The organism is Paenibacillus sp. FJAT-26967, from assembly GCF_001541095.1.
GTDB lineage: Bacteria > Bacillota > Bacilli > Paenibacillales > NBRC-103111 > Paenibacillus_F.
In genome coordinates this window covers 1,499,375-1,557,045 of record NZ_LMXH01000001.1, presented here as the reverse complement: position 1 = coordinate 1,557,045, position 57,671 = coordinate 1,499,375, and the positions used below count along the sequence as shown (strand labels likewise).

Annotated in this window: 56 protein-coding genes and 1 other annotated feature (1 of these 57 cut by a window edge); of the genes, 14 read left to right on the top strand and 42 right to left on the bottom strand. The window is 47.9% G+C overall.

Annotation, left to right across the window (positions count from 1 at the left end):
- Nucleotides 1-15: 15 nt before the first annotated feature.
- From AR333_RS06885 to AR333_RS06875, 3 genes are all read right to left on the bottom strand, one after another.
- Entirely contained in the window at nucleotides 16-1,131 is a 1,116-nt protein-coding gene (locus tag AR333_RS06885; protein ID WP_068774532.1) for an aminopeptidase, read from the bottom strand.
- 27 nt (nucleotides 1,132-1,158) lie between these two features.
- The gene (locus AR333_RS06880; RefSeq protein ID WP_068774531.1) at nucleotides 1,159-1,887 is read right to left on the bottom strand and encodes a TVP38/TMEM64 family protein; all 729 of its coding nucleotides are present in this window, start codon (nucleotides 1,885-1,887) and stop codon (nucleotides 1,159-1,161) included.
- Between the two features lie 104 nt (nucleotides 1,888-1,991).
- Nucleotides 1,992-4,007 (bottom strand): sensor domain-containing diguanylate cyclase, encoded by a 2,016-nt coding sequence (locus tag AR333_RS06875; RefSeq protein WP_068774530.1) that lies wholly within the window; start codon nucleotides 4,005-4,007, stop codon nucleotides 1,992-1,994.
- Nucleotides 4,008-4,330: 323 nt separating this feature from the next.
- Between AR333_RS06875 and rpsD the strand changes: the two genes are divergently transcribed.
- Nucleotides 4,331-4,936: a 30S ribosomal protein S4 gene (rpsD, locus tag AR333_RS06870; protein ID WP_068774529.1), complete on the top strand. Its 606-nt coding sequence runs from the start codon at nucleotides 4,331-4,333 to the stop codon at nucleotides 4,934-4,936.
- 64 nt (nucleotides 4,937-5,000) lie between these two features.
- Here rpsD and tyrS read toward each other — a convergent pair whose 3' ends face one another.
- On the bottom strand, nucleotides 5,001-6,266 hold the full coding sequence (tyrS, locus tag AR333_RS06865) for a tyrosine--tRNA ligase (protein WP_068775158.1): 1,266 nt from the start codon (nucleotides 6,264-6,266) through the stop codon (nucleotides 5,001-5,003).
- Nucleotides 6,267-6,352: 86 nt separating this feature from the next.
- Nucleotides 6,353-6,675: a binding site (T-box leader), on the bottom strand.
- A 140-nt stretch (nucleotides 6,676-6,815) separates the two neighbouring features.
- On the opposite strand from tyrS, the gene AR333_RS06860 reads away from it, so the two are divergent.
- Nucleotides 6,816-9,926, top strand: a complete 3,111-nt coding sequence (locus AR333_RS06860) for a transglycosylase domain-containing protein (RefSeq protein WP_068774528.1) — start codon at nucleotides 6,816-6,818, stop codon at nucleotides 9,924-9,926.
- A gap of 201 nt (nucleotides 9,927-10,127) precedes the next feature.
- Here the strand turns inward: AR333_RS06860 and acsA are convergent, their stop codons facing one another.
- The gene (acsA, locus tag AR333_RS06855) at nucleotides 10,128-11,852 is read right to left on the bottom strand and encodes an acetate--CoA ligase (protein ID WP_068774527.1); all 1,725 of its coding nucleotides are present in this window, start codon (nucleotides 11,850-11,852) and stop codon (nucleotides 10,128-10,130) included.
- A gap of 202 nt (nucleotides 11,853-12,054) precedes the next feature.
- Between acsA and AR333_RS06850 the strand changes: the two genes are divergently transcribed.
- Both AR333_RS06850 and AR333_RS06845 read left to right on the top strand, forming a co-directional pair.
- Nucleotides 12,055-12,693, top strand: coding sequence for a GNAT family N-acetyltransferase (locus AR333_RS06850; protein WP_068774526.1), 639 nt, complete (start codon nucleotides 12,055-12,057; stop codon nucleotides 12,691-12,693).
- A 35-nt stretch (nucleotides 12,694-12,728) separates the two neighbouring features.
- Complete coding sequence (locus tag AR333_RS06845) at nucleotides 12,729-13,907, top strand: acetoin utilization protein AcuC (RefSeq protein ID WP_068774525.1); 1,179 nt, start codon at nucleotides 12,729-12,731, stop codon at nucleotides 13,905-13,907.
- A gap of 108 nt (nucleotides 13,908-14,015) precedes the next feature.
- Here the strand turns inward: AR333_RS06845 and AR333_RS06840 are convergent, their stop codons facing one another.
- The 12 genes from AR333_RS06840 to crcB all read right to left on the bottom strand — a co-directional run bounded on the left by AR333_RS06840 (nucleotide 14,016) and on the right by crcB (nucleotide 25,352).
- Nucleotides 14,016-14,714, bottom strand: a complete 699-nt coding sequence (locus AR333_RS06840) for a 5'-methylthioadenosine/adenosylhomocysteine nucleosidase (protein WP_068774524.1) — start codon at nucleotides 14,712-14,714, stop codon at nucleotides 14,016-14,018.
- Between the two features lie 37 nt (nucleotides 14,715-14,751).
- The gene (gene ccpA, locus AR333_RS06835; protein ID WP_084783522.1) at nucleotides 14,752-15,771 is read right to left on the bottom strand and encodes a catabolite control protein A; all 1,020 of its coding nucleotides are present in this window, start codon (nucleotides 15,769-15,771) and stop codon (nucleotides 14,752-14,754) included.
- Nucleotides 15,772-16,048: 277 nt separating this feature from the next.
- Nucleotides 16,049-16,486 (bottom strand): hypothetical protein, encoded by a 438-nt coding sequence (locus tag AR333_RS06830; protein WP_068774522.1) that lies wholly within the window; start codon nucleotides 16,484-16,486, stop codon nucleotides 16,049-16,051.
- A gap of 168 nt (nucleotides 16,487-16,654) precedes the next feature.
- Nucleotides 16,655-17,203: a type 1 glutamine amidotransferase domain-containing protein gene (locus AR333_RS06825; protein ID WP_068774521.1), complete on the bottom strand. Its 549-nt coding sequence runs from the start codon at nucleotides 17,201-17,203 to the stop codon at nucleotides 16,655-16,657.
- 37 nt (nucleotides 17,204-17,240) lie between these two features.
- Nucleotides 17,241-18,971 carry a phosphoenolpyruvate--protein phosphotransferase gene (gene ptsP, locus AR333_RS06820; RefSeq protein WP_068774520.1) on the bottom strand — a complete coding sequence of 577 codons (1,731 nt, stop codon included), beginning with the start codon at nucleotides 18,969-18,971 and terminating at the stop codon, nucleotides 17,241-17,243.
- On the bottom strand, nucleotides 18,964-20,856 hold the full coding sequence (locus tag AR333_RS06815; protein WP_068774519.1) for a glucose PTS transporter subunit IIA: 1,893 nt from the start codon (nucleotides 20,854-20,856) through the stop codon (nucleotides 18,964-18,966). The genes ptsP and AR333_RS06815 overlap by 8 nt, the downstream gene beginning before the upstream one ends.
- A 116-nt stretch (nucleotides 20,857-20,972) precedes the next feature.
- On the bottom strand, nucleotides 20,973-21,698 hold the full coding sequence (locus AR333_RS06810; RefSeq protein WP_068774518.1) for a hypothetical protein: 726 nt from the start codon (nucleotides 21,696-21,698) through the stop codon (nucleotides 20,973-20,975).
- 200 nt (nucleotides 21,699-21,898) lie between these two features.
- On the bottom strand, nucleotides 21,899-22,324 hold the full coding sequence (locus AR333_RS06805; RefSeq protein ID WP_068774517.1) for a CoA-binding protein: 426 nt from the start codon (nucleotides 22,322-22,324) through the stop codon (nucleotides 21,899-21,901).
- Nucleotides 22,325-22,377: 53 nt separating this feature from the next.
- Complete coding sequence (locus AR333_RS06800; RefSeq protein WP_253735739.1) at nucleotides 22,378-23,193, bottom strand: C39 family peptidase; 816 nt, start codon at nucleotides 23,191-23,193, stop codon at nucleotides 22,378-22,380.
- 13 nt (nucleotides 23,194-23,206) lie between these two features.
- On the bottom strand, nucleotides 23,207-24,505 hold the full coding sequence (aroA, locus tag AR333_RS06795) for a 3-phosphoshikimate 1-carboxyvinyltransferase (RefSeq protein WP_068774516.1): 1,299 nt from the start codon (nucleotides 24,503-24,505) through the stop codon (nucleotides 23,207-23,209).
- Between the two features lie 113 nt (nucleotides 24,506-24,618).
- Nucleotides 24,619-24,963 carry a CrcB family protein gene (locus AR333_RS06790; RefSeq protein ID WP_068775156.1) on the bottom strand — a complete coding sequence of 115 codons (345 nt, stop codon included), beginning with the start codon at nucleotides 24,961-24,963 and terminating at the stop codon, nucleotides 24,619-24,621.
- A gap of 8 nt (nucleotides 24,964-24,971) precedes the next feature.
- Nucleotides 24,972-25,352 (bottom strand): fluoride efflux transporter CrcB, encoded by a 381-nt coding sequence (gene crcB / locus AR333_RS06785; protein ID WP_068774515.1) that lies wholly within the window; start codon nucleotides 25,350-25,352, stop codon nucleotides 24,972-24,974.
- A 137-nt stretch (nucleotides 25,353-25,489) separates the two neighbouring features.
- Between crcB and AR333_RS06780 the strand changes: the two genes are divergently transcribed.
- Nucleotides 25,490-25,783 (top strand): rhodanese-like domain-containing protein, encoded by a 294-nt coding sequence (locus tag AR333_RS06780; protein WP_068774514.1) that lies wholly within the window; start codon nucleotides 25,490-25,492, stop codon nucleotides 25,781-25,783.
- Between the two features lie 85 nt (nucleotides 25,784-25,868).
- On the opposite strand, the gene AR333_RS06775 is transcribed toward AR333_RS06780, so the two are convergent.
- The gene (locus AR333_RS06775; RefSeq protein WP_068774513.1) at nucleotides 25,869-26,417 is read right to left on the bottom strand and encodes a shikimate kinase; all 549 of its coding nucleotides are present in this window, start codon (nucleotides 26,415-26,417) and stop codon (nucleotides 25,869-25,871) included.
- 167 nt (nucleotides 26,418-26,584) lie between these two features.
- Between AR333_RS06775 and AR333_RS06770 the strand changes: the two genes are divergently transcribed.
- A complete protein-coding gene (locus AR333_RS06770; RefSeq protein ID WP_068774512.1) occupies nucleotides 26,585-26,884 on the top strand; it encodes a hypothetical protein in 300 nt (99 codons plus the stop codon).
- Between the two features lie 140 nt (nucleotides 26,885-27,024).
- Here the strand turns inward: AR333_RS06770 and gndA are convergent, their stop codons facing one another.
- From gndA to AR333_RS06705, 13 genes are all read right to left on the bottom strand, one after another.
- Nucleotides 27,025-28,434, bottom strand: a complete 1,410-nt coding sequence (gndA, locus tag AR333_RS06765) for an NADP-dependent phosphogluconate dehydrogenase (protein WP_068774511.1) — start codon at nucleotides 28,432-28,434, stop codon at nucleotides 27,025-27,027.
- Between the two features lie 578 nt (nucleotides 28,435-29,012).
- Complete coding sequence (locus tag AR333_RS06760; protein ID WP_068774510.1) at nucleotides 29,013-29,996, bottom strand: hypothetical protein; 984 nt, start codon at nucleotides 29,994-29,996, stop codon at nucleotides 29,013-29,015.
- Nucleotides 29,983-30,522 carry a hypothetical protein gene (locus tag AR333_RS06755; protein WP_068774509.1) on the bottom strand — a complete coding sequence of 180 codons (540 nt, stop codon included), beginning with the start codon at nucleotides 30,520-30,522 and terminating at the stop codon, nucleotides 29,983-29,985. The genes AR333_RS06760 and AR333_RS06755 overlap by 14 nt, the downstream gene beginning before the upstream one ends.
- Nucleotides 30,523-30,588: 66 nt before the next feature.
- Nucleotides 30,589-30,987 (bottom strand): hypothetical protein, encoded by a 399-nt coding sequence (locus AR333_RS06750; RefSeq protein WP_068774508.1) that lies wholly within the window; start codon nucleotides 30,985-30,987, stop codon nucleotides 30,589-30,591.
- A gap of 11 nt (nucleotides 30,988-30,998) precedes the next feature.
- Nucleotides 30,999-31,478 (bottom strand): ABC transporter permease, encoded by a 480-nt coding sequence (locus AR333_RS06745; protein WP_068774507.1) that lies wholly within the window; start codon nucleotides 31,476-31,478, stop codon nucleotides 30,999-31,001.
- A gap of 22 nt (nucleotides 31,479-31,500) precedes the next feature.
- Entirely contained in the window at nucleotides 31,501-33,195 is a 1,695-nt protein-coding gene (locus AR333_RS06740; RefSeq protein WP_253735738.1) for a hypothetical protein, read from the bottom strand.
- A gap of 370 nt (nucleotides 33,196-33,565) precedes the next feature.
- On the bottom strand, nucleotides 33,566-35,464 hold the full coding sequence (locus AR333_RS06735) for an ATPase, T2SS/T4P/T4SS family (protein WP_068774505.1): 1,899 nt from the start codon (nucleotides 35,462-35,464) through the stop codon (nucleotides 33,566-33,568).
- 6 nt (nucleotides 35,465-35,470) lie between these two features.
- Nucleotides 35,471-36,304 carry a hypothetical protein gene (locus AR333_RS06730; RefSeq protein ID WP_068774504.1) on the bottom strand — a complete coding sequence of 278 codons (834 nt, stop codon included), beginning with the start codon at nucleotides 36,302-36,304 and terminating at the stop codon, nucleotides 35,471-35,473.
- 1 nt (nucleotide 36,305) lies between these two features.
- Entirely contained in the window at nucleotides 36,306-37,013 is a 708-nt protein-coding gene (locus AR333_RS06725) for a hypothetical protein (protein WP_068774503.1), read from the bottom strand.
- 22 nt (nucleotides 37,014-37,035) lie between these two features.
- Nucleotides 37,036-38,154, bottom strand: a complete 1,119-nt coding sequence (locus AR333_RS06720) for an SAF domain-containing protein (protein WP_068774502.1) — start codon at nucleotides 38,152-38,154, stop codon at nucleotides 37,036-37,038.
- A gap of 18 nt (nucleotides 38,155-38,172) precedes the next feature.
- Nucleotides 38,173-39,663, bottom strand: coding sequence for a serine/threonine-protein kinase (locus AR333_RS06715; RefSeq protein WP_068774501.1), 1,491 nt, complete (start codon nucleotides 39,661-39,663; stop codon nucleotides 38,173-38,175).
- 198 nt (nucleotides 39,664-39,861) lie between these two features.
- The gene (locus AR333_RS06710) at nucleotides 39,862-40,458 is read right to left on the bottom strand and encodes a hypothetical protein (protein WP_068774500.1); all 597 of its coding nucleotides are present in this window, start codon (nucleotides 40,456-40,458) and stop codon (nucleotides 39,862-39,864) included.
- Between the two features lie 372 nt (nucleotides 40,459-40,830).
- Nucleotides 40,831-41,673 (bottom strand): stalk domain-containing protein, encoded by an 843-nt coding sequence (locus tag AR333_RS06705; RefSeq protein WP_068774499.1) that lies wholly within the window; start codon nucleotides 41,671-41,673, stop codon nucleotides 40,831-40,833.
- A 154-nt stretch (nucleotides 41,674-41,827) separates the two neighbouring features.
- Between AR333_RS06705 and AR333_RS06700 the strand changes: the two genes are divergently transcribed.
- A complete protein-coding gene (locus AR333_RS06700) occupies nucleotides 41,828-42,478 on the top strand; it encodes a YktB family protein (protein ID WP_068774498.1) in 651 nt (216 codons plus the stop codon).
- Between the two features lie 158 nt (nucleotides 42,479-42,636).
- The gene (locus AR333_RS06695; protein ID WP_068774497.1) at nucleotides 42,637-43,353 is read left to right on the top strand and encodes a hypothetical protein; all 717 of its coding nucleotides are present in this window, start codon (nucleotides 42,637-42,639) and stop codon (nucleotides 43,351-43,353) included.
- 161 nt (nucleotides 43,354-43,514) lie between these two features.
- On the opposite strand, the gene AR333_RS06690 is transcribed toward AR333_RS06695, so the two are convergent.
- The 3 genes from AR333_RS06690 to AR333_RS06680 form a co-directional block, all read right to left on the bottom strand.
- Complete coding sequence (locus AR333_RS06690) at nucleotides 43,515-44,648, bottom strand: right-handed parallel beta-helix repeat-containing protein (RefSeq protein WP_253735737.1); 1,134 nt, start codon at nucleotides 44,646-44,648, stop codon at nucleotides 43,515-43,517.
- Between the two features lie 322 nt (nucleotides 44,649-44,970).
- A complete protein-coding gene (locus tag AR333_RS06685; protein WP_068774496.1) occupies nucleotides 44,971-45,399 on the bottom strand; it encodes an SRPBCC domain-containing protein in 429 nt (142 codons plus the stop codon).
- A gap of 220 nt (nucleotides 45,400-45,619) precedes the next feature.
- Nucleotides 45,620-46,966, bottom strand: coding sequence for an MFS transporter (locus tag AR333_RS06680; protein ID WP_068774495.1), 1,347 nt, complete (start codon nucleotides 46,964-46,966; stop codon nucleotides 45,620-45,622).
- A 181-nt stretch (nucleotides 46,967-47,147) separates the two neighbouring features.
- Between AR333_RS06680 and AR333_RS06675 the strand changes: the two genes are divergently transcribed.
- On the top strand, nucleotides 47,148-48,617 hold the full coding sequence (locus AR333_RS06675) for an aminotransferase class I/II-fold pyridoxal phosphate-dependent enzyme (RefSeq protein ID WP_068774494.1): 1,470 nt from the start codon (nucleotides 47,148-47,150) through the stop codon (nucleotides 48,615-48,617).
- 74 nt (nucleotides 48,618-48,691) lie between these two features.
- Entirely contained in the window at nucleotides 48,692-49,111 is a 420-nt protein-coding gene (locus AR333_RS06670) for a DUF1885 family protein (RefSeq protein ID WP_068774493.1), read from the top strand.
- A 106-nt stretch (nucleotides 49,112-49,217) separates the two neighbouring features.
- On the opposite strand, the gene AR333_RS06665 is transcribed toward AR333_RS06670, so the two are convergent.
- Nucleotides 49,218-49,535: a DUF1292 domain-containing protein gene (locus AR333_RS06665; RefSeq protein WP_068774492.1), complete on the bottom strand. Its 318-nt coding sequence runs from the start codon at nucleotides 49,533-49,535 to the stop codon at nucleotides 49,218-49,220.
- A 194-nt stretch (nucleotides 49,536-49,729) separates the two neighbouring features.
- On the bottom strand, nucleotides 49,730-50,677 hold the full coding sequence (locus AR333_RS06660; RefSeq protein WP_253735736.1) for an alpha/beta hydrolase: 948 nt from the start codon (nucleotides 50,675-50,677) through the stop codon (nucleotides 49,730-49,732).
- A 115-nt stretch (nucleotides 50,678-50,792) separates the two neighbouring features.
- Here AR333_RS06660 and AR333_RS06655 point away from each other — a divergent pair, with 115 nt between their 5' ends.
- The gene (locus AR333_RS06655; protein WP_068774491.1) at nucleotides 50,793-50,960 is read left to right on the top strand and encodes an aspartyl-phosphate phosphatase Spo0E family protein; all 168 of its coding nucleotides are present in this window, start codon (nucleotides 50,793-50,795) and stop codon (nucleotides 50,958-50,960) included.
- 44 nt (nucleotides 50,961-51,004) lie between these two features.
- Here the strand turns inward: AR333_RS06655 and AR333_RS06650 are convergent, their stop codons facing one another.
- The gene (locus tag AR333_RS06650; protein ID WP_068774490.1) at nucleotides 51,005-51,484 is read right to left on the bottom strand and encodes a CcdC family protein; all 480 of its coding nucleotides are present in this window, start codon (nucleotides 51,482-51,484) and stop codon (nucleotides 51,005-51,007) included.
- Between the two features lie 174 nt (nucleotides 51,485-51,658).
- Between AR333_RS06650 and AR333_RS06645 the strand changes: the two genes are divergently transcribed.
- Both AR333_RS06645 and AR333_RS06640 read left to right on the top strand, forming a co-directional pair.
- Nucleotides 51,659-52,402: an MBL fold metallo-hydrolase gene (locus AR333_RS06645; RefSeq protein ID WP_068774489.1), complete on the top strand. Its 744-nt coding sequence runs from the start codon at nucleotides 51,659-51,661 to the stop codon at nucleotides 52,400-52,402.
- Nucleotides 52,403-52,566: 164 nt separating this feature from the next.
- Nucleotides 52,567-54,195: an ATP-binding protein gene (locus tag AR333_RS06640; RefSeq protein WP_068774488.1), complete on the top strand. Its 1,629-nt coding sequence runs from the start codon at nucleotides 52,567-52,569 to the stop codon at nucleotides 54,193-54,195.
- A gap of 3 nt (nucleotides 54,196-54,198) precedes the next feature.
- Here AR333_RS06640 and AR333_RS06635 read toward each other — a convergent pair whose 3' ends face one another.
- Nucleotides 54,199-54,636, bottom strand: a complete 438-nt coding sequence (locus AR333_RS06635) for a GNAT family N-acetyltransferase (RefSeq protein WP_068774487.1) — start codon at nucleotides 54,634-54,636, stop codon at nucleotides 54,199-54,201.
- A 171-nt stretch (nucleotides 54,637-54,807) separates the two neighbouring features.
- Between AR333_RS06635 and AR333_RS06630 the strand changes: the two genes are divergently transcribed.
- A complete protein-coding gene (locus AR333_RS06630) occupies nucleotides 54,808-55,221 on the top strand; it encodes a CBS domain-containing protein (RefSeq protein WP_068774486.1) in 414 nt (137 codons plus the stop codon).
- A gap of 180 nt (nucleotides 55,222-55,401) precedes the next feature.
- Here AR333_RS06630 and AR333_RS06625 read toward each other — a convergent pair whose 3' ends face one another.
- The 4 genes from AR333_RS06625 to glpK form a co-directional block, all read right to left on the bottom strand.
- Nucleotides 55,402-55,593 carry a hypothetical protein gene (locus tag AR333_RS06625; protein ID WP_068774485.1) on the bottom strand — a complete coding sequence of 64 codons (192 nt, stop codon included), beginning with the start codon at nucleotides 55,591-55,593 and terminating at the stop codon, nucleotides 55,402-55,404.
- A gap of 202 nt (nucleotides 55,594-55,795) precedes the next feature.
- On the bottom strand, nucleotides 55,796-56,473 hold the full coding sequence (locus AR333_RS06620) for a hypothetical protein (protein WP_068774484.1): 678 nt from the start codon (nucleotides 56,471-56,473) through the stop codon (nucleotides 55,796-55,798).
- Between the two features lie 34 nt (nucleotides 56,474-56,507).
- A complete protein-coding gene (locus tag AR333_RS06615; protein ID WP_068774483.1) occupies nucleotides 56,508-57,146 on the bottom strand; it encodes a superoxide dismutase family protein in 639 nt (212 codons plus the stop codon).
- Between the two features lie 288 nt (nucleotides 57,147-57,434).
- Nucleotides 57,435-57,671: the end of a glycerol kinase GlpK gene (gene glpK, locus AR333_RS06610; protein ID WP_068774482.1), read on the bottom strand. Its footprint extends 1,254 nt past the window's final position; 237 of the gene's 1,491 nt are visible here — the last part of the coding sequence; its start codon lies off the right edge, out of view; it ends in the stop codon at nucleotides 57,435-57,437.

Genomic DNA, 57,671 nt, shown 5'->3' with positions numbered 1-57,671 from the left:
AGGCCCGTTATAGCGTTATTTGAGATTTTCAGGATTAAGCTGATCAAGTTCCTCGATAACGAAACGGCCGTCTTTCCGAATTAATACATCGTCAAACCATACTTCGCCGCCGCCGTATTCAGGCCGCTGAATCAATACGAGATCCCAATGAAGCGAGGAGCGGTTGCCGTTATCCGCCTCCTCATAAGCCTGACCCGGAGTGAAATGCAGGCTGCCGTCGATTTTCTCGTCAAATAGCGTATCCTTCATCGGATACTTGATATAGGGGTTAAAACCGAGACTAAACTCCCCTACATACCGCGCGCCTTCGTCCATATCCAGAATTTCATTTATCCGCTTCGTATCGCTGCTTGTCGCTTCAATAATTTTACCGTCCTCAAAGCGGAATGAAATTTGATCAAATGTTACCCCGGACTGAACAGAAGGAGTGTTGAACGTGATTGTACCGTTGACAGAATCGCGAACCGGAGCTGTAAAACACTCCCCATCCGGAATATTGTTCTGGCCCGAACATTTAATAGCCGGAATCCCTTTGATCGAGAAAGTAAGATCGGTTCCGGGAGACACCAGACGTACCTTATCCGTACGCTCCATAAGGGCTTTAAGCGGGTCCATAGCCTCATCCATCTTGCCGTAATCCAGATTGCAGACATCGAAGTAAAAATCTTCAAATGCATCCGTACTCATTTCGGCAAGCTGTGCCATCGAAGCATTCGGATACCGGAGAACAACCCAGCGCGTATGCTTGATGCGCTGCTCCAAATGAACGGGTTTCAGATAGTGCAAATTATACAGCTTCATTTGCTGCTCCGGAACATCCGCCCACTCATTGACATTCTCTCCGGCTCTGACGGCAATGTAACCGTCCATTCTTTTCATCTGAGCCAAATCTTCTTCTGCCCATTCCTTTATTTGTTCTTCAGTGGCTGATTTCAGAATGGTTCCCATCACACGCCGGTCAATAAGCTTAACGTAGGGCTTGCCTCCCCGTGCATAAACCTCTTCGACCAGACTGCGGACAAGCTCTTTTTCAGTCCCGTACATTTCAATTAGGATATTCTCGCCAGGTTGAACGTTTACGGAATATTGGACCAGATTGGCTGCCAGTTCTTGAATTCTTGGATCTCTCATCTTTTAAATTCCTCCTTATGTAATCAGTTAACCGGATTGGCGTGAGCGCGGCGGCACCTTTTTCGTATGCTTGCGTGAATCCAGACGTTTTTTGAACAAGCTGCCCAGTAGAATCAGCAGTGCAAAAATCGCAACCAGAATCATCAATCTTCCTTTATAATCTTGAAAATGGAATAAATCATGCGCAATTAATGACTCCAGATAAATAATCGGCAGTTTCCCAATCACAGTGCCTAGAATGAAATGGCGCAGCGTAATACGAGTCACCCCGGCCCCGTAATTAATAGCCGAAGAAGGGATTACGGGAATCAGCCTTCCGAGCAGAATATATAAAAACCCCTGGGTCTCTAACTTGCGGTTAAACTGCTGAATGGTTGGTTTGGAGCTTAATTTCTTCTCTACCCAAGCATGCACAAAATACCGGGCGGCAATGAACCCGACTAGACTGGCGACAACAGACATGACATAGTTGACAACAAAGCCCCATTTCATCCCGAAAAGCGCCACGTTTGCACCTGCAACAAGCACAAATGGAACGAAGGGAAAAAGCGTTTGCAGAAAAACAAGAAAAACGCCAATCGTTTTCCCGAACAGACCGAGGGACTCAAGCCAGGGTGCGAGCTGCTGCATGCGAATACTTCCGATGTTCCAGACATCTTTTTTGTAGAAAAAGAAATAGACGATCGCAATTAGAATTAAGAGAAGAGTCAAAACGTAAATGAGTCGTTTACTGCGCATAAGTTTAATCCCTTTCAACGTTCCAGCCTCCTCACCTTTTTATTGTAACACTTTCTAGGAGGATGTGAAATGTGCGTGCTTCCCGCCTTCCACCCCCAATTTAACAAGAAAAAACCGTTCCATCACGAGGTGAGGGAACGGCTCTGGTCCATAACAATTTGATTTCGTCCGTCATGCTTGGCCTGGTACAAAGCCATATCCGCTTTATAAAACAGAGACTCTACGCTAATTTTGTCATCCTCCCAGAACCAGTCGGACACTCCGCAGGAAACGGTCACTCTGGGATTGGTTTCATTCATAACCCGCTCGCGTATCCGCTCAGCCACCCGCAGCGCCTGCTGCTTGCCGACCCTCGGCAAATAGATCGCCAGTTCTTCGCCGCCCCAGCGGGCCGCAATATCCGTTTCACGGATACTCGTCGCAAGAATATCACTAACCTGCATGAGAATCCGGTCACCGACCTGGTGCCCATACGTGTCGTTAACCTGCTTAAAATAATCAATATCAACCACGATCAGGGAACCGCAGAAGTCTTTTTTCTGCATTTCCTGAACCTGCGTATTCAAATAATGACGTGCATACAGGCCCGTCAGCTGATCCATAATGACCAGCCGCTGCAGTTCCGCATGAAGGGCCGCATTGGTAATAGCCAGTCCTATATGACTGCACAAAGCTTGCAACAGCTTAAAATTATCATAGGAGAAATAATGGGGATCCCGATGAACAACGAGGATAACTCCCAGCACTTCACCTCCGCCTAACACCGGAGCCGCCATCATGGAACGTGAATTGGAGAGTTCCATCAACTTGGACGGCTTGTAGTCGTTCTGCTGATAGTCGGAGACAATAACCGCTTCTTTACTCTCGTATACAAGGCCGGTGAAACCGGTTCCCATCGTCAAATGCTCATGGTACATCGGAGGAAAGTTGCTGGCTTTGACGATTAGTCTCTGCCTTTCTTCATCCGTCTGCATAATCGAACAATAATCGGCTTTAAATATATCCGTGAGCTCGCGGCAGGCAAAATCAAAAATCTCATGCAGGCTCAAGCTCTGCGTCAATTTCTGGGTCATCTCATTAATAAGGCGAAGCTCGTCCACCAGCAGATTGGAGTGCTCGTACAATTTGGCGTTCTCAAACGCATTGCCCGCGGCATCAGCCAAAAGCGTAATAAAAGAAATCTCCGCCGGATCAAACGTATCCCGGGAATAAGTCAAGTGCAGCACACCGTATACCCCCTGCTTACCTGATAACGGAGCCGCGATTTCGCGGCGTCTGATCCCCTCGGGAAGCGTTTCCTCCTGGACAAACACACGCCCTTCCATGAAAGCTTTGGCGCATATGTCATTTTCCTCCTGCTGAAACCGAAGCAGCTTAACCGGAAGGGAACCGCTGTGGTAATCCTGTGAGAGGAGCAGATCCAGACTGACGAAAGGGTATAGTTCTTGAATGCAGTCGATTACAACCGACAAGACTGCGTTTACATCAATTTGAGAATGGAGCTTATTCGTCGTCTGAAAAAGAATCTCCCATTTGCGCAGCTCGCGCTCATTGCGATAAACCTGTCGCGTAAGGTTATGGGAAGTCACATCCGTCTGACTGCGCATACTTAATTGCTGAACCGCTAATATCCAGGAGTCAAGCAGCGTCTCCAGAAGACCCCAGGCTTGTCCGGTCTTGACAACCAGGCCAAGTGAACCGATATACGAACCCGTACTATCGTACAGCGGAGCCGCGCAAGTGACATAATCCTTTAGCGCTGCGCAGTCGTGTTCATCACCGCTCACGGTAACAATGACCCGCTGACGCTTGCATTCAGAGAAAGCGGACTTGCCCACGGAATCCTCCATCCAGTTCAACTCATCCTGGTGAAGCGGGTGCAAAAATCCGTCCGAACAAAAATATGTGATAGATTGGCCCGAATGATCGACTAGTTCTAAGGAACCAATCAAAGAACGAAGAGACCAAGTCGAATGACCTATCCAATTATAGAAGAGATTGTAGAGTTCATTCCTTAAAGAAAGCTCACATTCCTGCTTAGCGATATGTAGAACATACGGGTCGAGGCCTGATTCTTCAAGCCTTTTGCCCTTTTCAGTCCGACAGTCCGGCATAGGGTGGTGAAGTTTGTCGCTCATAGACAACTCCTTTTCCACTTCCCGAAATAATAAGAAGTATACCCCTAATGATACTAAATTTTTAGTAGTTATGCACTATGTTTTCCAAGAGATTATAAGAGTTCTTTCACTTGACATTCTTCTTCTATTTGCATAAAATAAGAAGTCGAGTACAAAAGGTTATCGGGAGATTTTCGTGTCTCACCCTCTATAATTTCACTGCTGACAAGCCTGCGGCTGAACAGCTTGTCAGATGGATACATGTTTAATCGTATTCGTCAGTGAAATTAGCACGGGATCTGCCTATCTATTTAAACTAACATTTGAAGAGGGGTACATCCAATATGTCACGTTATACTGGTCCTAAATTTAAACTAAGCCGTCGTCTCGGCATTTCCCTGAGCGGCAGCGGCAAAGAACTGAAGCGTCCGTTTCCTCCAGGCCAACATGGTCCGGGACAACGCAAGAAGCTCAGCAACTACGGTATGCAGCTTCAAGAAAAGCAAAAGCTTCGTCACATGTACGGTGTAAGCGAGAAGCAATTCCGCAACCTGTACAGTGCAGCTGCTAAGCAAAAAGGTATCACAGGTGAAACGTTCATGCAGCTTCTTGAAAGCCGTCTGGACAACCTGGTTTACCGTCTTGGCTTCTCCAACTCCCGTGCAGGCGCACGTCAACTGGTTGCTCACGGTCACGTTACCGTTAACGGCAAAAAACTTGACATCGCTTCTTACACGGTAAAAACCGGCGACGTAATCGGTCTTCGCGAGAAGAGCCGTGGTTTGTCCGTAATCAAAGAAGCTTTGGCTAACCGCAACTACCTGCCGACTTACGTTGAGTTCAACGAAGCAGCAGTAGAAGGTAAGTACGTTCGTCTTCCTGAGCGTTCCGAGCTTCCGCAAGAAATCGACGAGAAGCAAATTGTCGAGTTCTACAACCGTCTTTCCTAGTCGATTGTTATCCATCGGCAACTCAAAAACCCCCCGATCCTCGGATCGGGGGGTTTTTCTGTCTTTATGCTAATTTAATTTTGGCGAACTTCCGCTTGCCAACCTGAAGAATGTCACCATCTTTGATTGCAACGGATGCATTAGGATCGGCTATCTTCTCTTCATTCAGGCGTACGCCACCTTGCTGAATGCTTCTCTTCGCTTCTCCATTGGTAGCTTGGAGACCAAGCGACACCAGAAGTTTCACTAGACGAATCGAACCGTCTTCAAGTTCGGCAGCAGAAAGTTCAATCTCCTCGATATCGTCAGGAAGCGCGCGCTGCTGGAATACCGTTACGAAATGTCGCTCTGCTTCTTGAGCCGCTTCTTCCCCATGGTACATCCGAACGAAAGTTGCCGCCAGTCTCATTTTGGCATCGCGCGGATGAACCGTTCCGTCTTGAATACCTTGACGCAGAGCAGCCAGCTCATCGTTCGTAAGATCTGTCGCCAATTCGTAGTATTTGAGCATCAACTCATCCGGGATCGACATGGATTTTCCGTAAATCTGGTTCGCTTCTTCATCAATTCCGATGTAGTTGCCCAGGCTCTTGCTCATTTTGTTAACGCCGTCCAGTCCTTCGAGCAGCGGCATCATAATAGCTACCTGCGTAGCTACGCCGTATTCTTTCTGAAGCGTACGTCCCATTAGAAGATTGAACTTCTGATCAGTGCCGCCAAGCTCCACATCGCACTTAAGCGCAACGGAATCATACCCCTGCATGAGCGGGTAGAAAAACTCGTGTACATGAATAGGCTGGCCTGACGTGTACCGCTTGGAGAAATCATCACGCTCAAGTACCCGGGCTACCGTAAGCTTCGCAGCAAGCTCTACAACATCTGTGAATGTAAGCGGGCTCAGCCATTCTGAGTTGTAGCAAACTGTTGTTTTATCCGGATCAAGAATTTTAAAAATTTGTTTTTTGTAAGTTTCCGCATTCCGCTTAACATCTTCTTCTGTCAACGGTTTGCGCGTCTCTGATTTGCCTGTCGGATCGCCAATACGTCCTGTGAAATCGCCGATAAGAAGCTGTACCTCATGGCCGAATTCCTGGAATTGGCGCAGCTTGTGCAGCACGACCGTATGCCCGACATGTATGTCCGGCGCCGACGGGTCCAGACCGAGCTTAACTTTAAGCGGCCTGTTGTCTATAATAGCTTCCGCAATTTTGAGCTTCAGATCTTCCTCCGGCACGATTTCCACCGCACCCCGTCGCAGAACTTCAAGCTGGCGGGTCACTTCCTCCTGCTGCTCGGGCGTCAGTTGTGCCCATACGTCTGTTTTCGTCATAGTCATCAGATCCTCTCTTTATCTTGTCTGCTTGCCTGTTACCATTTCTTCCCGTGAAAAAACGCACAAAAAAAGCCTTCTATCCACAAAGGGACGAGAAGGCTCTGAACTCGCGGTACCACCCTAATTAAAGCACTCCCAAGGCACGCCCAGAAGAGTGACTTTCACTCATTACGGATAACGGGAATGATCCCGGGAGAAAGCTACTGTAAACCCTGCTCCAGCCCTGTCCATACGAATGGAATATAGGCAAAGCGCACTCATAGCCAATAAGGCCATACGGCTTACGCGTTCCCTTTCCCTGCTCCAGACGGTAATTCGCTAATGGAGGCCGGCACCGATTCACACCATCCATCGGCTCTCTGCTGCCTGTACCTGCCCTGCTACTCAAGTCTTTCAAAGCATTTATAAAATATTGTGTTCACTCTTTATATCATACAAGATACAAACATGTCAAACACCCCGAAGCAGGCCCCTTGTACAGCGGTATTCAAGATTTTGCCTTTGTGCTATAATTGAAGCGGTTATAAAAGGAGGAATCCTGGAAATATGGCAAAAAAACTCTCTTTCTTACAAAAACCGAGAGTCCGTAAAGCTCTGTCGATTACTTTTCATACGTTAAAATGGGCCTTCGTGGCGTTTCTTGCCGTAGGAATTATTGGAGGGGCCGCGGCCGTAGGCTATGTCGGCGCTCTTGTCAAAGACGAGCCTGTCCGGAACAAGGAAGATATGCGCCAGAAAATCGAAGAAAATGCCATCACGGGGTTCGTTTATTTCAATGACGATTCTGTAATCGGCCAGCTTCGTACGGAGGAAGACCGGCGGCTTGCCGAGCTGTCAGAAATCCCCCAGATTGTACTCGATGCCGTTCTAGCCATTGAAGACAACAATTTCTACCAGCATAACGGGGTTGATATCAAAGGCGTTACCCGTGCTGTTACACAAAAGCTTTTTAATGAAGAAGTACAAACTGGCGGCAGTACGATTACTCAGCAGCTTGCCCGGCGCGTATTCCTGACATTAGATCGGGACGCAGGGCGCAAGGCAAAAGAACTCCTGCTGTCACTCAGAATGAACAGACTCATCTCCAAAGATGAAATTCTTTTGGCTTATTTGAATAAAATTCCGTATGGAAACGGTGCAACCGGGTATAACTTGTATGGAATCAAAGCAGCCGCAAAAGGGATTTTCGATCTGGATGATCTGAACAAATTGAATGCGGCTCAAGCGGCTTATCTCGCCGGTCTTCCGCAGCAGCCGAGCAACTACTCCGCTTTCACAAGTACGGGAGCTCCTAACGCGACAGGCTTCAAGAACGCAGTAACGCGGCAGAAGCTCGTACTCAAAAGGATGCTTGAGGAGAACAAGTTAACCGAGGGACAGTATACGGAAGCCCTTAATTTTGACATCGAATCCTCCTTGGCCAAACAGCAATTAAAAGCCTATGCGAGTTATCCGTACCTGATGATTGAAGCAGAGACTCAAGCTGCCAAAATTTTAATAAGTCAGCAGCAGCCTGATCTTGATCCGAGCAAGAATAGTGCAGCATACAAAGAAGCGCTTAAAAATATGCGCGATCACTTGCAGCGCGGCGGTTACCAGGTGTATACGAGCATAGACCAGACGATCTATGATTCTATGCAGAACATAGCCAAGAATCCTAAGAATTTCTCGCCTCACAATGCAACCAAGGGCGATGAACTAGTCGGAGCTGTTATGATGGATAGCAAAACCGGGGCTGTCCTTGGTATGATCGAAGGCCGTGACTACAGCAAGAACCAGAACAATCTGGCTATCGATGCTGTACGGCAGCCCGGTTCCACCATGAAGCCGCTCGCTGCCTACATTCCAGCTATGGAGAAAGGCAAGCTTCAGCCGGCCAGTATAATCGACGATGCCCCGATCATTCTGAAGGACGGCAGCAAGGGCTATCACATTCCCGAGAACTGGAACGATAAATATAATGGCCTGGTCACGGCTCGCAAAGCACTTAATCAGTCCTATAATATCCCGGCTATCAAGCTGTTCACAGAAACAGTAGGCGTGAAGGAAGCTCTCGACTTTTCCAAAAAGCTGGGCATAACCACGATCGACAAAAAGGATTATAATTACACAACCGGTGCAATAGGCGGACTTGAGTACGGTGTAACGGTAAAAGATTTAACAAGTTCTTATGCTTCCATGTCTAACAAAGGACTTTTTAACGAAGCCTTTATGATCCGCAAAATTACGGACTCGACCGGTAAGGTTGTGTATGAGCATCAGGTTAAGCCTACACGTGTCTTTTCGGAAGAAACCGCCTATCTGATTACAGACATGATGAGAACCGTCATTACAGAAGGTACGGCGACAAGCATCAAGAAGAGTTTCAAGTTCTATGGTAAGATCCCGGTTGTCGGGAAAACCGGCTCAACACAAGACGATGGCGATGCCTGGTTTATGGGGTACACTCCCAATATTACGGTGGGCGTATGGGCCGGATACGATAAATCAATCCATAAGCTTAGTGATCCGGGCAAATTGCGGGCGATGAACATTTGGTCCCTCATTATGAATGCTGCTGTGGAGCAGAAGCCCGAGCTTTTTCCGGACAAAACATTCACGAGACCAAATACCGTCGTGCAAGCTACCGTATCCGATGTATCCGGCAAACTGCCGAGCGAACTCAACCGACAGTCCGGCCATCTGGTGACCGACTGGTTTAACCGCAAGTACATCCCTAAAGATGTCGACAATGCGATGAAATCGATGAGCACTATCGAATACAATGGAATCAACTACATCGCGCAGGAACAGACCCCCAGCGATATGGTTCAATCCAAGGTTGTGATTATGCGCGAGAAGTCCATCAATGCCATACTTAAAGAATTGTCCGGGATTCTTGCTAAACTTCCTGCGAAAAATCGCAAGTCACTTGATTTCTACAAGCCTAAAGATTATAAAGAGGATGCGCCTTCTGAAATCGATCCTCGTAAAGATGACGGAAATGCGCCAGCGTCACCTTCCAGCGTGGCCGTAACGAAGTCGGGCGGATCTGCTGTTGTCACTTTCCAGCCTAGCGGGAATAATGATGTGGTCGGCTACCGGCTGTATCGTTCCGATAACGGTGGCCCCTTTATCAGGCAATCCGGTAAAGTGGTCCTCACAGGCCAGGCTCTGAAATTCTCGGACAGCGTAAACCCGTCTTCTGCTCATGCTTACTACGTGACAGCGGTTGATGTCGCAGGCAAGGAGTCTGCCCCTGGAAGATCCAATGCCATTGATAGCGGCAGCCTCGATCCAGGTTTCATTCCTGATGGACAGAGTCCAGGCACAGGTGCGGGTTCAGGAACTAACACAGCACCTCCTGGCGGGCCTGTTGAAGGTTCCAATGATGACTCTGTCAAGAAGTCTCCATCTGCACCAACGGGGCTGACCGCTAAATGGAGCGGTTCTGGCTTGAAGCTCAAATGGGAAGCAAATCCCGGCAAAGATAAAGTAAAGCGGTACAACATTTACTACAGTGAAAAATCTGCCGGAGATTACAAGCGTATGGATTCTGCTCTTGCAGCCGAATATGTACATGTCGCCGTTCAATACGACGGTTACTATAAAGTATCCGCGGTTAATGATTCCGGAGAATCCAAACTTTCCAGCGCTGTAAAATATACCACCCGGTAATGGCAGCTTCTTCATTAAGCCGGTTATTCTAAACATAAATCCCCTCAGATCAGGACTATCGAATCCTGATCTGAGGGGATTTTCACGTCAATAGACTCTGGCCGCATGCGGATCAAATAGTCATGAGATAAACCAAACAAAAACCCCGAAACGTTCTCGGGGTTTTGTTGTACCGTATAGAAAAAGGCCAAGGAATAATGATTAATCTTCGATCGTGGAAAGGTCACCTGTAGGCAAGTTCAGTTCCCATGCTTTTAATACACGGCGCATAATTTTACCGCTGCGTGTCTTAGGAAGCTTATCCTTGAACTCGATTTCCCGAGGTGCCGCATGAGCGGACAAACCTTCTTTAACAAACTTGGAGATTTCCGTCTTCAGCTCATCTGAAGGTTCAAAACCCTCACGAAGAGCGATAAACGCTTTAATGATCTCTCCGCGCATTGGATCAGGCTTACCGATAACACCCGCCTCAGCAACGGCAGGATGCTCAACCAGCTTGCTCTCCACCTCAAAAGGTCCTACACGCTCACCGGCCGTGTTGATAACATCATCAATACGTCCTTGGAACCAGAAGTATCCGTCTTCATCCATATAAGCAGAATCGCCGGAAACATACCAGCCGCTTAAACGGAAGTACTCTTCATACTTAGCAGGGTTATTCCAGATTTTGCGCATCATAGAAGGCCACGGTGTCTTTACGGCAAGATTACCCATCCGGTTCGGAGGAAGGACATTACCGCTGTCATCGATAATGGCAGCTTCAACGCCAGGAATCGGACGGCCCATGGAACCCGGCTTGATCGGCATGCCCGGGTAATTACAAATAACCTGGCCGCCAGTCTCCGTCATCCACCACGTATCATGGATACGCTGTCCGTATACTTTCATTCCCCAGCGTACTACCTCAGGGTTAAGCGGTTCGCCGACGCTGAGTACATGGCGGAGTGAGGACAAATCAAATTGATTCACCACATCATCGCCCGCGCCCATCAGCATGCGGAATGCTGTCGGAGCGCTGTACCAGACGGTTACGCCGTACTTCTGGATCGTATTATACCAATCCTGCGGGCTGAAACGTCCGCCGCGAATTACGTTGGTAGCACCGTTAAGCCATGGACCGAAGATGCCGTAAGAAGTGCCTGTTACCCAGCCTGGGTCAGCTGTACACCAGTAGACATCGTCTTCTTTAAGGTCAAGGACAATACGTCCCGTATAATATTGTTGGAGCATCGCATTATGGACATGGAATACGCCCTTCGGCTTACCCGTCGAGCCGGATGTGTAGTGCAGCAGCATACCATCTTCGCGGTCAACCCATTCGATGTCCAGTTCTTCGGATGCTTGTGCCATTTCTTTATAGAAATCGACTTGGCGTTCCTGCAATTCCAGATCTTCACCGACTAGAATGACATGCTTCAGATGCGGCAGGTCAGCCGTAGGGATCCGGTGGACAAGTGCAGGCGTTGTGATAATAGCGACGGCCTCACTATCCTGCAGACGGTCTTTGACCGCCATTTCCATAAAAGCTTCGAACAAAGGTCCGACTACGGCACCGACTTTGATCGAACCTAGCAAGGACATGTACAGCTCAGGCGTACGCGGCATGAAAATAAAAATCCGGTCACCCTTGTTGACGCCTAACTTACGCAGTACATTACCGAATTGATTCGATTTCGCCTTCATTTGCGCAAACGTATAAGACTCATCTCTTGTTTGGTCGCTGTAATGCAAAGCTACTTTGTCTTTTCTGGAAGATTCCGCATGACGGTCAATAGCTTCATAGGCTATGTTTACTTTTCCCGTATCGAACCAAGAGAAGCTGGATTCTACCTCTTCCCATCGGAATGTTTCCCGAGCTTTCTCGTAATCTCCTAGGTTGGAATTCTGTGAAACTGCATCAATAACTTCACCTTTTAGCTGGCTCATTTCTCCTACCTCCCGACAATTGAAACGCTTTCAAACTCTTTTGAATGCTTTGTGCCTGACAGGAAAGACTTATTTTTCATAATGAATATTATAACACAGCAGGTTATGTTTGCCTATTCCTTTTCAAATAACCAATAAATGTGATATAAGAGAGTATAGAGAGATCCATGTTACTGACGCCGTTTGTAAGGAGACCCCTCTCATGGAGCATAAAAAAATTTATCATTCGCATTCTTTCGTTCCGCCTAATATGGACGCTGAAATTACAGTAGAAGGTCCGGTCCTGCCGGATCATCTTCGCGGCCTTCATATGCACGATGACCTGGATGCTTTTCGTAAGCCGAAGGATCAGCATGAAGCATTAATTGAAATATCAGAACTGCCTGAAGGCCGCATTATTATCGCCCGTACCGGAGATTGTATTGTCGGCTATGTGACGTTCCACTATCCTGATGAGATCGAACGCTGGTCCCAGGGGAATATGAAAGATCTGATTGAACTGGGTGCTATTGAAGTAGCCAACAGCTACCGCGCACTCGGTCTCGGCAAGCAAATGATCCGATTAGCTTTTACGGACGAGCAGATGGAGAATGTCATTACATTTACCACGGAGTATTACTGGCACTGGGATCTGGAAAGCAGCGGACTCAGTGTGTGGGATTACCGCAAAATGATGGAAAATTTAATGAAGTGTGTGGATATGGTGTGGTACGCCACCGATGATCCGGAAATTTGTTCGCACCCGGCCAACTGCCTGATGGTACGGATCGGAAGCAACGTCCCCTTCGATTCTATCGAGCAGTTCGACCGCATTCGCTTTCAACAGCGGTTCATGTATTAGAACCATTTCCGGGGTTACGGGAGGAACAGCTCGCAATGAAGAACGAATCTGTATTTGTTTATAACGAGCATGAGACAACCTATAAGTTCAACGATGAACATCCATTCAACCAGAAAAGACTTTTACTGACTGTTGACTTGCTCAGAAAAGCCGGAGCCCTTCAAGACTCCCAAATCATAACCCCCCGCTCCGCAACCGATGAAGAGCTCGCGCGTGTTCATCAGCCTGAGTTTATTGAAGCTGTGAAAGCGCTTAGTGAGCCTTCGCCGGCCCGCCAATGGGTCGAAAGCGCTTCCCAGTACGGACTGGATACGGAGGACACTCCGTATTTCGCTTTGATGCACGAGGTCACCTCTATGGTCGTGGGCGGCTCGATTACGGCAGCCGAGACGGTCATGTCTGGCGCCGCCAAGCGGGCGCTTCATCTCGGCGGGGGCCTCCATCACGCGCTGCAGAGCAAAGGAGCCGGCTTCTGCGTCTATAACGACGCATCCGCTGCGATAGCGCATATCACCGAGCATTACAATGCTCGCGTGCTTTACATCGACACCGATGTCCACCATGGTGACGGTGTGCAGTGGAGCTTCTACAGCGATCCGCGCGTGTGTACCTTCTCCATTCATGAGACGGGGAAATATTTGTTCCCCGGCACTGGAGATGTGACCGAACGCGGGGAGGGCGAAGCTTTCGGTACGTGTGTGAACGTACCGGTAGAACCGTACACCGAGGACGATTCGTGGCTGGAAAGCTTCGAGCAGGTGCTGGAGCCCCTGATTGAGCGCTTCAAGCCGGACATCATCGTGTCTCAGCATGGTTGCGATGCCCATGCGCTCGATCCTCTCGCCCACGTACACTGCTCCATGCGGATCTACAAGGAAATGCCGAAGCTCATCCGGCAGTGGGCAGACCGCTGGTGTGAGGGCCGCTGGGTTGCTCTGGGAGGCGGCGGCTATGACATTTGGCGCGTTGTCCCCCGGGCGTGGAGCCTCCTCTGGCTCGTCATGTCCGATCATCCGCTGATCCAGCGGCTGGAGCAAGAACCTCTGCTCTCTCTACCCTCCGGCTGGTTGACGGAGAATCAGGCCGAAAGCCCTGTCGAGCTCCCCGATACTTGGCTGGATCAGACTGATTCCTGGGAGCCCATCCCGCGGAGAGATGTTATCGTCGAGAAGAACAAGAAGACCGTTGAAATCGCACTCCTTTATGTAAAGTAGCTTCTGGTGTAATTCGTAGACTGAGTGCAGAACGTTAAAATCTTCCGCTTACATAGAAACCGCTTGTATCCGTGGATACAAGCGGTTTCTATGTAAAGAAATATTTAGCTAGATCGAACGCACCACATGCTCAATAATACGGTGTGAATTCTCTGAAGCTTGCTTGGTAAATTCAGCAAAATTCACATGAGCGGAACCGTCCGCTTTATCAGACATGGAACGAATAACAACAAACGGAATGGAATTCATAGAACACACTTGGGCTACGGCCGCCCCTTCCATTTCCGTACAGGACCCGCCTAGATCATGGAATAGTTCGGCCACTAGTTCGCGCGATGCAACGAATTGATCGCCTGACAAAACAAGACCTTGTTTGGTACGCCCGTCAAACAGCTCTCTGCTCGCCGCGTCCGCAAGCTTAATCAACTCAGGATCCGCAGCAAACGTGGACACTTCCTCATAAGGAATAACTCCGCGAGGGAATCCTAGAGCTCTAACATCCATATCGTGCTGCATACATGCGGTAGAGATTACAATGTCGCCGATGTTAAGCTCAGGGTCCAGTGCTCCCGCCACACCCGTAAACAAAACGGCGTTTACTCCGAACTGGTCGATTAGAATCTGCGTGCAGACCGCTGCATTCACTTTGCCGACACCGGATCTGCAGACGACAACTTCTTTACCTTGAAAAAGCCCTTCCCGGTATGTAATGCCTGCTTTTCTGGTCTCTTTTACACCCGTCATAGCTTGAATAAGCAGTTCGATTTCCTCATTCATTGCTCCGATTAAACCGATTTTGTTGATCATCTCCGGCTCCTCTTCTTTCTGCTCAACAAAAAGCGGCTCAACGAGGAGCCACTGAGCTGCGCTTAATAATTTCGTGCGGAAGAACGACTTGTGTCATTTCCATGGCTTCTTTATTCATCAGTTTGGTCAATAGACGCATCGATACAGCCCCGATATCATACATAGGCTGTGCCACGGTTGTCAGCTGCGGCCGTACCATGGATGCCATACGAATATTATCAATACTCATGATCGACATATCTTCCGGAACCCGCAAACCTTCGTCCTGAATCTTGTGAATAGCACCGATTGCCATCTCATCCGTTGCCGAGAAAATAGCGGTTGGACGATTAGGAAGATTCAAGAAATAGTCCGTTGCATCGATCCCCGACTCATAACGGTAATTGCCGAGACGGATATAGTCTTCATCCAGTTCAATGCCTGCCTCTTCCAAGGCTTTCTTGTAACCTTGATAACGGGAAAATCCATTAGCAGGATCCTGAAGCGGGCCCGAAATCATGCCAATGCTGCGATGCCCATTCTGAATGAGCAATTGAACGGCATCAAAAGCCGCTTTCTCATGATCGATATCAACAGAAGGCATAATATTCTGATCGTCCGCTGTTCCGCAAAGAACAACCGGCACGGAGGAAGTCCGGAAAGCATTAATATGATCCTCCGATACGACCCCGCCCATAAAGAGCAACCCGTCCACCTGCTTCTCCAGCAGTGTGTTGATGACACGGATTTCTTTTTCCTTCTTCTTGTCGGCGTTACTTAAGATGATGTTGTAGTGATACATATTGGCGATATCTTCGATTCCACGAGCCACTTCGGCAAATATAGAGTTCGAGATATCCGGTATAACGACTCCGACAGTCGTTGTTTTCTTAGACGCAAGTCCTCTTGCAACCGCGTTAGGGCGGTAACCCAGCCGTTCAATGGCCTCAAAGACTTTCTTCCTGGTCTGCGGCTTTACGTTCGGATTGTTATTGACGACACGCGAAACCGTTGCCATCGATACTCCTGCTTCTCTTGCTACGTCATAAATAGTAACAGTCACGGTCATTCTCTCCATTTATATTCGAATATTCGTCGTCCTTGCCATATTACTGATTATCATACGACATTATTTACCTTTTCGCAATTAAAACACGACCCTCTATATAGTAGCAAAAATAAAGGACGAAAGCCAACCTGCGCCGTTCACATTCCGCATAAAGCAGTCTGTTCGTCAGGTTGGCCCTACTGAAATCCCAGCAAGTTTGGAGATTAGGCGACTATTACGATCGTTTTTGTTTGTTTAAACGCACAGGCTAACGACGACATGTCTCTTGCACTCTTGTTAGCTCTTGTTACGCCCCTCCGAACACTTCCTGCTTGCCTTCATCCGTGAACATATGTTCACTAATTTGCACTAGGCGATGCTGCAGATCCGCTCCCCACTGCTTATCCCCCAGAGAATTAGCTAGCAGGAGCAGGTCAAGCAGCTCATTGACTCTCTCATCGAATGCTTGCTTAAGGCCATATCCATCCTCAGAGGAATGGGCTAATCGCACAATTAGACAGGCAACCTCGGATACATCCTCAAAGCGGACAATCTGTTTGTCCGGTTCAGGTCCAAGTTTTCCGATAAGTTCGGTTACTTTGGGCTTAACACTGGCGTAGACGCCGCTCTTGCCGCATGATTCACAAGAATATATGGGGACATTTTCAATCTCGACTTTTTGTTGAAAAACCACGGTTCTTAGACATAAGTGAACTGATTGTCCACAGAAGCAACGCTTTTTCAATACACTCACTCCTTTGGCAGCCCGATGTACGTTTGCTGTCTACACAACTTAACTGTACAAGTGTTATTTCTACCAAAGGAAGCGAATTTCCTGCTTGTTAACACAGGAAGGTATATCCATATATAAAAAGTCAAATGCAGCTGGTCGCTTACGCACAGTGAAGGAAATTTACCGGCTGTTCTTTTTGTCAGCCAGCACTTCTATGTACGCTCTCATAAAAGCCGGCAGATCCGGCGGACGGCGGCCCGAGACAATATTCCGGTCCACAACGGCCTCTTCATCCACCCAAATTGCACCTGCGTTTTCAAGATCATCCCGGATTCCCGGAGTAGATGTCATGGTGAAGCCGTTCACAATTTTAGCTGAAATGAGCACCCAGCCTGCATGACAAATTTGAGCAATCGGCTTAGCGGCCTCATGAATCTCGCGGGTTAAGCGCAGGACATCCTCATACCGGCGAATCTTATCCGGGGCCCAGCCCCCAGGTACATAAAGTCCGTCGTAGTCAGCAGCTTTAACTTCCCCATACGCATAATCGGACGTAATCGGCACTCCGTATTTGCCTGTGTATACAGCAGCTCCCTTCGGTCCTGCAATGTCTACTTGAGCGCCCGCTTCCCGGAGCCGCAGAACCGGGTACCACATTTCCAAGTCTTCAAATTCATCATCTACAAATGCCAAAATTCTTTGTCCGCTCAAAATTTGTTGATTGGTCATCTTTTTATTTCCTCCTTGGTTTTGTTTCTGGATAGATTTAAGAAGCGCTTGATTTTGAGTTAGAGCGTTCCAGAACACCTATTATTTCCTCACTCGTACCGCATTTCAGAACTTCTTCAAGCAGCCGTTCACATTCCGCATGATTACTCGTAAGCAGACGATGCTTAATGGGAAGCAGCAGCTGCATCGACATGCTGAGCTCTTCGATTCCAAGTCCGAGCCATAATGGAAGTGCGCGGATATCTCCCGCGAACTCACCGCATACCGCCACCGGTATGCCTGCTGACTTGGCCGCATCAATTGTGAGCTTAAGCAAACGGATAACCGCGGGATGATAGGGATCATACAAATGCGCGATGCTGTCATTCATTCGATCTACAGCCAAGACGAATTGGATCAGATCATTGGTTCCGATTGAAAAGAAATTAACTTCCTTGGCCAGCACGTCCGCGATAAGCGCTGCGCCCGGCACTTCAATGGTGAGACCAACTTCTATATTCGGATTGTACGGTTGACCCCGCCGGCTTAAATCCTGTTTGGCCTGCGCCAGCAGTTCATTTGCCTGGCGGAGTTCATTGAGCGATGAGATCATCGGATACATAATCTTGACCTGACCGAAGTGGGAAGCCCTGAGAATTGCACGCAGTTGTGTCTTAAACAGCTCATGCCGCTCAAGAGAGATGCGGATTGCCCGGCAGCCCAGCGCCGGATTATCCTCTACCTGCATCGGCAGATAGTCCAGCTTCTTATCCCCGCCGATATCGAGCGTGCGAATAATTAACGGCTTGCCTTCAAGCTTGACTGCCGCCTGCCGATAAACATCATACTGCTCATTCTCATCCGGAAGAGAATCCCGGTCCATGTACAAAAATTCGGAGCGGAACAAACCTACACCTATCGCGCCGTTTTTAAGCGCCTGATCAATCTCTTTGATAGAACCGATGTTGGCGGCCAGCCGAACAGATTTACGATCCTCCGTCATGGACGGCACGTGGGCAATTTCCTGTAATCTTTCCTGATGAAGCAGCCAGTTGTTTTTACGCGACTCATACAGCTCGATCGTCTCATGATCCGGGTTCACGTAGACGACACCTTCTTCACCGTCAACAATCACCATATCCCCGTTCTGGATAGGACGGATAAGCTTGCCTTCCAAGCCGAGGACAAAAGGAATACCCATGGCCCTGCTCATGATAGAGGTATGAGAGGTTAAGCCGCCCATCATCGTAACAATGCCCAGAATGCTTGTCGGATCCAGATGTACGAGCTGGGAAGGGGTTAGCTCCTTGGCGACCAGAACATAGGCATGATCAGCCGGTGGAGGCGTGTCTTCCACTGTTCCAAGCAAATGCTTCAGCAGCCTGTTGCCCACATCTTTAATATCCATAGCCCGTTCTTTCATATAATCGTCATCCAGCACATCAAACATATCGACGAACTTATCTATAACCTCTTTAACCGCTACCTCCGCCGCTTTATATTGCCGGCTGATGATGCCTTGAATCTCATTCATAAAAACAGGGTCTTCCAGAATGGCTAGATGAGCATCAAAAATATAAGATTGCTCCTGCCCGAGCACTTCTCTAATCTCCTGCTTAATATGCTCCAGCTCATCTTTGGATGACCGGACGCCATCATACAATCGTTCAAATTCAAAGGACAGTTCCGTGGCATCCACCATTTTGTCAGGGAATTCCCAATCCCAGGCGGGGATGACATAGGCAGGGCCCATTGCTATCCCCGATGATGCTCCCAAACCTTTAATCATTAGAAGCCCCTCCGCTCTGTTCCGGTTTTTTCAACACAACGGACATGACTGATGCCTGTCCTTTTTTAACGGACTTGTATGGAGCAAAGCTCCATGATTTCACCCGGTCCGAATTCGTAATTACCATAGGAGTCGCAAGCGATTTCGCATGTTTTTTGACCTGACTCAAATTAAAACGGATAAGCAGCTGCCCCGCTTCGACTTCATCACCCGGTTGAACCTGAGCCTGGAAAAATCCTTCCGACAGACTCGACGTATCAATACCGATGTGCAGCAGAACTTCAAGTCCTTCCTCGGTTTGAATCCCCAGCGCATGCATGGTCGGATAAATATGCATGACTTTACCGGATACCGGCGAGAGCAGCTCCCCCTTCTCAGGGATAAAGGCTACTCCGTTTCCAACAATTTTGCCCGCAAAAATACGGTCCGGCACTTCATCTAGCGGTATCATGCGGCCTGCAACCGGTGAGCTGAACAGCACCAGGTGTATATCTTTGCGCAGCAGTTTCATAATTTCTTCACGAATGAGCTCTGAGAACGTACCGAACACGACCTGTACATTCCCGCCTCCCAGCCGGATGACTCCAGCTGCGCCCAGATGCTTGAGTGCGGTTATGTCCATCAGTCTGTCTGATTCAAGCGTAAGCCTCAACCGGGTAATGCAGGCTTCGATTTTTTTGATATTTCCTTTGCCCCCCAGCGCTTCCACGATCAGCGGAGCCCGATAGGGAATATCACCCGCCCACTCTTCCAGAGAGGACCCTTCTTCCCTTCCGGGAGTCGGTATCCGGTAACGTCTGATTGCATAACGGAAAAGCACATAGTAGATGAGGCCAAAAACAAGACCGATCGGAATCAGCATCCATCCATTTGTAGACAAGTGCTCGTTAATGACAAAATCGATAGCCCCGGCCGAATACGAGAAACCATGACTAATGTTAAGGGCGTAAGCGATCCACATGGCAAACCCTGATAATATCGCATGAATTACAAATAGAAACGGCGCCACGAACAGGAACGCAAACTCAATGGGTTCTGTCACTCCTGTGAGGAAGGAGGTAAGCGCAGCGGTCAGAAAAGTGATGCGGACACTCGGTTTAAGATCTTCACGAGCCTCGTGAATAATAGCAAAAGCAATTGCAGGCAGCGCAAACATCATAATCGGGTATAAACCGGCCATATAAGCCCCCGCTGCAGGATCTCCCGCGAAGAAACGGGGAAGATCGCCATAAACCATTTCTCCATTCGGTTTCTCAAAAGCACCGAGCTGAAACCAGAAAAAATTGTTTAGAATGTAGTGCAGACCTGAGGGTACCAGCAGCCTGTGGGCAATTCCGTACAAAAACGTGCCAAAACCACCCAGGCTGAGTACCCAGGCTGTTAATTGCTCCATCCCATTTTCCAGGTGCGGCCCGATTGTAATCATGAGGGAAGACAAAGCGAGTGTAATCGCACCCATGATCAGCGGAACGATACGCGGCCCGCCAAAAAACTGAACCGATTCCGGGAGTTTGATATGCTTACAGCGGTTATACGCGACAGCAGACAACAGCCCGATCAATATTCCACCCGCGACCCCAAGCTGAAAAGCTTCTCCGAGCTGGTGCTGGGTTAATTCTGTAAAAAGGAAATAGCTCATGAGTGCGGAGATCCCGGCGATCCCGGCATTCTCAGTCAAACCCAGCGCAACTCCGACGGCAAACACTAGCGGGAGAAACTTAAAGATCGTATAGCCCGCGAGGAGTATCATTTCACCGAGAGAAGCTGCTCCTATACTTTCCCATGGCAGGATTCCCAAGCGGATTAGCACCGCGGCAACAGGGAGCGTGATCATCGGAAGCATCAATGAACGCCCGAACTGCTGCAAATTTCCCATCCAGTTCAAATTCGATCCAGCCTCCTCTCTCTTTCGATCCTAATGGCTCTTGGAGTTTTTGTCAAAAGAAATAAGCAGGTCCGAGGACCTGCTTATTTGACCGTCTTTATTTAAGAGATACTCTCTTAAAATGTGCCTGTTGTATATGGCAGCCCGGAACCCTGACGGCCGGAAGCGGCGTTATTGGAGTATCCGCCTGCGAATTGGCTTTGAGAAGGAGTCTGGGAATCCGACGTCAGGTAGCTGTCATGGGCCGGCTGGTCACCACGGTAGTTAGCTGTGTGATAGGACTGTGGGGATACTTGCTGGTTGTAGCTTTGACCGCCGTAACCTTGAGAAACAAAGTTCTGGGAAGCGTTATTCTGCGCACCATACGATTGAGCGCCATAAGAAGCTTGAGCATAGCCTTGCTGCGATGGAGTTTGGGAATCCGAACGCAGGTAGCTGTCATGGCCCGGTTGGTCGCCACGGTAATTGGCTGTATGATACGACTGTGGGGAAGCAAACTGCTGCTGACCGCCATAGCTTTGGCCTTGAGCGATATAACCTTGATTTCCAAAGTTCTGGGAACCATATGACTGGTTTTGGCCGTAAGACGCGTAGCTTTGCTGAGCCGGAGTTTGAGAGTCCGAACGCAGGTAGCTGTCATGGCCCGGTTGGTCGCCACGGTAATTAGCCGTGTGGAAAGATTGCGCCTGCGGGTTCTGGTAACTGTTATTGCTGTACTGGGAATTCTGGAATTGATTCTGGCCATATGAGGATTGAACATAACCCGTTGGCTGAAATTTGTTCTGGTTCTGATACTGGGATTGGGAGCCGATTCCAGCTTGGTTCTGGTACTGATTGTACATGCGGAAGTTCCTCCTTCAAGGGAATGAAAAGTCTTCCAGACAAGCCTATCCTTGTTCTGGAGCCTCACCTATTGTTTGCAGCTCCCGTGCAAATTATGATTCTCTTTTCAAAAAAACCTTAAAAAATGAGCCCGCAGGCCAAAGAAGAATCTCCAGATACGGGCTCATTCATTTTCGATTAGATAAAAGTCCAGTGGATGTTACACGCCTCTAGGATTTAAGATGGCATCCTCAACCTTGATACAGCGATCCATAATAACTTCGAGACCGCTTTGCCGGCAGATCGACTCCGCTTCCTCGTTATATACTCCCTGCTGCAGCCAGAATACTTTAGCGCCTTTGCGAACGGCATCCTCCGCTATAGGAACCACGGTTTCGCTGCGCCGGAATACGTTCACGAGATCGACTTCTTCCGGGATATCATTGAGGGAGGCATAGCATTTCTCCCCAAGGATTCGGTCTGCATTCGGATTAACCGGAATAATCCGGTATCCTCTGGCCTGCATAGCGGCAGCAACCATGTGGGAGACTCTATCGGGATTATCGGAAAGACCCACTACGGCGATTGCCCCTGCGTTTGCCAGTATTTCCTTGATTCGTTCACGCGAGGGATTCTCGAAAGTCATGACATGCACTTCCCTTCCAATATGGTTGAGCTTAGATTCAACACCATTGTGCCTTAGTCAGCTGAATAAGACAAGCCCTGCTTCCCCATCGCTTCCCATACACGGATGAACTGTTTCTTATCGATACGGAGATTCTTAGAGCCGTCCCACGGATCATTTACATACACGGCCGTTTCATCATAGCCGACCATTAATACCGCGTGCTCAGAAAAAGTGGTCCGGATCATGCCGATAGATGTGTTCCAGTCCGTCCAGTTCGCAGGCATCCCAAATCCTATTGTGGTCCAGACCACCACGGGACGGCCTTCCGATACTTGCTGCTCGTAGCTATCAAAAGATTTACCCGTCAGGTCAATCGCGGAAGGCACATGCTGCTGAAGAAGCGGGAATAAACCTTTGTGATAAATTCCGAAACCTTTGGATTTACCCGTAGCATCCCCTACATACCCGATGTTGGGATGGCCCCATGATTGAATAGAAGAACCGTCCTTGGTCCATACAATCGGAGTCGGATCTTTGGGCATTTGATCATACAAAGTCATTTTATCAATTTGTATTCCTTTATATTGCAGCAGCATAGCCAAGGACGTCACTTCACAGCCCGAAGGCAGTTCAGGCTTCTGTGCTAGAACGGGCGCGTCCAGCAGAACCTTGGATTTTCTTTCTTGAACCGCTACAGCAACAGGCTGAGGCGGCTCCGGTGCGGGCGGGGTCTCCTCCGGTCTCGCATCGATAGCCATCACTGTCTGAACATCTTGTCCGGTTATTTTGGCGTACAGCATTACGGACATGAAGCCCCCGGAAAATAAGAGACCGAGGATAACGAAAAAACCAAGTGTAACTTTCATGCCCTGCCAAATAATACGCATCTTACTCACCCATTCATTCGTTCGTTAATTCTATCTGCGCTCCGAGTGAAATCATATGATCGAAAAACTGAGGATACGATTTGGCTACATGGTGGGCATCACGAATGATAAGCCCTTTCTTGCTCCGCAAACCTGCTACAGACAGAGCCATAATGACACGATGGTCATAATGCGCGTTGATTTCAACTCCGCCTTCCAGTCCTTCCGGTCGTCCATGCACAATAATTTCGCTTTGACGTTCTTCTACGTTTGCTCCGGCTTTACGGAGCTCGTTAAGGAAGTCTGTAATACGGTCACATTCTTTATAACGTAAATTCTCAACGTTATAGAAGCGGGAAGTTCCTTCCGCGAAAACAGCGGCCGCTACCATAGCCAGTACCGCATCCGTGAAATGATCCCCGTCAAACTCGCCAGCCTGCAGTTTACCTGTCCCCTGCACACGTACGATGCCATTCTCATGTGTCAAAGCGACTCCCATTGCGCGCAAAACGTCCACGCAAGCTTTCTCGCCTTGACGGCTGTTCTCATCCAGACGATGCAGAGTAACATCTGACTCGGTTACTGCGGCGGCGGCAAGTATAGCCGCCGATCCCGGGTAATCTCCCTGCACGATATATTCCTTAGCTTCATAAGACTGGTTACCGGGAATACGGTAATGCATAAGGTCTTCGCTGGCTTCGATGCGGATACCGGCCTGTTCAAGAACCTCCAGCGTCTGTCCGACAATAACTTTGGACTTCAAATCATGAAGAACTTCGATTTCACTGTCTTCCTCAAGCAGAGGAGTCAGAAACAACAGAGAGCTGAGGAACTGGGAGCTGACATTTCCGGATACGGTAATGCGGCCTCCACCAGGTTGTCCCCCTTTAATAGTTATCGGCAGACGGCCTTCATTATGTTCGACTTTTACATTCATTTGTTCCAAAGCATGGATGAGATCCAGATGCGGACGCTTGCCGAGCGACTCCGGATACTTATTAATAAACGTTACTTCACTCTGGCAGAGAGCTGCCGTGGACATCAGGAAGCGCAGAACAGCACCCGCGTTACCGACGTTAAGCTCTTCTATCGGTTGAGGTTTTTTGCCAAAACCCTTGATAACGATCTTATGTTCATCTTCTTCGAGAACAGCGCCAAGATCGCGTATACAGCGGCGCATGGCGTCACTGTCCTCGCTATGGGCCGGGAACCGGACCGTGCTTGTCCCGTCAGCCAGAGCTGCGAGAAGCAGATACCGGGTGGTGTAATTTTTAGAGGAAAGGGCCTGAATTTCACCCTGAAGTTTAGGTGTAGCCGTTACGATCGCCTTCATAATATTCTCTCCTTTTATTCGCTCTATCTATTTAAATTTAATATAACCATATGTAGATAAGATGTAGATTCGACGAGCATTGCCTCACAATTACGAGGAGCCAGCCAGGCTGGTTAGATATAATAACCCGCGTAAGCAAGCAAAATCCCGATTGTGTAAGTAGTCCCTGTATAAAGCAGCCAGACAAGCATTAATCTCTGTTTCAGCAGCCTTACGCTTTCCAGCTTCAAAGTAGAAAAGGTAGTAAACGCGCCGATAAAACCCGTTCCTATCCACAGGGCTAGTGTTTCTACAGATACGTGGCCAGCCAGCCAACCCAATAGGAAAGAACCCAGCAAATTAACGGTTAACGTTCCATATGGAAAAGCAGATGCATACCGGGCATGCATCCATCCGGCCAGTTTATAGCGGCAGACAGCACCTGCAAAACCGCCGGAACCTACCAGCAGAAGCTTCATCCATATACTCACGCCCGGTCCACTTCCTTCCTTTTCCCGGCCGCAGCCATACCGATCCAAGTAAAAAGAAGTCCGCCCCACAAGCTCACGAGACCGTAAACAACTGCGATACCGCTTCGTCCGCTTGCTGTAAGCTGCACAATCTCGAGACTAAAGGCCGAGAATGTAGTGAAGGCTCCGATGAATCCTGCCGTTACGGCTAAGCGTAAGTCCGGCTTCCAGTTAATGAGTACAGCCGTACTCAAATAACCCAGCAGGAGACAACCCAGTAAATTGCACGCAAGCGTCCCCCAGGGGAAACGGCCGGGACCTTCATTCCATATGAAAGACAAGCCATAGCGGCTAAGTGCTCCCGCAAATCCCGCTAAACCAACATAAATGACTTTCATAAGCTGTTCTTCCCTCTTTGAATGAATCGGATGATGGACCTGCTGCTAGGGCTACGATCCTTGCCAAACCTTCGTTTGACTTGCTTCTGGCAGTTTTGTATAGTACAAGAAAACGAATTAGGGAGGTTCTGCTTGTTATGAACATTATCCAGCCATCCGAGCTTAAAGCAAGATTAGCCGCAGGTGAACCACTATCCGTTATTGATGTGCGCGAAGCCGAAGAAGTTGCTGCAGGCATGATCGCAGGAGCAAAATCGATTCCGCTGACCGAAATTCATACACGCCTGCACGAAATTCCCCAAGAAGGCGAAGTTATTCTTGTATGCCGGAGCGGTAACCGCAGCGGCAAAGCCTATGCTTTTCTGGAAACTCAAGGCTTCCAAAACCTCAAAAATATGGATGGCGGCATGCTGGCCTGGGATGAATTGTAGAATTTAGGCAACTGGCTCATTAAAGCCTCCTGCTAAAAAAACCTCGGCTATCACGGTTCACAAGCGGATAGCCGCATCCGTTGAATCAACCTGAAAGCAACTCTTCTTCATGCTCGTCTTCTCTCCACTCCATCAGGATGCACCTGACAATCTCAGCGACAGACAATGAGGATGTATCGATTGTCAAATCCGCAAAGGAATAAGCATCCTGACGAAGCTGGAGCATGGTGCGCACCCTCTCTTCCACGTCTCCTTGCAGAAGCGGCCTGTTCTGGTCATTTTGTACACGTTCTACTATGGTTTCAACCGATGCCGTCAGTGCCGTTACAAATCCATTATTTCTCATTATTTTGCGATTCGTTTCAGCTAGAACGGCACCGCCGCCTGTTGATACGACTTGATCGCGGCCTGCCAGAACTTCTTCGATGACCTCACGCTCCAAACTGCGGAAGTAAGCCTCTCCGTGAGCGGCGAACAGATCCGGTATGGACATGCCCGCTTTCTTTACAATTTCTTCATCTGTATCTACCATCCGCCACCCTAGATCTTCAGCCAGCTTCAAGCCCACAGTTGTTTTACCCGTGCCCATAAAACCGATCAGCACAAGGTTTTTCGTTTTGGAATCTATGCTCATCCTGGTCTTCTTTCCTCTCTGGGTATAACTTTCCACTATCATATCACAGCAAAAGCCAGGGATGAATACAATTTCAGTCAAAATCATATTGTATAGTGAATAATCCGCTACTTTTCCAGTTAAGATGATAAGTACAGATCCAGTAGAGTACAAGGAGCGATGTCCATTTGATCCCTCGTCCGCAAATGCCAAAGCCGGGTTGGAACGCATCCGAACGGCTGCAACTCATGCTACAGCCCGCTTATATGTTGTGCAGAAATGATGTAGTCTGGGCGCTTGAATTCATACGTAAAAAAATGGCGGAACAGGACCCTGCCCTGCAAAGTTTATCTCAACCGAGATTACTCAAAAACTTTGAATCTTTCGCAGAGGTGTCCATGATGCTCATTCACCGAGGAAGCGGTTTTGACCAGGAAGCGGATCGGATCAAAAGCTGTCTGAAGGAAGCTGCTCACGGGCTGCTTTAGAACGCCTGGATGAAATTCTGAGGACTAACCGTTGCTGGATAAGATCGGCTCGGGGTATATACCACGCTAATCCGGTTGGGCTCCAGATGAACGAGCGCAAAAAGGAGCCCTCTCGGGCTCCTTTTGCATTAAAACTATTATTATCCAAGCCAGTTATAGTGAAAGCTTCCTTCTTTGTCCACACGCTGGAACGTATGTGCGCCGAAATAGTCCCGCTGTGCCTGGAGGAGGTTAGCCGGAAGCCGTTCCGTGCGGTAGCTGTCATAATAAGCCAGCGCCGAAGCAAATGCCGGAACCGGAATGCCGCGGGTAACCGCAAGTGAGACAACCTCTCTCCATGCATCCTGGTAGTTTTCTACGATGTTCTTGAAGTATTCGTCAAGCAGCAGGTTGCGAAGCTCTGGATCACGGTCGTACGCATCCTTAATATTTTGCAGGAAACGGGCACGAATAATGCAGCCGCCGCGGAAAATCATTGCGATTTCGCCGTAGCTCAAATTCCAGTTATACTCTTCGGATGCTGCACGCATTTGTGCGAATCCTTGAGCATAGGAAGCGATTTTGCTTGCGTAAAGCGCTTTGCGTACCGCCTCAATAAACTGCTCACGGTCACCCTCATAAGGCTTAACTGCCGGACCGTTAAGCACTTTGCTAGCTGCCACACGCTCTTCTTTCATAGCAGATAAGAAGCGGGAGAATACGGATTCCGTAATGATGGACAATGGAACACCCAAGTCCAGAGCGCTTTGGCTTGTCCATTTGCCGGTACCCTTTTGACCAGCGGAATCAAGGATAACATCCACCATCGGCTTACCGGTTTCTTCATCATACTTCGTGAAAATGTCACGCGTAATTTCGATCAGGTAGGAGTCCAGTTCTCCTTTATTCCACTCCGTGAAGATGGCATGCAGGTCTTCCGTGCTGACGTTCAGCACATCCTTGAGAAGCTGGTACGCTTCACAGATCAGCTGCATGTCCCCGTATTCGATTCCGTTATGTACCATTTTAACGTAATGACCCGCACCGTCTGGTCCGATATACGTGCAGCATGGATCGCCGTTTACTTTGGCAGAAATAGCTGTCAGAATCGGCTCTACAAGCTCGTAAGCATCTTTCTGTCCGCCAGGCATAATAGAAGGACCTTTGAGCGCTCCTTCTTCACCGCCGGATACACCGGTGCCAATAAAGCGGAAGCCGAGTGCTTCGAGTTCCTTGTTGCGGCGCTGGGTATCAGGGAAGTAAGCGTTCCCTCCGTCAATCAGAATGTCTCCAGGAGACAGAAGAGGAACTAACTGCTCGATGGTTGCGTCTGTCGGCTGGCCCGCTTTTACCATGATCAGAATTTTACGCGGCGTTTCGAGGGATTGAACGAACTCCTCCATGCTGTAAGTACCTTTAAGATTGCGGCCTGCTGCTTCTTCGAGAAGCTCTTTTGTTTTCTCAGGCGAGCGATTGAAGACGGATACGGTAAAACCGCGGCTTTCGATGTTAAACGCCAGGTTTTTACCCATAACCGCTAAACCGATTACGCCAATTTGTTGTTTGGACATGAATCAAACACCCTTTCCTTGTATAAGTAGATCGTTACCGACTGACATTCAGTAGGAACTGCAGACCGGCTTCCGAAGGATGGATTCGACCCGCTCGGGCAGAAGATATCGCCGTTTCCCCTTCCGGAAAACGTACAAATAGGCGCCCGGCCGAGGCAAAGCTTCCGGGCTGAGACTCACATTTTATGCTTTGAAGCCGGTCTACGCATAGATGGGAAACCTCCGGATCAGGAATCCTGAATGGACTTTAAAGCCCGCTGTTCCCTACCCGTAGATTTCCCAACACATGTAATCGCTAATCTTATACGGACCAAGAATGAATCCGCAAAAGATTTACATGAAACCGCTCTTGCAAAACAATAGCAGCCATACAACCCACTGAGCTGATTCCGCGTGATGCCGACACATTTTACAGTCCGCACCTTACAGGCTTGAACAATAAAACATGCAGCCATGCTCGCGGAATCCGCATCGAACTCATCATTGACTTGATGATAAACGTTTCGCCGCTGAGATGTCAATTTTATCGTGCAATCTTTTCAGTGAAGCGCTTTCCTTTATTTCTCTGTCTATGCGCTCTATAAACGTCCGTTTATGCACTCTTTTGGATGAAACCCTTTGCTGGATGCTTCCTTTTTAGTGCTAAAAACCTCCACTATTTCTTTTGGTTTGGGACAAAAATTGCTTTTATAATATGGAATGCCATTATCATAAAAACCGTAATAGCCAGACTTTTTAACGATTCGGGCTCCTCCTAACGCATAATTGTTATAAGCCCGGTATCCCATCGGAATTCCTTGTACAAAAGCAAGCATCCCTACATCGTCGATTGTATTGTTCCATTCTTCATCCGGTATGGTGGGAAGTGTAAAGGTATATGAAGCCCCGCTCTTGAGCGATCTGACGTTATGCTCGTTAATGGTCATTTCAAGCTCTTTTTGTATCGTAGCCAGAATCGTGCTTCTTCTGACCTCGTCAAAAGGAAAGCCGGGTTTCAGAATCTCAGCTTGTGCAACCAAACTCATCTCACTGCGGAAACCCTCGTACCATTCCCTGCTTCCGGGTTTATTTATGGTTACGTAATCGTCCAGCGTAAAAGAGATGACTTCTCCGGAAGAGTCCGTGTACGCGTAAGGAATTTTGGCACTTTCAACTCGACGGCTCATGGGGCGGCCATCCGCGTCTGTATAGGATTCATAGGCGTACACGTAGCATCCGTCATATCCAATGACCATAAGTGCAGCGACATACTGATCGAGTATGTTCTGGCTGACCTTATCATCGTTTACTCCGAAATTCGTAAAAAGAGTCCGGTAAAAGGTGTTCAATCCTTCCTCCCGGTTAAGTGTAACTTTCTTGAAGGATTCATACCGGATTTCTCCTTCCTGCTTCTCATTTACCAAAAGAGAGTTGGCGCCGTCTTGAACAGCCGCATTTACAGCAGCATTATAACGGGTCTCAAGAAAAAGCGTATCTGCTTGTGTGCGCAAATCCATCTTACTTACAACAGAAAATGGCAGATAGATCAGAACAAAAAGAATTCCGAGTTTAGCTGTCTTCATTACGGACCATTCCCCCATAGGGCAGATATAGTTCTCCCGCTGGACTGTTTGTCCCGTTCAAGGCATCTCTCCACACAGCAGATGAGGATTGACCGAGACTTCTTAGAGTTACCGTAAAAAAATCCCCCGCACCCAGCCGATAAGCACGTTCTGAATCGTCCGGAGCAAGAATGGAGTCTGGAAACAGCACCTCCATAATTTGTGCCTGATAGAAAGCCTCATCCACTACAGAATAGCGATCCTGAAAATGACCGTTGTCATTATAAACAGGTATGTACTGCTTGTGCCTGTGTTCCATACTCACTTCAAATTCTTGTGAAGAAACAGATAGTTCCTTTTGAAAATCGTTGAACATATTCGGGGTGATTACCCCTTTATCCCGTACGCTATCCACAAACCGGGTAAGAGCTTGAAACGTAAGGAGTCGTGTAAGATCATCCCGTTTCTCTGCGGAATCCGCTAGCGGATAAACATATAGAAGCAGTACAGCTACTATGAGAGCAAACCCTTTGCTTAATGTGTTCATCTCCACCCCAATCCCGGCCGCAGCCGATTTACGAAACAACTGGATGGTTTTGCAGGAAGTTGTCCATCAGATTCTAGTAAACATCATCCGTCCAAGGGAGCCATCGCTTCTTCTTATTTCTTTCAGCCGGTAAAATGCAGTTGTATCCATACCCGCCGTATCAATCTCATTTGCACTTCTCCCGGCTGCAAAGAGAGTGCCATCGACTTCTATGTCAAAAGTTTCAGCTGCATTAGCATGCAGTGTCATCATGACCTCAGCCCCCGTATACAGCGTCCCCTCAGCCAGTCTGCCGAGCGTTTGTCCTATTGTCTGCTGATTTCGATCCAACTGTACTTGAGAAACATATGTCTCTTCAATTGCTACTTTAGTTGTGAGCAAAAGCATAACGCCTGAAGTGACGGCGCCCATGAACAGCAGCATCGCTGTGGAGAAATGGAGAATAGAATGAGTTGCGCTGCTCATACTTCTCTCCTCTACTGCTGGCTGAATTCGATGCCGCGGATCACGTTACTTTTATCCTTAATGATCTTAGCTTTGAATTTGCCGCTTGGATTCACATAATCAATATGGGCTTCTACTGCCGCATGACTTATATTTTCACGTGGTATAGAAGAGACGACGGAACCGTAACTGTTGCTTATTGGGGAAGAAATATCAATTACATTGGTATACCACGAACCCCCCATATTTTTTCCCGTCTTCACTTGTATGCCGAACTGTTCCTTGTCTGCAAACTTGCGAAGCGCGTTAACGACCTGGCTCCCGGAAACAACGGTGTTATCATATACGGTGTAAGCGGTTTGGGAAAGCTCTGTCTGAATGTCGGAAAAATTATTTTGTGCCGCTTTAGTCGCATCCTGAGCAGAAATAAACATAACCACCGCAATCGTAATTAATGCAATGGCAAGGAAAAATCCTGCCGCCATAATTAGTGCTTTCTGTGCGTTTCCCATTTTGGGTTGAATCTCCTTTAAGTTAAGAAATTTTTTGAATTTGTTCGTAGTAGGTGCTCATTTGCTGCATGCTCATATAAACAAGCGGAATAACGAGATAAAGAAATACAAGAGCATACATCGGGGCAAAACCAATCCAACGTCCCCAGCCCGCTTTCGTTTCAATCATGCGTTCATATTCCTGTTTGCGCTGTTCGAAACGGTAATGCTGTTCCGCTTCCAGATCATCAAATGCCTGAAGAACCGGAATGTGACTGACCGCAGCCTGAAGTCTTTCTACTATCCGTGCAAAAGGCACAAATGCCGCTTCCTCTTTGAGTTTTTCCAGAGCTTTTTCAGCACCGGATTCGTAGGCAAGCAGACACGAGGAGATAGGCGCCCGAAACTGAACTGCAAACCTGTCTAGCCATTCGAGCATGTGCTCGACCGACATTCTCTCGAACTGGGACAAAATGGAGAGCAGAGTATGAAACTGATCGACTTCATTCTTCAACTCCATGCGGCGCATTCTAATCTGAATATGCAGGAGCACAATCGGAGAATGATAACCGATCCAGCCGGAGATAAAGCAAAGCGCCAACTGCCACCAGGACAAGGTCGCGTCTGAAATACCCCGAAGTTTCTTAATAACGCGGTCAGCAGTGTGATTCAGCTCGGTCTGTTGAGCGGCCAGCCCCTTAATCTGAAGCTCGCCGGATATAATCTCACGAAGCTGTCCCCCGCCCTGGTTATACTTTTCAATAATGGCGCGGTCAATTTCTGTACGTTCGGCTGCTTTCTTCTCCTCCTGCGGCGATAAAACGCCGAACATGGCAGCGCTTCTGGTAGGAGAAAAGTTGATCTGACGTACAGTTAGGGTGTGCATGCACATAAAAATGCTCAACAAGAGAAGAAAACTTGCTGAAGCAAGTATCAATCTCCGCAAATACAGCCAATCAACAAGCAGTGGAGAATTAGCTTCTCTAAGGAGCCTGTCTATTTTGGCAAATTCAACGGAACGATCACTAGGCATAAACTTTCTGACAATCCGCTGTACTGCCTGAACACGAATCCAATTCTTTTCGGGCGGCTTCTTTCTTCCCTGCTTGCCGGCGTCATCCGATATGTCCTGAAGCTTGCGAAGCAATATAAAGCAAATTAGAATAAGCACGAATATACCTGATTTCACTGCAAATCCTGCCGATCCGGAATAAAATTCATCCATCGCCGGAAAATGATTCCTGGCCCAAGACTCCACTGGCTTCGCAGCCAGGATGGGCGCAATAGCTATGATGGTCAATCCTTTGAGCATGTATTGCAGCTTCTCTTGACGTAAAATCTCCAAACGAATTTCGCTTGATATTTTACTCAGCGCATGCAAATACATAGATCCTTGAGGTAAAATCTTGTCCCCGAATTCCCGGACTAAGAAGGATACTCCTGCAAAAACCTTCATGAAACGATTTGGTGCTGACTCATAGTAAGATTCCAGCCGGGTTTCGGACTGATCCGTTGTCAGCAGTGTATAAATAGCTTCCGCATGCAGAGCAATCTGGCGCCCTGCTATTTGCGCCGCATCATAAACGGCCTCGTCCGCCATTCCATGCTGATGGTAATAATGCCGGACATCGGACAAAACCTCCACAAGCTGCTTCAGCAGACGCTCTTCCGCACGATGGACGAGTGAATCGATTAAGATCCCGTGAAGAATGAGAGCTCCCAAAAGGACCATTATCATATAAGAGTAGTCCGGATAAAAAAGCAGGATGGTTCCAGCTGAAAGCCAAGCAATGAAAATTGCGCAAATTGTAATTTTTGCTGTTTCTATGCGGATAGCCGATTCATCATAAGCGTAAAGGGGAGCAAGTCTTCTATAAATCCGCTGAGTGTAACGGGATATTACGGGGACCTTGACCAAATACCCGTATAAAACAATGTGCAGCTGTTTAAGACGTTTTCTACCGCTTCTCCTTAAGGGAGAAAGCAGACTCTTCAGCTCATGTGCATTCATACCGGTCTGCTTGGCTTCTCTGCGTAAAGCGGATAGATACAAAACCCAGGCTAGAAGGGCACACGCAATACAAACAACCGAAATCCAAATCAACCCGTCACGAAGCGGCAAGGACTTCTCCTCCCCAGTTTTCTTTCAGAAATCTTTTGAAAACCTGTGCATCCTCTACCGTCATATGATCAAGCATATCTTTAATGTTACGCGGACTGATCGGGCTGCAGGCTCTGTATGCACCTTCTTTGAATTCGATAATATTCCTGGCTTCGTAAAGCTTACGGTCTGTCGATCGCTGAAAGTATTCAGCAGCATTGTCAAGAAACCCCGACCATTGCAAGCCTACGTCAGGGGCGGACTCTTCCTTCTGATCTCGACTGGGATAAGGGGCCCTCTCCAAAGGTACACATTCAGTTATCCGTTCAATATATCTGCTTCCATCTGCCTGCTTGCGGAGGTGAATATCAAAATGGAGGACATGGACAACCTGGCTTTCTGCCATCGCTTCATTATGAAACATGCCTGTTTTGAGCAATGAGTTACGGAGCGATTCAACAAGATGAGAGAAGGTTTTTGCATGGTGAGTGAATAGTGTAAATAAGCTGGCTACTTGTGCCATCTGAATCATCCATGAAGCCACACTGTCCGTTGCAACTTCACCGAGAATATGCACGGTACCATCTGTTTTCTTCTGAACGTCCAGACCTTGCTGACCGGTTATATGTTCGGTTTCTCGGAAACTGAGAATATTGCGCTGGGGATATAATTTACGTAAATGGAGTTCACATGCCATCTCTTGAATACGTAGTGTAAAAGTGGCGGAAATCGACTTAACCATGGCCATCAGCAGCGTAGTTTTGCCGCTTCCCTGTGCACCGGTTACCGCTGTAATGCGGCAGCCTTTGACGAGGAATCCAATCATTTCAATCGGCAATCGGGCATTCGGACTAACAATTAATTGCTCCAGTGCCGCGTTCGGCAGATCAAATTTCCGGACGAAAAAGGCCCATGATTCGGAAAACGGCGGCCGCACGACAACGACTCGCGAACCATCTTTCATATCGTTTACCTTATATCCATTCGCTTCGGACAATTGTCCAGGGTAATTGTATTTGTAGATGTTCTGACAAACACGCCGAAGCTCATCCGTTGAACCAAATCCCAGAAAAGAGAAATGGATCGACTTCCCTTTATAAAAGACCCAAACGCTATCATGCGAAACAGAAAATTTGGATTTTACATTACCCAGGGACCTCAATGTACTTTTGTCAATCCGCTCATGTGAACATCCACCGGATACTCCACCGGAAACGCCGTCAATCTGCATATCCCGAATTTCATCAATAACACCAAAGCCCTTGTAGTGCTGATAAATACGTTGAACAACAACTTCCAATTTGTCTTCAAAGGCAAGAGATTTTATTTCTTTGCAATAGATCTTCTTGATTTCATCAGCAGTAATGATGTAAGAAGGTGTGTCCCCTTCTTCTATTACATACTTAATCGTATCCAGCTTATGCTTCTCAATAAGACGGGTAAGGCCTGCACATGCATATTTTTTTTTGAACGTATGCAATAAAATGTCGAATTGATCCTGCGGAGTAAGAAGGGCGGGGGTATCAAACGGAATTGCGAGATGAATTTTGCTGTTATTCAGTTGGTATACGGAAGTAAGTAAATCACTTATCATGCGCTTTACGAAAATTTTATCCTGCAAGTCGCCATGCGCGCATCCTTTAAGAGCTCTTTTAAGCTCCAACCGTTTATTAAGGCTGCGCCGGTGCTCTTCTTCTGACAAGCGAAGCTCGCTCTGAGCCCCCGCTGTTATTTCAGTAAAGGTATCTCTAATAAATTGTGCCATGCTATCCAAAGAATACTGTTTATTCTGGATCGCAATAACATCGTCTTTGTGACGCAAATAGCCAAGCCGCAAATAAATAAGTCCGATTCCCAGAATCAATACCATGCCAAGGAATGCGGCATTTACATTTCCAGTCGACATGCCCCGCTAGGCGCCCCTTTCCTGAAGAAGGTTCGTGTCCACACCCAGTTCATTAAGAAGCGCTTTGGATAATCGCCTCACTTCGGTAATGAATGCATACGCCGGGTGTTTTGAGCCCACGTTCCGGTTGCGCAGGAAAAACTCCAGAACGTTTTTCTCATTACTCGCATCAAGAAAGCCGGTGAAATGCGGAACCGTATAAATCGGCTGTTTCCATTTGTATTTTCTGGCTATATTCACGGCATTGTATTTTGAGTTTTCGTCATAATTACCCAGTACAAGTACCAGTGGTTTAATATGAAGTCCTTCTACCCAAAGTTCCTTGTCAAAGTACCGTTCCAAAATATCTATGTTCTGGCTGAGGTTAACCACGATCAAATCAGAGTTTCTGAGAATAGCCGCTGCTGCCCCATCATCGGCTTCATCCCCTACATCAACGAAGGTGACGTCATAGTAACGGCTCGCACTTTTTACAATATAAGGGAGTGTGTCCTCGCGGCATAAACTCGATTCATATTCCCCCTTTCTCGATCCTGGCAGGAGATCAAGACGATCCTTCACAATCGGCTTCGTATAATCCTGTATCCGCTCAGGAGTCAGCTTGTCACTCTCCAGCAGCCGCTCCAATGCACTCATTCCATATTCGCAAAACGACACTAGATTGCCTTCGCCCGCCCCAGAACGGCTAAAGGCATTCTCCATGGCCGTCTTTGTCCTTCTGGTATGGGTTATCATGATGCGTGCGAAATAATCCAACGCGATCATAGTAGAAACGGCAAGGACATTAGACGTCGCTGCTCCATGTCCGCGGGCCGGTGCCCAAAATGCAACTTGGCTCATCTTATTTCCTCCTCATAGCCTGTTTTATCATCCGTTTAAGGACTGGCTCATCCTCTCCGGTTATTTCGTGTGCAACAGACAGAAGCACTCTGCGATAGCTTCTTGACATTCGTCTTAGTTCTATGACTCCTTGATGACCGCTGTCAATCAGAGCGGCAAGATCAACCTCGTCAAACGGAAGCGAATGGTAAAGTTCAGGCCTTTTGAACGGAAGAGGGGCCAGAATCCTATCAACATAATCTTCACCGATGGTACAATCCACTGTATTCCTTATAACGACGGTACTCTTCACGGAAGGCAGAATGCCTGAAGCATCCATATTCCGAATCAGATTTACCGTCCTATGAAGTGTAAACTTATCATATGCTGTCGTTATGTAGAGACCATCGAACTTGAGGCTTCTCCCTTGGAGCTTATCCAAAAACTCAGGTTGATCCGTGTCTACCAGCACGAGTTCGTATTCCTCAAAAACGAGCTCCAGCTCCTCTAAATGACTAATTACACTGCCAAGTGTGGGAAAAAGACAGGCCACATCAAAACCGCCGAAGCGGATAAGTGATGGCCCTTCCTCAGAAGCTACGATACAGGTGATCCTGCCGGATGCTGTTCCGTCAACCAGCAGCACACGTTTGCCCGCTATGGCAGCAAGGCGGCATATACCTAACAGCAGATCACTGTGTTCGCTTGCACCAATACAGAGCCGCTTCATTAAACCTGCCTCCTTTCATGAATTATGGCTCTGATCTGCCCGAAACAGCTTCTCTCAGAACATCTTCCTGCTGCTGCCGGACTTCCGAAGGGACCGTCTCAAGTGCAGGGGTCTCCGGCGGCTCCCCAGAGCCTGCTGGAGGATTATCCGTAGAGCGGGCGGAACCGGCTGATTTACCTGACACACCGGTACTGCTAGACCAGCTGGGCGATGCCGAATCTTTGCCGGCTCCTCCGGGCGACCTAACTGATGGCGCTTGTACGGAACCGGATCTATTCGCGTCTGATTCAGTCGGAAGACTTGACTGGCTGCTGCTGATTTTCTCCTTCTGCGTCTCGTCCATCCCCCGCAGATCTTTATCCAGAAGCTGACGCATACTTTTAGCCAATTCGAACTTGGCTTTTTCCAGTACATTAGGGTCCGTCCGGAGCAAATCGAGTACTTTTAAATTAACCGGATAGGTAGGCACTGCCTCCTCCTGCATCATGGGCTCTACATAAGTCAGTGCATACAATTTGGCCTCCTGCAAATAAGCGTCGACAATAGCGCTGGACATGTCCAAAATTTCTTTCTCGTCCATCTTCATCCAGAGCGTACCCTCCTGCACATCATCTACATGCTTTTTGGCCATCACGATATAATCTTGGCCGGTAGGGAAACGGATCCGGACATCCACAACGTCGTCCTTTTTAAGCTTGCTCGGCAAACCTATGATTTTAAATTCCTCATGTCTCAGATCCTTTGGTATAACCCCCTCCTCATGCAGCAGCGATGCCAGGACCGGTGTATTCTTTCCTGCCGCTACTTTGAACGACTTGCCGACAACCTTCAGTATGTCCTCTTCAGCGTAAGCCGGGGCTTCCGATTCGGGTATGTCTTTCTCGATAACGTCGGCTTCCGTCAACTTGTCCCCCGCCTCAACGTCTCTGCTGAGCACGAGTACTTTCCTGCTGCCAATATCCTTCGAAACACCTTTTGCTTCTGCAAGTTCCGCTTCATAACGCTCTTGGACCTGCTCCAACTCCTTGCGGTTCTGAAGTCCGCCGTAAATTAAAACTCCTGCTGCTATCAAACCCGCCGCTAGCGCTCCCGTCAAACCGGCGTACAGCAAATGTTTAGTTCTTTGCCGAATGACAGACACATACTCTCTCCTTTCCTGTTAAAAGGCTCTAAACCATTTAAAACGTAATAGACTTGATTTTTTCTTCCGTCGCTCCGCAAGCCCCAGCCACTCTTCGAGTATGACCGCTGTATCTTGTTGATGGCAGAACGGATCGGAATGAACAGGCAGAGCGATTACCCGGTATTCCGGGAGCAGACTGCGTAAATCACGGATCATCGACTTGGAAGCAAAAGGTACGAAGAGACTGCAATGGGCAGGCTCAAGTTCAGGATAGGCTTCAAAGAAAGATAAAATGTCTGCCCGCTTCCATTCTGCACCGGTGCTTACAACGATTTGCACAGCGGCCCGCATAAATTCTCCAAACCACTCGGTCTTCGTATAACTCCCGAGATCAAGTACGATAAAATCATACGGTCCCGACAACAAAGCAATCATATCGAGCCCGTCATCCGCTTTGGCATACCGCACCCCCCGCAGGTTAAAGGCAGGACGGTCATAAATCGGTTCTTTGACACCTTCATATGTGCACTCAATCCGGCTGAAGTCGCCCGAATCATTGGCTTCTACAAGCGCTACATTCCGGCGCTTACGAGCTAGAAAATGCGCCACGAGTACAGCAGTATGGGTACTCCCCGTACCCGGTCCTATTCCGCTAACAGCGATTACGACAGGACCCAGATAAGACCGGGAAGAAGCCGTCATGCTGTCTTCCTGCAGAAGAGTGGCCGATACACGTTCCAGCTCCTTTCTCAGCTCACGGGCATTGGAGTAGCGCCTGGCCGGATCTGTCATAAGCAGCTTATCTACGATATCAGACAAATCGTGTGACACATCCTCATTCATATCCGAAAGAGGCTTATTCGAAGAATAGGAATATTTGCCGCCGCTGAGCAGGAAATATAGCACGGCTCCCAGCGAATACAGATCCGTCCGCCGGTCAGTCTGCTTGTGCTCGAACTGTTCCGGTGCAGCAAAACCTATCGTTCCCACTTGAACGGTATCCAAGTTTCCGCCTGTCTTGTAATGTCTGGCGATGCCAAAATCAATAAGCCGCACATGGTCCTGGCTGTCAATCATAATGTTGGACGGCTTCAGATCCCTGTAAATCATAGGAACAGGCAGCTCATCATGCAGATAATGAAACAACTCGCAAAGTTGTTTGGCGATAGCTAACGCTTCCGTGACTTCTACACGCTGTCCGAGCCTTATAAACCGGGCGGCAAGCGTTTCTCCTTCAATGTAATCCATCACAAGGTAACTATAGCCGTCCTCGCATGGCGGAAAATAATCCACAATACCGGGAAGATTCCGATGATGCAGGCGGATTAACATTTCGGCTTCATCAATAAACCTCTGATAATCATGCAAGACGTGCTGTGTTTCTTTAATGGCCCAGCGCTTGCCCCTCAGCTTCAAATCCTCGGCTAAATACACGGTTCCCATGCCACCCCGGCCGATTACGGATAATACCTTATACCGTCCGCTAAGCACGGTACCGGTTCCAAGCCTGCTATGACCTGGCCCCACCTCTCATCACCCCCTTCAGATGTTAAAAGCACAAAAAACCGCCCACGACATGCTGTATGCATGTACATGGGCGGTTCTTCCGCACCCGATTCATTCAGTTCCTCATTAAGATAACATATCTTGCGTTATTGTACAACAATATTTTCCATCTCTGTTAACCCGGGAGTTCAGTATCCAGTATCGCACTAGGCTCTATCCTTACATTTCAAGCAAAAGCATTTCTCGTCTTAGCTCTTCAAGTTTTTCCTTCGAATCGACTATGGTCTTGATATCGCCGTCCTGCAGGGCTTCCGAGAGTACGGCAAGCTCGTAATCCAGTTCAAGTCTCAGGACGGGAATACGTTCTTCCGGACGGTTGGAGCGGAACGCCTGGAGCATTTCTTCGAAGGTAACTACAGGTTCTTTCTGAAAAAGAACCTTATGCTCAATACCCGAAATCTCAACCATTCGGATTATCTCTCCGAACATGATGTTTTCGATCAGAATCTGGCGGTCTCTGAAACGCTTAACGACAGCATGTCCCCGTGTATCTCCAATTAATTTTTCCATCATTTCAGCTAGTTTTTCATCTTTAAACGAGTAATTGCCGACGATTTTATAACGTTCCCCTATCCGTTCGAATTTCAGTTTAACCAATTTTCTTCCGGAGCGGATTGAAATAATGAACTGATGATCATTTTCGTTCCAATAAAGCGAGTATCCTTCTTGAATGAGCGCTTTTATAAACTGCCGGATGAGCCGGCGGTCGAACCGCAGTTCAAGGTTGCAGTATTCGACTTCGTTATTTTTGCTCACGGCAATCCCCTCCCGGAACACTTCGATTGGCTTGATCAGTTTTTGACAGAAATTTCAGACAACTTAATGTTTACTTCATCTTATTATGTATCATATGATTTCGCTACTTGGATATTGTCAATTATTTACCCCATTTTGGCACAAAAATAACGCTCTATTTTTGCGCACCCGGCATAGACAGTACACCAACCCGTTTATTTAGGAACGTCTGCAGCTCCAGCCACATCCTCCATCCTTCTGCTGAGGACGTTCTTCATCTCACAGGACCCCGGGTACAATCCGGGCATTCGCTTGACGCCAATGTCTTTGGGAGAGCTTTCAAACAAAAAAATCGCCCAGGAATATTCCTGAGCGAGGGGACAGCTGCTGCTTTTAATAATTCGGGGTTGGAACAAGATCGCCGATAAGTTTCTTAGAATAGCTTCCGACTACATAATAATCCTTTTTCAGCTCAGTCAGCTGGAGATAAATATCGTAATAAGTACCATTCTCAGTTACTAAATAGCGATAGTGGTTTTCTTCTTCCAGCTTTTCTATGAAGATGGGATTGTGGTAATAATATTTATCACCAATTTTGTAATTAGACATATCTTTCACATAACCGCGTAAGGCTATAATTTTGAAATCATCCTTCTCCCCGGCAATAAGGGGCATTTCCTCTCCATAAGTAAGCAGCGGCGTTTCTTTCCAGGCTTTCTGGAGCTCGGTCTCGTTGACATACAGCTCACCCGTATATTTTTCTTTTGCCTTATGCAGTCCTTTAGTATCGATCCCCATCTGCTGAACATCCTTCAAACGATAGTACATTCCCCTCCCCATATTAATCAGAACGGGATAATTGCCGCCCAGATATCTCACCATATAGGCCGAAGGATTCTCAAGCTTGATTTCATCAAAAACGACATCATCGGGATCATCGGGCTGCTGCGGATAAATGCGATTGTTTATGTAAATGGTTTTTTTGTATTCGTCCCAATTTACGGTTGCACTCAACCGGGACGCAATCTCTTTTAACGGCAAGTAGCTGTTATTATCATAGATCAGAACCGGATTGCTTAAATTCGCTGGCACCCCATTTACGACTACACTAAAATCACTCCGTAAGTAAGCGGTCACTTTCTGTATCCAGTCGTCCGCATAGACCCCCGCAGCAAAGGATACGCTCATTAAACCTGCGGCTGCCGCAGCAACCATTCTTTTACGTATAGGACGCATTTTCATTCTCCCTTCACATTCAAACCGGTGCCTCTGCTGTTCATACCGCCCGGTTATGCCGAATTCAAACGTTTATGGTATAGTAAAAACAATGCAGGCCCAGCTCTGCGCAATCATATTTCTCAAAACATCCGCAACCATGATAGGAGGATTTATGTCTAACTCCAGCACTCTTCATCCCGATTTCAAGGGATTTAACTCTAATGATTTCGCCACCTTTAGTATCGACGGGCTCGATGAGCGCATGCAAGCCATCCAGGAAAGAATCCAGCCCAAATTCAAAGCAATCGGTGAAGCTTTATGCGATGAAATCGCTATGCAGGCAGGCACCGAAATGTATCTTCATATTGCCAAGCACGCACGCCGTACTGTCAATCCCCCCAAAGATACGTGGCTTGCGGTTGCAGCGAACAAACGCGGTTATAAGCAGCATCCGCATTTTCAAGTCGGTCTGTTCGATGATCATGTATTCCTATGGTTTGCGCTTATTTATGAGCTGCCGGACAAACAGGCGATAGCCGAGAGATTCCTGGCGAATAAGCAAGCTTTGTTTGACAGTATACCGGAGGGTTATGTATTTTCTTTTGACCATACTCAGAAAAAAAGCTTCTCTTCGGACGAAATTTCGCTCGAAAGCTTTGGTGCCTCTCTCGTACGTCTGAGGGATGTTAAGAAAGCGGAGTTCCTGGTAGGCAGACACCTCTCCTCCTCTGATCCGATCCTGACTGATGGAGAGGCTTTTCTGACACTTGCAAAAGAAACGTTCCACACTTTAATGCCGTTTTACCGTACAGCCCGGGGATAATCCCGGGCTCTTCTTTTTATATCGGCACGAAGGGGTTGAGTATGAAGCGGCTCCGCCGAATATGACTGGATCTGCCGTTTAAACTTTACGTGTTTATCAATATTTTAGCGTAATCTGGGAAACACTAGAGCAGACATCCATTTAAAGGAGGTTCTTCTATGGTTTCCTTGCCTAAAAATAAGCTTGCAGGAACGCTTGCGCTTGCTTTTCTACTCGGTTCTCTGTCACTTGGTGACAAAGAAGCCTTTGCGCTTGAAGAACGGGGGGACGATGCCCATTACGGGAAACACCCTGCTGCAAATCATCCCGGTCGATCCGAAGAAAGCTCCCACAAAGAGCACGGTGTTGCCGGTTTGCCGATTCTTGATGAAGTTGCCGCTATTCTCGGCATACAAAATGCCGCTTTAAAGGAAACGCTCAGCAAAGGCAAAAGCCTGGCAGAGGCCGCCGCCGAGAAAGGGATCAGCGAAGCCGACTTAAACGCGAAGCTAACCGCACTGCGCAGCGCCAAGATCGATCAGGCTGTCAAAGAAGGCCGTCTGGATGCCGGGCGCGCAGCTCAAATGAAGCAGCGGATGACTGACCATCTTAAACGGATGCTGCAGGACAAAGCCCTGCTTGAACACCACGACAAGTTCCATGGCAAGGGTAAAGCCCGGTACGGACTCAAACCGAACCAGGATAAGCTTGCCCAGGCAATCGGGATCAGCCGGCAAGACCTTCAGCTCCAACTGAGTCAAGGCAAATCCCTTCAGCAGATTGCAGAGAGCAAAGGGATTACCAAACGACAGCTTATTGAACGGATTCAGAACGTCCTGGCCCCGGACCTGGAAAAATATATCCAGCAAAAAGTTCCAGCTGCAAAAGATTCCTAAGCGCACGCATTTACTACCAGGTTGACTTGCGGAGCATACAATCATATGTAGGATCACCAAAAAGCCGGGATTCCGCCTCCTGTCACAAGGCTAGCGAATCCCGGCTTTTTATCCTAAACAGCTCACATTCATACAGTTAGAGTACAGCATGATAAAGACGCTCAGTATACCGTAACATTCCCCGTATACAAGTTCCCGGCGGGAGTCCGGACATTCTGGCTCGCAAATGCCTGCGTACCGTTCGAAGCAGCAATAACATAAGCATTGGCGTTGTCCAAAAACAATTGGTTCCCGCTGAAATAGTTGTTAACACCCCAGCCTGCGACTATTTGATGCAGTTGAAAAGCATCCTTAATCAGCACATTGCCGCTCCGGTAGCCTGTGTTATTCCGTATTGAAGCGTCGTTTCCTTTGACATCAATAAAGCTGTCCGCATAATTCTCGCCACTGATGCCCGTACCGTTAAAAATACAGTCCTCCACGATTGTCCCGCTCGTCCGTTCCTTAATATCAATATGCTCCGCAGTTACGTTCGGTCCGAGCCTCACCCCGCGTATAACGGTATCATGCACAGCCTGGTTGTAACCCGATCCTTCAGCAGATCCCACATAGATGCCTTCCCCGAACCCTTTGTTCACTGTCCCCGTATCGTGTATATACGAATTTTCGATCCTGCCGCGAGAACTTCCATCCCGGAAATGTACGCCCTCATACCCTATTCCGTATACCTCAACCCCCGATATAAGCGAATCGTTAGAATGGTCGAGAATGATGCCCTTCTGTGCATTGGTAAATTTCAGATTACGGATAGTCCAGAAATCTCCCGTCACTTTCAGCGCGTAACCGCCCCCTGCCGAGTATCCCGAAATCACAGCCGGATTTGCTGCATCCTGGCTCTCGATCGTGATCCGGTTCAAGAGTGTCCCTTCTCCCGGTGAAGAGAAAGTGCCCGTGTAAGTGCCCGGAGCCAGCACGATCCGATCGCCTGCGGAAGCCTTCTTGAGTGCACTCTGCAGGCAGGAAGCGGTTGCACAGGATACCGTCCTAAGCGGCGCCGGCTCCTGCAAGACTGACTGCATCGCAACCGGCAGCGTTCTTAACTCATCCGGATTTGCTGCTGCGGCCGCCGCGGCCGTTTCTTCCGATCTAACCGCGACCCGATCCTGATCGGAAGAAACCGCTGCTTGCGGGTAACTCACAGCAGATACCGGCGATGTCAACAGGAGCAAACAGGCTGCTGCAATTATGTTTGTCTGCACCATAAGGGAATGAGACAATTTCCTCTTCATTTTCATAAGAATTCAAGCCTCCTTCTCTTCTATATTAGCTTCTACCTTCTCAGAAACTATTAAAGGCAGTCCCCTTACTACCATCAGCACCAAAACCACCCGAAATTCGTCATCCACCTCCTAAGGCTTCTATACAGTAAGCGCTTACTTTTATGAGAAATATCTGTTCGTCAGCTTTTACCATCCCCCCTCGTAAAAACACTTGTATTATAGCATCTTTCATAACCTAATTATTCCTTTTTTCTTTTAAGAAAACCGCCTTGGTGAAAAAAAACGTTTATTAAGCTATCGCTCCCCATTAGCGGAATGAGCATTAGTACATAAATTGTTAAAACTTACGTTTTTGATAGGGGATACCATCGCCATCTTCACAATAGGATTTGAGACTATAAAGGAAAATAGCCCAGTTGTAGTTACAGGAGCGATAAAATGGCGTTACTTCTTTCCAGTTCGAATGACGCAAAGTAATAAAAGACTTCCCGTTCTTCTCTTGAATATCAAAGGAAATAATCGTACCAATCCACTCAGGATCCGAATCTATACACTGCCAAACGACTTTTTTATTAGTGATCAATTCCTCTATTCTCATCTTAGTTACGTCATTGCTGCCGAATCGAAATTCATTAATAAAGCCAATCTGATTATTAATAATGAGTTCATTGGTCCATATTTCCGACAGTCCTTCAGCGGTGGTTAAAGTTTCATACACCTTCGACGCTGGAACATGTACGGTTTGCAAGTGCTCGATATTTGCCATGCCTTACTCCTTTCTAACTGCAATAATTTATGTTTGATGCTTATGATAACATAGGATGAATATAACAGTTTCTTTTGAATTGCTATATTGGATATTTGGTTGCAACACCTTGAATTCTCCACTATCAACATTAGAATTTAACATAGCCTTAAAAAAAACCTATTAAATAAAAAGAACGTCCACCGGCCGCGGGGCCGATAGACGCTCGCTTCCCTTTAAGTCAAGTTTGACTTTTAGCCAAGATACGCCACTGCAAAATGAGCAGGACCAGCAGGACCGAACCGCTTACCGTAAAAGGTACAGCCGGACCGAACGTGTCCCACAGCTTGCCCGATACAATCGGACCCACTACCATGCCCATCCCTTCAATCGTAAGAAAAAAGCCCCAGATCGCTCCACGCTTCTCTTTCGGAACCGCCGATGCGATCATGGCATTCCAAGAGGGGATAATGAGTGCGTAGCCGATGCCGAGCAAAATCACGAGCGCATATACGAAGGAATACTGGCGGATAAAACCTAGTGAGAGCAGCGCGGATGCGCTGCAAATCAAACCGGGTGCCAGCAGCAGTTTGACGCCGAAGCGATCGACCAGCTTGCCGACAGGAACGAGCAGCAGAACAGCAGCCCCTCCGCCAATAACAAGCAGCATACTGTATTGGGCCGGAGACAAATGCAAGACCTCGCGCGCGAAAAGAGTCAGGATGGGGGTCAGGATTCCAAGCGCAAAAGTCTGCAAGAACATCGCCGGATAAAGAAACCGGCTTACCTTCATTTCCCGCAGTGAGGACCGCACTTCCTGTAAATATTGAATAGCGCGTTTTAGGATCGGCCGACTCTTTGGGCGGGTACGTTCCGGTAGAACGCCTAAAGGATCGGCTCCGGCCTCCATGCTCATTACATTCGTCTGAAACCGCTTATTCTTTACTGCCACTGTCTGATCATGTTTATCCGCTTGTGAAGCATCTGCCGGACTTACGGTCTGCGGTTTTTTAGGGAGAAATACCGATACCAGAAGCACTACGCCCATGGAGATCAGCAGAACCCGATAGGCAGGACCGTAATTCGCTCCCTGAATGAAAAAATTAATAACAATAGGGCCTAGTCCGGTACCGGATAACCAGGCCATATAAACGATGCTCATGACTGTACCTTTCGCCTTATCCCCCGCTACTTCTGTGGTGCCCGCAATAACAGCGGGCCATAGTGGCGCTGTACCGATGCCGAGCAGAGCACAGGCTGCAACCATCCAGCCGTGGGCCGTAAACGTCGCCATGATGACGACAGCACTTCCTGTAAGCAAGATTCCCAGCAGCATAGAGAGTCGGTAGCCCGCCTTATCGAGCAGCCATCCGACAGGTGTCCGGAAGACGTTATCTCCAATATATTGGGCGGCCAGGGACCAGCCCACGACATAGGCCGTTGCGCCCAGTACGGTTGACATATAGACGGGTAAGATGGTAAGCAGCAGAGCGCCTTTGACAAATTCAACGAGAAACATAATAACCAGCAATTGAAAGACGAAAGGAGAAGTCACTCCCGCTCTTTTTTTCCATATCGCAAGATTCATCCGGTCTCCCCTTCTCCTTATATTTCCTGCTTTTTGTTAGTTTCTCCAACGGCAGGGCAAACTATTTTATAAAATACACTTGCATGCTTGTCCGTATTTGTTATACTCTAATTTGTTTGTTTATTCTCGGATTCGTATATACGATGTCCAGAAATTCCACTCAGAAGGGAAGGGTTGCCGGATGGAACACCATCGCACGCCCCTATTCTCGGCACTGCGCTCGCATGCGGAGAAAAATCCGATCCAATTCCATATTCCAGGTCACAAAAAAGGAGTCGGGATGGATCCTGAATACCGGGAATTTCTCGGCGATAATGCACTATCCATTGACTTGATCAACATTGCTCCCCTGGATGACCTTCATCAACCTACGGGCGTTATAGAAGAAGCTCAAAAACTTGCGGCTGACGCATTTGGAGCCGATTACACGTATTTTTCCGTTCAAGGTACAAGCGGGGCCATCATGACTATGATCATGTCCGTTGCGAGTGAAGGCGATAAGCTCATCATTCCCCGGAATGTACATAAGTCTGTTATGGCCGCCATTATTTTCGCCGGTATCAAACCGGTCTTTATCTCTCCCGCACGAGATGCCAATCTGGGTATCGACCACGGGATCACAACCAAATCTGTGCAGAGGGCGCTAGAAAAACATCCGGATGCCAAAGGTGTTCTCGTCATAAATCCGACCTATTACGGCGTTTGCACCCATCTTTCGGAAATCGTCGAGCTGGTTCATAGTTATGACATTCCGGTGCTTGTCGATGAAGCCCACGGGGTGCTCATTCATTTCCATGATAAACTGCCCATGTCTGCTATGGAAGCCGGTGCAGATATGGCCGCTACAAGCGTACACAAACTGGGCGGCTCCTTAACGCAAAGTTCCGTTCTGAACATTCAAGGCAGCCGTGTCAATCCTAAGCGTATCCAGACGATTATGAGCATGATGACGACCACGTCCACTTCTTATATACTTCTGGCTTCCTTGGATACCGCACGCCGTCATCTGGCGCTGAACGGGCACCAGCTCGCGGAGAATACGATTGCTCTTGCGGAGTACGCCCGCCTAGAGATTAATAAGATTCCCGGGCTGTATTCATTCGGAGAAGAAATTCTTGGAACGGAGGCCACCTACGCTTACGATCCGACGAAGGTGACCGTTCATATCCGGCATCTCGGAATCACTGGTTACGATGTAGAGAACTGGCTCCGGGACCATTACAATATTGAAGTTGAGCTTAGTGATATGTACAATATCCTGTGCCTATTCACTCCCGGAGACACCAGAGACAATATCGAAATTCTTCTTAAAGCTTTAAAGGAATTAGCCGCTGAACATTATACGGAGGATGCACAAGACGAATTAATCGTCATTATCCCGGAAATTCCTCAACTCTCCCTCATTCCGCGTGATGCTTTCTACGGAGATACGGAAATTGTTCCCTTTAAGGAATCAGCGGGAAGGATTATTGCGGAATTTATTTATGTCTATCCGCCGGGTATACCTATTCTGCTGCCGGGTGAAGTCATTTCACAGGAAAATATCGATTATATCATCGAGCACGTTGAAGTGGGTCTTCCAGTGAAGGGTCCTGAAGATCGCAGCTGCCAGTTCGTCAAAGTCATCGTTGAAACCCAAGCGATTTTCTAACAGACAGCCCAATTGTAAAAAATGACCGCTAATGCTATGATGTGGGGGATTGCTGTCAGGAGGTGCCGTTATTTATGAGTCAGAGCGCATTTATTCGTTTTGTCACAGGTTCCACCCTATCTTCCCTCACGTTAGAAGAACTGAAGGAACAGCTTTCCCAGTACAAACTGCAGCTGGCCCGAACTGGTGAGCAGCTCGGATGGGAGTACGACGCTGCGGGTTTTCCTTATACGATGGAAACCCCGCCTGAGGCGGAAGGCAAATGGTTTTATTTAAAAGGAACCTCTTCCCGTTACCGGAATATCGTTCTGGGTGTCGGTTCCCGGATAAAGGAAGACAAAGAACAGCATTATGTTCAGGTTGTTCTTCCGGACACGTCATCACATGGCGACAAATCCAAAGGCAACGAACTCTGCAAGTATTTGGCCCGCCAATGGAAAGCGGAACTGGAACTATTTAACGGTCGCACCATGTTTTTTAACCCGCGCAAATAACATCCAAGCATCAACGCAGAAATCCCTCTTCCTGTCAGGCAGGAAAAGGGATTTTTTATTGTACGTGCAGCTGGGCTTCACGAACTCATGCATGGATACCCGCAAACTATTCGCGGTTCTCTTCTTCAATAATTTTGTTATAAACAGTTACGACGCGTTCCCATTCTTCTTCATCCTCAATGTTTACCAGGTAAGCATCATCGTTTTCTTCTTCTACACGGAAAATAACGCCATCCGCTTCAGGGTCATTCTTGTCGAGAAGAACCGCATAAAGCTGTTCCTTGGATTCGAAGGTATAGACCATGACCATCTCATGCTCTTTACCTTCTTCGTCCGTTACTATAAATACACTCTCTTCATGCTCATGATCGTGGTCATGCCCGCATCCGCAATCCTCGCCATGCTCGTGTTTGTGATCGCTCATCGTAGAACCTCATTTCGTTTTTCAATTTAATTTAATGCTTATAAAGCGTATCTCGAACGTATCGTAACATGGAATATCAGACAGGTCAAACCCCTTCTATCACGAGGGTTCTATGCTGAATTTATACGTTTCCGGTAAAAATAATATTTTTTCCAAAAGACCGATTCACAGGAATGAATTGCGGTTAATGGGAATTACAGGAATAAGCGTGCGGCAGGTTCCAAAGGTTTGTCCTTCGTGTGAACGGAACCAAAAAAATCCAGGACACGTCCAGCATATTCCTCGGGCAGCATCTGATAGGAACCAACATGAGGCGCGCCGACAGTAGGCCAGAATTCAAACCGATCCTGATGCCGCTCCCATAATTGTTCCGATGAGTTCTGCGGTATGGCCGCGTCATCCCGGCTGTGAATAAAGAGGACTGGCCGTGGATAGATCGCCTCTACTGCAGACATAGCATCCACTTCCTCCGGATCAATCTTAAGCAGCGGAGGGAACAGACTCAGAATAAGAGGTGTAAACGGAAAGTTCGGAAGTCCGGACCACACCGGTAAATTCGTCTTCAAATATTTTTTCAAATGGTGAAAAGGACTATCCGCAATTACGGCTGCCACATTCTGGTGTTCAGCCGCTGCGAGCAAAGACGTAGTCGCTCCCATAGAAAAACCGATTAAACCTATGGGTTGCGCCGAAAATTTATCCGATATCCAATCAATGGCTCCGAGGAGATCCCGCTTCTCATAATAACCGACCGAAGTCATGGTCCCTGAAGATTTCCCTGAATTCCTGAAATCAAACAGAAGTACCCGGTATCCGGAACGGACAAGCGTGTTTGCAAGTGCGAGAGCAGGCAGACCGCGCTCCAAGCGATTACCGGCATAGCCATGCGCGAAGATAATCGTCATAACCGTTTGATCACAGCCATTCTCCTCGGGAGAAATCAGCCAGCCGCTCAGCACCATTGAATCTGTACGGCTTGCAAATTCTACATCCTGGTAATTCAGCCCATAGGTTTGAGGCGAATCATCTACAGGCTGCCTCCTCGGATGTGTAAGCTGCCATCCTACATAGGCGGAAATCCCGACAGAACCTACTATTACAAAGGAGATGAGCGCAGCTGCACTCCACAAAACCCATGACATATCTTCTGTTCCTCTCCAACTTGTTTAGCTAAGCTCAACTGCAAATAAACGAATACCCGGCATCCATCCCTTTATGACACACTCATTTCTACTATAGGAGGAGGTTTCACGTATTATGTCCATCCCATTCACACTAGATCTGGAGATCGAGCAATTAAAAGGTGTACTGTCGTTTATGGCTGCTAAACATAAATATAATATGAATCATCCCAAAGTAGTGGAAATCAGCCAGCAATTAGATGGTCTGATTGTAGAGTCCATGAAAAAACGGGCCGCCTGTTAATCAGGGCACAAGCCCTGAAATAACGGCGGCAGGTTAACAGTCTTCTATGAATTCATCAATTTGCGGTACTGCACGTACATGGCAACCCTCCACGGGAGGAGCATGCCAAATGCAAGAATGAAGAACACGGAAGCGGTTTGATAGACGCTGATAAATTCTTCCACGTAACCGTGGAGCAGCATCCGAATAGCGAGCAGGATGATCAAAATAAACAGAAAAGCTTTGGAACGGTGAAGATAAACATAATCACCCTGCTTGGTAAATCCTGAACTGCGGATCAGAGGGTAGGCAAACACGACTGCCCCTACTGCAAAAGCAAGTAATCCCCACGTCACCGGTATGCGTGTCATTGGAGCCACAAACATAAGAAAGCCTGTGCTCATTCCAATGGGCGGCATTAATATCTTCATCGCATTCACAGGCCGCTTGGATGCCTTCATCCGGATAGCAAGAACAAGAAGCGCCATACCCAGCGTACCGAACAGTGAAATCGCTTGTAAATTTGACCCCAGAGATAATGCCATCTTAACCCCCTACTTTCCTTACCTAATGCCTCTTCACCTTCCATTATATCACTGCCGCCCTCCGTACAGAAGTCGTATCCTACAAAACTTTTACAGAATGAAAGCGGTTGAAATCCAACTTTTTCCGTGCTAGAGTTGTGAAAGAACGTATCTCTAGAGAACGGAGGCCGTTTTGTGAGCTTACAGCTGCAAATGATCGGAACCGGCAGTGCTTTTGCCAAGAAATTCTATAACAACAATGCACTCTGGACCTGCAACGGATTTACGCTTCTGGTGGATGCGGGCAATACAGCTCCCCGCGCGCTCCATGAGTTGAACATTCAAGTGAATGAACTCGGAGGCGTACTGATTACCCATCTTCATTCCGACCATGTCGGCGGGCTTGAGGAACTTGCCTTTCAAATGCGTTACAAATACGGACGTAAATTAAAGCTCTATCTTCCCGCCGCGTTGGAAGAGGCTATTTGGGAACATACACTCAAAGGCGGAATGGAGAATGCGGGTGAGGAATTGTCCGGCTTAACGGATTACTTCGAAGTCGAGCTCCTACATGAAGGGCATCCTGTCTCTATCCATGAAGGCCTGCAGATCGAAATTATGGAAACCCCTCATATTACGGGAAAGAAGAGCTTCTCTCTTTTTGTAAACGATCAAATTTTTTATAGTGCCGATATTCGTTTTTGCCCGGAACTGCTTACCCGGGAAATCATCCACAAACGCAAATGCAAACGGATTTTCCATGACTGCCAGCTTGAGAGTCCGGGTGTCGTGCATGCTTCGCTCGAAGAACTGCTGACCTTACCCGAGTCGGTGCAATCCCGGATCTATTTGATGCATTACGGAGATAGTATGCCTTTGCATGTGGGCAAATCAGGAAAAATGACTTTTATTAAGCAGCACCAAATCTATACTTTATAGAGAACGGAACCAGGTGTACGCACCTGGTTTTACTTATTGAAACAATTTTAATAAGTCTTTCGACCTAGTTCTTTGAAACTAACAGGTCCTATACTGCATCCACTGCTAACCAGTCGAATCCCTGATGAGATGCTTACAAGACCTGCCAAGAGGTGGATTTCTATATGTACAAATGGTTCGTGGCCTCTTATGCTTCCGTTATTACGGTTCTATCTCTTTCTTTCGGTCTGGCACTGCATAATTTACTGCTGATCGGGCTGTGTATCCTTCTCATTCTAGCCCATTTGACGAAAGAACCTTCTCTGTATGTATCTTTATCCAAACTCGCTCTGCTTATTATGTTTCACTGGATTTCCCAGACGGACTGGTGTTTTTCCCTGTATATACTGATCCTTACCGCTGATTTACATGACAATAAATCGAAATCAACCATCTGGACTCTAGTCGGGCTTAATATGATTTTGTTTCCGATCATTTCTAAAGCCGTCGTCCATTCATTCACGACATTTTCGACACTATGGGGACTTGTTCTCTACGTAACGAATTCCGCCGTATTCATTCTCATTTCCGTCACGCTTATCAGCTCGATTAAACAAGGAGAAAAACTGGCGGGAGAACGAAAAAAATTAACTACTCATGATGCATTGACCGGTCTTCCGAATTACGAATCCTGTCACAAGCAGTTAAAGGACCTGCTTCATAAGGAATCGCACGTCATGTTCATCCTGATTGATTGTACCGATTTAAAGGCCATGAATAAATCACAAGGATTTCAGGCCGGGAATTTAATTCTGAAGCAGGTGGCCGACCTTCTGCAAATCAAGTTCTCGGAAGCTTTCTTCATTTCCCGATATGGCGGAGATGAATTCGCTGTAGCGTTAGCTTACACAGAACAGGAGCAGATGCTCCAGTATATCGAACAGCAGCTCGGCTCCGAACTCCCCAAATTAACGGGCATACAAATTACATACGGAAGCGCCGTTCTAACCGATAAGGGCGGAACTAAAGATGATCTCATACTGCTTGCAGAGAACAATTTATTCCAGATGAAAAGAGAGATGTGGCTTAAACGCGAGGAACATATGCTGCGTTCTGAAAAGCTAAGGATCGTGGGGGAGCTTGCCTCGGGTATGGCGCATGAAATTCGCAACCCGCTTACGACGATTAAAGGCTTTCTGCAAATTTCAAAATCAAACGGTTACAACATCGAGAACTGGTACCCGCTAATTATGGATGAAATCAGCCGGATGAGCGAGCTCACTGCTGAGTTCCTGCAATTCTCCAAGCCTCATGCCGTTCATTTCCGCGTGCAATCTTTCCAGGTATGCATTCAGCGGGTAATTTCACTAACGTTGTCTGAAATGAGCCGGTTCGGTCATGAAGTTGTGTACGTGCCTCCCCAAGAACCGATGAATATCTGGATGGATCAGGATAAAATGATACAGCTGCTCATTAATTTGATCAAGAACGCCTACGAGTCCATGGAGGACAATAAAAAAGTAATCATCCGCCTTTATCCGCGTGATTACTATGTTGTCCTTGAGGTAGAGGACCAAGGCTCCGGAATTCCACCGGAGCAGCTTGATCAGATCTTCAACCCTTTCTATACGACGAAGGACAGTGGAACAGGCCTCGGCCTCTCTATCTGTCACAAAATCGTACAGGATCACGATGGGACAATTGAGATCGAAAGCACTGTGAATAAAGGAACCCGCTTCATTATGACATTTCCGATGGCGAGCCCGGAAGAATCCAATCCAGCTTATTCTTCACGCAAGAAAGACGCGGTATAGAAGCTACAGCGACTTGATCATTCGTACATGAGGTATTCCCGCATCATCGAACGGTTCCTCCGAAATCGTCTTGTACCCCATCTTCGCATAGAAAGACTCGGCCTGGCATTGTGCATCGAGAACCGCTTCCCTAAAGCCGAGTTCTTTGGCGTGGAGCTCCATGCCTGATACCAGCTTTGAACCCAGGCCCGTCCCTCTGAAAAGTTTGCGTACCGCAATACGCTGCAGCTTGGCCCGGCCTTCCCCGTAGTCTTTCCAGCGTGCTGCCGCCACCCCTTGATTATCTTCCCGGATAAGGACGTGATACCCGCTTGCCGGGGAAGCATCTATTTCGTCAATCTCCAAATCAACCGGAACCTGCTGCTCGATCACGAATACTTCCTTGCGGATATCCAGACATTCCTTTAACTGCTCCTGATTAGTTACACGGATGAATTCCATTGCTGTGTATCTCCTTTTCTGAATGTTACGAGATACTATAGCTTATTTGAGACCGCATTGTCCAGGCGATCATCCGGGTCAGCACCTATCGTTTCTATCCCGGCGATATAGTATAATAACTGATGAGGGTCATCATTGATCACGTTATTAGCCCGTAAAGGAGCCTGATTCATGAACATTGCTTTTTTCCTGCTTCCCAAACAGGAAGTCATTACGACGACGATTGATGCTACACTCCGCCAGACGCTAGAGCGTATGGAATATCACCGGTATACAGCAGTTCCTATCCTCACGGAGGATGGAAAATATATGGGAACGATAACTGAAGGAGACCTGCTCTGGTATTTCAAAAATACACCGGGCGTTACATTCGATAATGCACATCGGCATACTCTTAAAGAAGTACCGCTTCGTATGAAAAATAAACCGGTTCATATTCATGCTAACATGGAAGATCTGATTGATCTCTCCAAGGTGCAGAACTTTGTACCGATCGTAGACGACTCCGGTAATTTTATCGGAATTGTAAGACGGAGCGATATTATCGAATATTGTGCCAAACAAATGTTTCAAGCACCCGTTTAATTTGTTAACGGGACGACTGGCCGGCGCCTCTCTCTGAGAGGCTTTTTCTATAGGGACCCTGACTCTGGTGGGAATTAACATGGAAATCAGGAGGCAGGAGGCGGAAGATATGTAAGGGGAGGACCCGAAGCCGGGCGACGATCCGCACTGTGCTGTACAAATCGTCTGGATAAGTCTTAACTATAAAGAAATAATAGACATTTCATCTGAAGGTTTGTTCTCATACGGATCGTATCCGTGACACTGATTTCTCATTTCCGGTTTGTAAATCTGCTCTGATTTCGTCTGCTGTTCTTTTGCCAGCCAAGCCTCCAACGATTCGGAGCGTAATCCAAGCTGTGTGCTTATGATTCGAATATCCAAATTTCTCATACTCCCAGCTCATCCTCTCAATAGTCCGGTTCAGGCAGGTCAAGCCCCAGCGAGTAAACAACACTATCATTACTTTATATGGACTTCCGTGAACTGTAAATAAGTGTATCTTGTCGAATTCTCTAAAGAATGGATCAATGAGTTTCCCTCTTTTTTCCCAAGAAAAAAAGCCGCTCTCACGGCTTCATACCTGTCGAATTGTTCAAGAAGATGTCTTATTCTGACTGACAAAATCAGCAGTCCAGTCAATCATTCCATTCATCATATACAAAATCAAATTAACGACATCCTTCTCCGTCAGCGATCCGTTAGTCTGATCCGAAACCAGCCTCGTTGTTTTTCTTTCCAGTTCCTCCACCATGCTTTTGATGACATTCAGATCGTCTGCCATCGCGGATACACCGGAACCGGAGCTTTGACTGCCGTTCTGCTGATTCTGCCCCTGATTCGCCCTCTGCTGCTGTCCTTGGTTCTGACCTGTAGCCGATTGATCTTGAGCAGAACCCTGCTGGCTTCCGGATGAAGAACTCTCATTCGGGGCGGATTGTTTTTGTCTAGTCGATGAACTGCGCCGGGTCATCTGCCCTGATGAGCTCTGAGCCTGGTTATCATTCCCTTGCTCCAGATCGCCCGCCTCGGACTCGTTATTCCCGGCATCCTGCGAGCCGCCGGCAGAATGATCAGCCCCGCCTGAGCCGGACGAGCTCGAGGAAGACTGACGGTCCGAACGATCCGGGCTATCCGCAGAACCCTGCCCGTTATTTCCTTGCTGTTCGTTGTTCTGGATCATTTTCTTTAACTGCTCCACTTCTACAAGCAGCATGTCGTTTTGTCTGGATAAATCATCCATTTGTTGTTTGAGTTCTTGTGTCTTGATCATGCTTGCCTGCCTCCATCAGCTAGCCAATTATGGCCTATTTGCCGCTCGAAATCGTGCCGCATGCGATACGATTGCCCGAGTTTCCAGCCGGATCAGACTTCATATCATCCTGCTTCTCATGGATGACCAGCGACGTTCCTCCCTGCTTAAACAGCGAACCCGGCTTGTCTTTCTCCAGCGTGAAGCCTTCCACAAGCACATTCAATTTTGCTTCACCGTTTGCCTCCGCTTTCAGGTTCGGAAGATCTCCGAGATGGGGTCCCTGGGGATTCTCAGTCCCGTGCATTCGGGATTCGGGATTAAGATGAGAACCGGCGGATTTGAAATCCGGCCCTTCACAAGCTCCCGATTCATGGATATGGATCCCATGCTCCCCCGGCGTTAATTTCGTTGCCTGGACCTCTAACCGTACTCCGCTATTTTCTGAGGAGAAGCGCGCCGTTCCGATGGCGGTACCTTCTGCATTCTTAAGCCCTATCTCGACCACGGATGAACCCGGTGAAGCTGAAGGAGAGGCAGATGGGGATGGCGAAGGCGCAGCCGAAGCTGTCGGCAGTGCCGCCGGTGACGGTGAAGTAAGAGAATCGGTCGATTCGTTGTTGCTGTTACCGCAGCCGGCCAATGCCGTAAGTGCAGCCGCGGTAAGCAGCAGGGTTTGAATAGGTTTTCGCATGTTGAAACCTCCTGATCCGATAATAGTAGGATATGCCAACAAGACGCGGACTAAACGCGCCGGTATCCTTTTTTTCTTACCCGGTATCCGCCTGTAACCAAACCTTTCCTTATAATCAGACAGTTTGTACTAGTTTCCTTGACTAAGTATCTCATTAGAATCATTAGAAAGGTTGTCGAATAAGCGTGTCATGTAAAAAAATAAAAGCTCCCTGTTTTAATCCCAGTTTGGGATAACAAGGAGCTTCGTATGATTTGTAATCCTCCTGAAAGAGTTGAGCCGCCCTTCTTACTTGAAAGCCATCGCAGCGTGCACAGCTTTCTTCCAGCCTTTATACAGCTCGCTGCTGCGTTCCGGCGCCATCACCGGTTCAAAAGCCCTGCCGCTTGCCCACTGTGCGGCGATTTCATCGCAGTCTTTCCAGTAGCCGACAGCAAGCCCCGCCAAATAAGCGGCACCAAGGGCCGTGGTCTCATTGATGAGCGGGCGTTCCACGGGAACTCCCAGCATATCACTCTGGAACTG

Excerpts from the sequence above, each read along its gene's own strand:
- gndA (WP_068774511.1), bottom strand. The coding sequence starts at position 28,434 with ATGTCCAAACAACAAATTGGCGTAATCGGTTTAGCGGTTATGGGTAAA.
- AR333_RS06690 (WP_253735737.1), bottom strand. The coding sequence starts at position 44,648 with ATGAAAATGAAGAGGAAATTGTCTCATTCCCTTATGGTGCAGACAAAC.
- AR333_RS06730 (WP_068774504.1), bottom strand. The coding sequence starts at position 36,304 with ATGAGCCAAGTTGCATTTTGGGCACCGGCCCGCGGACATGGAGCAGCG.
- AR333_RS06700 (WP_068774498.1), top strand. The coding sequence starts at position 41,828 with ATGTCTAACTCCAGCACTCTTCATCCCGATTTCAAGGGATTTAACTCT.
- AR333_RS06780 (WP_068774514.1), top strand. The coding sequence starts at position 25,490 with ATGAACATTATCCAGCCATCCGAGCTTAAAGCAAGATTAGCCGCAGGT.
- AR333_RS06665 (WP_068774492.1), bottom strand. The coding sequence starts at position 49,535 with ATGAGCGATCACAAACACGAGCATGGCGAGGATTGCGGATGCGGGCAT.
- aroA (WP_068774516.1), bottom strand. The coding sequence starts at position 24,505 with ATGAAGGCGATCGTAACGGCTACACCTAAACTTCAGGGTGAAATTCAG.
- AR333_RS06625 (WP_068774485.1), bottom strand. The coding sequence starts at position 55,593 with ATGAGAAATTTGGATATTCGAATCATAAGCACACAGCTTGGATTACGC.
- AR333_RS06800 (WP_253735739.1), bottom strand. The coding sequence starts at position 23,193 with ATGCGTATTATTTGGCAGGGCATGAAAGTTACACTTGGTTTTTTCGTT.
- AR333_RS06675 (WP_068774494.1), top strand. The coding sequence starts at position 47,148 with ATGGAACACCATCGCACGCCCCTATTCTCGGCACTGCGCTCGCATGCG.
- AR333_RS06680 (WP_068774495.1), bottom strand. The coding sequence starts at position 46,966 with ATGAATCTTGCGATATGGAAAAAAAGAGCGGGAGTGACTTCTCCTTTC.
- AR333_RS06670 (WP_068774493.1), top strand. The coding sequence starts at position 48,692 with ATGAGTCAGAGCGCATTTATTCGTTTTGTCACAGGTTCCACCCTATCT.
- AR333_RS06630 (WP_068774486.1), top strand. The coding sequence starts at position 54,808 with ATGAACATTGCTTTTTTCCTGCTTCCCAAACAGGAAGTCATTACGACG.
- AR333_RS06655 (WP_068774491.1), top strand. The coding sequence starts at position 50,793 with ATGTCCATCCCATTCACACTAGATCTGGAGATCGAGCAATTAAAAGGT.
- AR333_RS06705 (WP_068774499.1), bottom strand. The coding sequence starts at position 41,673 with ATGCGTCCTATACGTAAAAGAATGGTTGCTGCGGCAGCCGCAGGTTTA.
- AR333_RS06695 (WP_068774497.1), top strand. The coding sequence starts at position 42,637 with ATGGTTTCCTTGCCTAAAAATAAGCTTGCAGGAACGCTTGCGCTTGCT.
- ptsP (WP_068774520.1), bottom strand. The coding sequence starts at position 18,971 with ATGATTAAAGGTTTGGGAGCATCATCGGGGATAGCAATGGGCCCTGCC.
- acsA (WP_068774527.1), bottom strand. The coding sequence starts at position 11,852 with ATGAGCCAGCTAAAAGGTGAAGTTATTGATGCAGTTTCACAGAATTCC.
- AR333_RS06860 (WP_068774528.1), top strand. The coding sequence starts at position 6,816 with ATGGCAAAAAAACTCTCTTTCTTACAAAAACCGAGAGTCCGTAAAGCT.
- AR333_RS06660 (WP_253735736.1), bottom strand. The coding sequence starts at position 50,677 with ATGTCATGGGTTTTGTGGAGTGCAGCTGCGCTCATCTCCTTTGTAATA.
- AR333_RS06650 (WP_068774490.1), bottom strand. The coding sequence starts at position 51,484 with ATGGCATTATCTCTGGGGTCAAATTTACAAGCGATTTCACTGTTCGGT.
- AR333_RS06725 (WP_068774503.1), bottom strand. The coding sequence starts at position 37,013 with ATGAAGCGGCTCTGTATTGGTGCAAGCGAACACAGTGATCTGCTGTTA.
- rpsD (WP_068774529.1), top strand. The coding sequence starts at position 4,331 with ATGTCACGTTATACTGGTCCTAAATTTAAACTAAGCCGTCGTCTCGGC.
- AR333_RS06685 (WP_068774496.1), bottom strand. The coding sequence starts at position 45,399 with ATGGCAAATATCGAGCACTTGCAAACCGTACATGTTCCAGCGTCGAAG.
- AR333_RS06885 (WP_068774532.1), bottom strand. The coding sequence starts at position 1,131 with ATGAGAGATCCAAGAATTCAAGAACTGGCAGCCAATCTGGTCCAATAT.
- AR333_RS06740 (WP_253735738.1), bottom strand. The coding sequence starts at position 33,195 with ATGATAATGGTCCTTTTGGGAGCTCTCATTCTTCACGGGATCTTAATC.
- AR333_RS06615 (WP_068774483.1), bottom strand. The coding sequence starts at position 57,146 with ATGCGAAAACCTATTCAAACCCTGCTGCTTACCGCGGCTGCACTTACG.
- AR333_RS06735 (WP_068774505.1), bottom strand. The coding sequence starts at position 35,464 with ATGTCGACTGGAAATGTAAATGCCGCATTCCTTGGCATGGTATTGATT.
- AR333_RS06640 (WP_068774488.1), top strand. The coding sequence starts at position 52,567 with ATGTACAAATGGTTCGTGGCCTCTTATGCTTCCGTTATTACGGTTCTA.
- AR333_RS06620 (WP_068774484.1), bottom strand. The coding sequence starts at position 56,473 with ATGATCAAGACACAAGAACTCAAACAACAAATGGATGATTTATCCAGA.
- AR333_RS06875 (WP_068774530.1), bottom strand. The coding sequence starts at position 4,007 with ATGAGCGACAAACTTCACCACCCTATGCCGGACTGTCGGACTGAAAAG.
- AR333_RS06845 (WP_068774525.1), top strand. The coding sequence starts at position 12,729 with ATGAAGAACGAATCTGTATTTGTTTATAACGAGCATGAGACAACCTAT.
- AR333_RS06840 (WP_068774524.1), bottom strand. The coding sequence starts at position 14,714 with ATGATCAACAAAATCGGTTTAATCGGAGCAATGAATGAGGAAATCGAA.
- ccpA (WP_084783522.1), bottom strand. The coding sequence starts at position 15,771 with ATGGAGAGAATGACCGTGACTGTTACTATTTATGACGTAGCAAGAGAA.
- AR333_RS06810 (WP_068774518.1), bottom strand. The coding sequence starts at position 21,698 with ATGTACAATCAGTACCAGAACCAAGCTGGAATCGGCTCCCAATCCCAG.
- AR333_RS06750 (WP_068774508.1), bottom strand. The coding sequence starts at position 30,987 with ATGAGCAGCGCAACTCATTCTATTCTCCATTTCTCCACAGCGATGCTG.
- AR333_RS06850 (WP_068774526.1), top strand. The coding sequence starts at position 12,055 with ATGGAGCATAAAAAAATTTATCATTCGCATTCTTTCGTTCCGCCTAAT.
- tyrS (WP_068775158.1), bottom strand. The coding sequence starts at position 6,266 with ATGACGAAAACAGACGTATGGGCACAACTGACGCCCGAGCAGCAGGAG.
- AR333_RS06775 (WP_068774513.1), bottom strand. The coding sequence starts at position 26,417 with ATGAGCATAGATTCCAAAACGAAAAACCTTGTGCTGATCGGTTTTATG.
- AR333_RS06790 (WP_068775156.1), bottom strand. The coding sequence starts at position 24,963 with ATGAAGCTTCTGCTGGTAGGTTCCGGCGGTTTTGCAGGTGCTGTCTGC.
- AR333_RS06760 (WP_068774510.1), bottom strand. The coding sequence starts at position 29,996 with ATGAAGACAGCTAAACTCGGAATTCTTTTTGTTCTGATCTATCTGCCA.
- crcB (WP_068774515.1), bottom strand. The coding sequence starts at position 25,352 with ATGAAAGTCATTTATGTTGGTTTAGCGGGATTTGCGGGAGCACTTAGC.
- AR333_RS06635 (WP_068774487.1), bottom strand. The coding sequence starts at position 54,636 with ATGGAATTCATCCGTGTAACTAATCAGGAGCAGTTAAAGGAATGTCTG.
- AR333_RS06745 (WP_068774507.1), bottom strand. The coding sequence starts at position 31,478 with ATGGGAAACGCACAGAAAGCACTAATTATGGCGGCAGGATTTTTCCTT.
- AR333_RS06755 (WP_068774509.1), bottom strand. The coding sequence starts at position 30,522 with ATGAACACATTAAGCAAAGGGTTTGCTCTCATAGTAGCTGTACTGCTT.
- AR333_RS06805 (WP_068774517.1), bottom strand. The coding sequence starts at position 22,324 with ATGACTTTCGAGAATCCCTCGCGTGAACGAATCAAGGAAATACTGGCA.
- AR333_RS06825 (WP_068774521.1), bottom strand. The coding sequence starts at position 17,203 with ATGACCAATCAACAAATTTTGAGCGGACAAAGAATTTTGGCATTTGTA.